57 protein-coding genes (2 of these 57 running past the window's edge) are annotated in these 57061 nt (G+C 60.3%); 3 read left to right on the top strand and 54 right to left on the bottom strand.

Annotated features, from left to right (window positions below; genetic code table 11):
- Positions 1–162, bottom strand: partial view of a cytochrome c biogenesis heme-transporting ATPase CcmA gene (ccmA, locus tag AC1Q6Y_RS18745; protein ID WP_429521398.1) — the 5' end (the start) only. The gene continues 474 nt to the left of window position 1, outside the view; only the first 162 of its 636 coding nucleotides appear in the window; the start codon lies at positions 160–162; its stop codon lies beyond the left edge, outside the window.
- A 199-nt stretch (positions 163–361) separates the two neighbouring features.
- Here ccmA and fliK point away from each other — a divergent pair, with 199 nt between their 5' ends.
- Positions 362–1936, top strand: a complete 1575-nt coding sequence (fliK, locus tag AC1Q6Y_RS18740) for a flagellar hook-length control protein FliK (protein ID WP_492624955.1) — start codon at positions 362–364, stop codon at positions 1934–1936.
- The gene (locus AC1Q6Y_RS18735; protein ID WP_057715867.1) at positions 1933–2262 is read left to right on the top strand and encodes an EscU/YscU/HrcU family type III secretion system export apparatus switch protein; all 330 of its coding nucleotides are present in this window, start codon (positions 1933–1935) and stop codon (positions 2260–2262) included. The genes fliK and AC1Q6Y_RS18735 overlap by 4 nt, the downstream gene beginning before the upstream one ends.
- A gap of 469 nt (positions 2263–2731) precedes the next feature.
- On the opposite strand, the gene AC1Q6Y_RS18730 is transcribed toward AC1Q6Y_RS18735, so the two are convergent.
- From AC1Q6Y_RS18730 to flhA, 14 genes are all read right to left on the bottom strand, one after another.
- A complete protein-coding gene (locus tag AC1Q6Y_RS18730) occupies positions 2732–3127 on the bottom strand; it encodes a DUF2802 domain-containing protein (RefSeq protein ID WP_218497117.1) in 396 nt (131 codons plus the stop codon).
- Positions 3128–3613, bottom strand: a complete 486-nt coding sequence (locus AC1Q6Y_RS18725; RefSeq protein WP_007980742.1) for a chemotaxis protein CheW — start codon at positions 3611–3613, stop codon at positions 3128–3130.
- Positions 3614–3689: 76 nt separating this feature from the next.
- Complete coding sequence (locus AC1Q6Y_RS18720; RefSeq protein WP_492624954.1) at positions 3690–4619, bottom strand: CheW domain-containing protein; 930 nt, start codon at positions 4617–4619, stop codon at positions 3690–3692.
- A gap of 126 nt (positions 4620–4745) precedes the next feature.
- Complete coding sequence (locus tag AC1Q6Y_RS18715) at positions 4746–5534, bottom strand: ParA family protein (protein WP_008020302.1); 789 nt, start codon at positions 5532–5534, stop codon at positions 4746–4748.
- 43 nt (positions 5535–5577) lie between these two features.
- A complete protein-coding gene (gene motD / locus AC1Q6Y_RS18710) occupies positions 5578–6468 on the bottom strand; it encodes a flagellar motor protein MotD (protein ID WP_056721611.1) in 891 nt (296 codons plus the stop codon).
- A 12-nt stretch (positions 6469–6480) separates the two neighbouring features.
- On the bottom strand, positions 6481–7221 hold the full coding sequence (locus AC1Q6Y_RS18705) for a flagellar motor protein (protein WP_057715870.1): 741 nt from the start codon (positions 7219–7221) through the stop codon (positions 6481–6483).
- Positions 7221–8345 (bottom strand): protein-glutamate methylesterase/protein-glutamine glutaminase, encoded by a 1125-nt coding sequence (locus AC1Q6Y_RS18700; protein ID WP_492624953.1) that lies wholly within the window; start codon positions 8343–8345, stop codon positions 7221–7223. The genes AC1Q6Y_RS18705 and AC1Q6Y_RS18700 overlap by 1 nt, the downstream gene beginning before the upstream one ends.
- Before the next feature lie 48 nt (positions 8346–8393).
- A complete protein-coding gene (locus AC1Q6Y_RS18695) occupies positions 8394–10658 on the bottom strand; it encodes a chemotaxis protein CheA (RefSeq protein ID WP_340315053.1) in 2265 nt (754 codons plus the stop codon).
- 46 nt (positions 10659–10704) lie between these two features.
- Positions 10705–11493, bottom strand: coding sequence for a protein phosphatase CheZ (locus tag AC1Q6Y_RS18690; protein WP_008052267.1), 789 nt, complete (start codon positions 11491–11493; stop codon positions 10705–10707).
- Positions 11494–11514: 21 nt separating this feature from the next.
- Positions 11515–11886 (bottom strand): chemotaxis response regulator CheY, encoded by a 372-nt coding sequence (locus tag AC1Q6Y_RS18685; protein ID WP_003183998.1) that lies wholly within the window; start codon positions 11884–11886, stop codon positions 11515–11517.
- A 168-nt stretch (positions 11887–12054) separates the two neighbouring features.
- Positions 12055–12795 (bottom strand): RNA polymerase sigma factor FliA, encoded by a 741-nt coding sequence (gene fliA / locus AC1Q6Y_RS18680; protein WP_057715873.1) that lies wholly within the window; start codon positions 12793–12795, stop codon positions 12055–12057.
- The gene (gene fleN / locus AC1Q6Y_RS18675; protein ID WP_008001746.1) at positions 12792–13622 is read right to left on the bottom strand and encodes a flagellar synthesis regulator FleN; all 831 of its coding nucleotides are present in this window, start codon (positions 13620–13622) and stop codon (positions 12792–12794) included. Before fleN ends, fliA begins: the two co-directional genes overlap by 4 nt.
- A gap of 116 nt (positions 13623–13738) precedes the next feature.
- Positions 13739–15067, bottom strand: a complete 1329-nt coding sequence (flhF, locus tag AC1Q6Y_RS18670; RefSeq protein WP_090453847.1) for a flagellar biosynthesis GTPase FlhF — start codon at positions 15065–15067, stop codon at positions 13739–13741.
- A gap of 11 nt (positions 15068–15078) precedes the next feature.
- Positions 15079–17208, bottom strand: coding sequence for a flagellar biosynthesis protein FlhA (gene flhA, locus AC1Q6Y_RS18665; RefSeq protein ID WP_057715875.1), 2130 nt, complete (start codon positions 17206–17208; stop codon positions 15079–15081).
- Positions 17209–17589: 381 nt separating this feature from the next.
- Between flhA and AC1Q6Y_RS18660 the strand changes: the two genes are divergently transcribed.
- Positions 17590–18663 (top strand): RHS repeat-associated core domain-containing protein, encoded by a 1074-nt coding sequence (locus AC1Q6Y_RS18660; RefSeq protein ID WP_492624952.1) that lies wholly within the window; start codon positions 17590–17592, stop codon positions 18661–18663.
- A gap of 21 nt (positions 18664–18684) precedes the next feature.
- On the opposite strand, the gene flhB is transcribed toward AC1Q6Y_RS18660, so the two are convergent.
- The 39 genes from flhB to AC1Q6Y_RS18465 form a co-directional block, all read right to left on the bottom strand.
- Positions 18685–19824 (bottom strand): flagellar biosynthesis protein FlhB, encoded by a 1140-nt coding sequence (gene flhB, locus AC1Q6Y_RS18655; RefSeq protein ID WP_057715876.1) that lies wholly within the window; start codon positions 19822–19824, stop codon positions 18685–18687.
- A 3-nt stretch (positions 19825–19827) separates the two neighbouring features.
- Positions 19828–20610: a flagellar biosynthetic protein FliR gene (gene fliR / locus AC1Q6Y_RS18650; RefSeq protein WP_057715877.1), complete on the bottom strand. Its 783-nt coding sequence runs from the start codon at positions 20608–20610 to the stop codon at positions 19828–19830.
- 3 nt (positions 20611–20613) lie between these two features.
- Entirely contained in the window at positions 20614–20883 is a 270-nt protein-coding gene (gene fliQ / locus AC1Q6Y_RS18645; protein ID WP_015096238.1) for a flagellar biosynthesis protein FliQ, read from the bottom strand.
- Positions 20880–21638, bottom strand: a complete 759-nt coding sequence (gene fliP, locus AC1Q6Y_RS18640) for a flagellar type III secretion system pore protein FliP (RefSeq protein WP_057715878.1) — start codon at positions 21636–21638, stop codon at positions 20880–20882. Before fliP ends, fliQ begins: the two co-directional genes overlap by 4 nt.
- Complete coding sequence (gene fliO / locus AC1Q6Y_RS18635; RefSeq protein ID WP_057715879.1) at positions 21638–22051, bottom strand: flagellar biosynthetic protein FliO; 414 nt, start codon at positions 22049–22051, stop codon at positions 21638–21640. Before fliO ends, fliP begins: the two co-directional genes overlap by 1 nt.
- A gap of 30 nt (positions 22052–22081) precedes the next feature.
- On the bottom strand, positions 22082–22528 hold the full coding sequence (gene fliN, locus AC1Q6Y_RS18630; protein ID WP_057398370.1) for a flagellar motor switch protein FliN: 447 nt from the start codon (positions 22526–22528) through the stop codon (positions 22082–22084).
- A gap of 65 nt (positions 22529–22593) precedes the next feature.
- Positions 22594–23562 (bottom strand): flagellar motor switch protein FliM, encoded by a 969-nt coding sequence (fliM, locus tag AC1Q6Y_RS18625; RefSeq protein WP_015096242.1) that lies wholly within the window; start codon positions 23560–23562, stop codon positions 22594–22596.
- Positions 23563–23571: 9 nt separating this feature from the next.
- Entirely contained in the window at positions 23572–24075 is a 504-nt protein-coding gene (gene fliL / locus AC1Q6Y_RS18620) for a flagellar basal body-associated protein FliL (RefSeq protein WP_492624951.1), read from the bottom strand.
- Between the two features lie 233 nt (positions 24076–24308).
- On the bottom strand, positions 24309–25661 hold the full coding sequence (locus AC1Q6Y_RS18615; RefSeq protein ID WP_492624950.1) for a flagellar hook-length control protein FliK: 1353 nt from the start codon (positions 25659–25661) through the stop codon (positions 24309–24311).
- A 100-nt stretch (positions 25662–25761) separates the two neighbouring features.
- Positions 25762–26112, bottom strand: coding sequence for an Hpt domain-containing protein (locus tag AC1Q6Y_RS18610; RefSeq protein WP_090453835.1), 351 nt, complete (start codon positions 26110–26112; stop codon positions 25762–25764).
- A gap of 30 nt (positions 26113–26142) precedes the next feature.
- Entirely contained in the window at positions 26143–27849 is a 1707-nt protein-coding gene (locus AC1Q6Y_RS18605) for an ATP-binding SpoIIE family protein phosphatase (RefSeq protein ID WP_492624949.1), read from the bottom strand.
- A gap of 5 nt (positions 27850–27854) precedes the next feature.
- On the bottom strand, positions 27855–28154 hold the full coding sequence (locus tag AC1Q6Y_RS18600; protein WP_057715884.1) for an STAS domain-containing protein: 300 nt from the start codon (positions 28152–28154) through the stop codon (positions 27855–27857).
- 157 nt (positions 28155–28311) lie between these two features.
- Entirely contained in the window at positions 28312–28761 is a 450-nt protein-coding gene (fliJ, locus tag AC1Q6Y_RS18595) for a flagellar export protein FliJ (RefSeq protein WP_057715885.1), read from the bottom strand.
- Between the two features lie 6 nt (positions 28762–28767).
- Positions 28768–30126, bottom strand: a complete 1359-nt coding sequence (fliI, locus tag AC1Q6Y_RS18590) for a flagellar protein export ATPase FliI (protein ID WP_057715886.1) — start codon at positions 30124–30126, stop codon at positions 28768–28770.
- The gene (gene fliH, locus AC1Q6Y_RS18585) at positions 30116–30913 is read right to left on the bottom strand and encodes a flagellar assembly protein FliH (protein ID WP_492624948.1); all 798 of its coding nucleotides are present in this window, start codon (positions 30911–30913) and stop codon (positions 30116–30118) included. The genes fliI and fliH overlap by 11 nt, the downstream gene beginning before the upstream one ends.
- A gap of 4 nt (positions 30914–30917) precedes the next feature.
- Entirely contained in the window at positions 30918–31937 is a 1020-nt protein-coding gene (gene fliG, locus AC1Q6Y_RS18580) for a flagellar motor switch protein FliG (protein ID WP_007983391.1), read from the bottom strand.
- Entirely contained in the window at positions 31930–33717 is a 1788-nt protein-coding gene (gene fliF, locus AC1Q6Y_RS18575) for a flagellar basal-body MS-ring/collar protein FliF (protein ID WP_057715888.1), read from the bottom strand. Before fliF ends, fliG begins: the two co-directional genes overlap by 8 nt.
- 16 nt (positions 33718–33733) lie before the next feature.
- Positions 33734–34060: a flagellar hook-basal body complex protein FliE gene (gene fliE, locus AC1Q6Y_RS18570; RefSeq protein ID WP_057715889.1), complete on the bottom strand. Its 327-nt coding sequence runs from the start codon at positions 34058–34060 to the stop codon at positions 33734–33736.
- 234 nt (positions 34061–34294) lie between these two features.
- Positions 34295–35680, bottom strand: a complete 1386-nt coding sequence (locus tag AC1Q6Y_RS18565) for a sigma-54-dependent transcriptional regulator (RefSeq protein WP_429521408.1) — start codon at positions 35678–35680, stop codon at positions 34295–34297.
- Positions 35681–35685: 5 nt separating this feature from the next.
- Positions 35686–36879 (bottom strand): sensor histidine kinase, encoded by a 1194-nt coding sequence (locus AC1Q6Y_RS18560; RefSeq protein ID WP_492624976.1) that lies wholly within the window; start codon positions 36877–36879, stop codon positions 35686–35688.
- A 128-nt stretch (positions 36880–37007) separates the two neighbouring features.
- Positions 37008–38483, bottom strand: coding sequence for a sigma-54 dependent transcriptional regulator (locus AC1Q6Y_RS18555; protein ID WP_046037712.1), 1476 nt, complete (start codon positions 38481–38483; stop codon positions 37008–37010).
- A 171-nt stretch (positions 38484–38654) separates the two neighbouring features.
- Positions 38655–38951 (bottom strand): flagellar protein FliT, encoded by a 297-nt coding sequence (gene fliT / locus AC1Q6Y_RS18550; RefSeq protein ID WP_056721566.1) that lies wholly within the window; start codon positions 38949–38951, stop codon positions 38655–38657.
- 11 nt (positions 38952–38962) lie between these two features.
- Complete coding sequence (gene fliS / locus AC1Q6Y_RS18545; protein ID WP_090453820.1) at positions 38963–39358, bottom strand: flagellar export chaperone FliS; 396 nt, start codon at positions 39356–39358, stop codon at positions 38963–38965.
- A 129-nt stretch (positions 39359–39487) separates the two neighbouring features.
- On the bottom strand, positions 39488–40924 hold the full coding sequence (gene fliD, locus AC1Q6Y_RS18540) for a flagellar filament capping protein FliD (protein WP_340315029.1): 1437 nt from the start codon (positions 40922–40924) through the stop codon (positions 39488–39490).
- 83 nt (positions 40925–41007) lie between these two features.
- Positions 41008–41361 carry a flagellar protein FlaG gene (locus tag AC1Q6Y_RS18535; protein WP_057715894.1) on the bottom strand — a complete coding sequence of 118 codons (354 nt, stop codon included), beginning with the start codon at positions 41359–41361 and terminating at the stop codon, positions 41008–41010.
- 72 nt (positions 41362–41433) lie between these two features.
- Complete coding sequence (locus AC1Q6Y_RS18530; RefSeq protein ID WP_057715895.1) at positions 41434–42285, bottom strand: flagellin domain-containing protein; 852 nt, start codon at positions 42283–42285, stop codon at positions 41434–41436.
- A gap of 241 nt (positions 42286–42526) precedes the next feature.
- Positions 42527–42793, bottom strand: a complete 267-nt coding sequence (locus AC1Q6Y_RS18525) for a hypothetical protein (RefSeq protein WP_057715896.1) — start codon at positions 42791–42793, stop codon at positions 42527–42529.
- Entirely contained in the window at positions 42790–44082 is a 1293-nt protein-coding gene (locus tag AC1Q6Y_RS18520; protein WP_057715897.1) for a motility associated factor glycosyltransferase family protein, read from the bottom strand. The genes AC1Q6Y_RS18525 and AC1Q6Y_RS18520 overlap by 4 nt, the downstream gene beginning before the upstream one ends.
- Before the next feature lie 90 nt (positions 44083–44172).
- Positions 44173–45099, bottom strand: a complete 927-nt coding sequence (locus AC1Q6Y_RS18515; protein ID WP_056721553.1) for a ketoacyl-ACP synthase III — start codon at positions 45097–45099, stop codon at positions 44173–44175.
- 226 nt (positions 45100–45325) lie between these two features.
- Entirely contained in the window at positions 45326–46378 is a 1053-nt protein-coding gene (gene pseI, locus AC1Q6Y_RS18510) for a pseudaminic acid synthase (protein ID WP_057715898.1), read from the bottom strand.
- Positions 46371–47876: a UDP-2,4-diacetamido-2,4,6-trideoxy-beta-L-altropyranose hydrolase gene (pseG, locus tag AC1Q6Y_RS18505; protein WP_349735913.1), complete on the bottom strand. Its 1506-nt coding sequence runs from the start codon at positions 47874–47876 to the stop codon at positions 46371–46373. The genes pseI and pseG overlap by 8 nt, the downstream gene beginning before the upstream one ends.
- On the bottom strand, positions 47873–48580 hold the full coding sequence (gene pseF, locus AC1Q6Y_RS18500; RefSeq protein ID WP_218497072.1) for a pseudaminic acid cytidylyltransferase: 708 nt from the start codon (positions 48578–48580) through the stop codon (positions 47873–47875). Before pseF ends, pseG begins: the two co-directional genes overlap by 4 nt.
- Positions 48577–49197, bottom strand: a complete 621-nt coding sequence (locus AC1Q6Y_RS18495) for a pseudaminic acid biosynthesis-associated methylase (RefSeq protein ID WP_489340001.1) — start codon at positions 49195–49197, stop codon at positions 48577–48579. Before AC1Q6Y_RS18495 ends, pseF begins: the two co-directional genes overlap by 4 nt.
- The gene (pseC, locus tag AC1Q6Y_RS18490; RefSeq protein WP_057715901.1) at positions 49197–50387 is read right to left on the bottom strand and encodes a UDP-4-amino-4,6-dideoxy-N-acetyl-beta-L-altrosamine transaminase; all 1191 of its coding nucleotides are present in this window, start codon (positions 50385–50387) and stop codon (positions 49197–49199) included. Before pseC ends, AC1Q6Y_RS18495 begins: the two co-directional genes overlap by 1 nt.
- A 125-nt stretch (positions 50388–50512) precedes the next feature.
- Positions 50513–53437, bottom strand: coding sequence for a TIGR00180 family glycosyltransferase (locus AC1Q6Y_RS18485; protein ID WP_492624947.1), 2925 nt, complete (start codon positions 53435–53437; stop codon positions 50513–50515).
- Between the two features lie 52 nt (positions 53438–53489).
- Positions 53490–54218 (bottom strand): cephalosporin hydroxylase family protein, encoded by a 729-nt coding sequence (locus tag AC1Q6Y_RS18480; RefSeq protein WP_090453807.1) that lies wholly within the window; start codon positions 54216–54218, stop codon positions 53490–53492.
- 29 nt (positions 54219–54247) lie between these two features.
- On the bottom strand, positions 54248–54913 hold the full coding sequence (locus AC1Q6Y_RS18475; RefSeq protein ID WP_090453805.1) for an acetyltransferase: 666 nt from the start codon (positions 54911–54913) through the stop codon (positions 54248–54250).
- Entirely contained in the window at positions 54910–56031 is a 1122-nt protein-coding gene (locus AC1Q6Y_RS18470; protein WP_057715905.1) for a DegT/DnrJ/EryC1/StrS family aminotransferase, read from the bottom strand. Before AC1Q6Y_RS18470 ends, AC1Q6Y_RS18475 begins: the two co-directional genes overlap by 4 nt.
- Positions 56028–57061 carry the 3' portion of a methyltransferase domain-containing protein gene (locus AC1Q6Y_RS18465; protein WP_492624946.1) on the bottom strand. Its footprint extends 193 nt past the window's final position, so only the last 1034 of its 1227 coding nucleotides appear in the window; the start codon falls outside the window, past its right edge; its stop codon occupies positions 56028–56030. Before AC1Q6Y_RS18465 ends, AC1Q6Y_RS18470 begins: the two co-directional genes overlap by 4 nt.

Raw genomic sequence — 57061 nt, 5'->3', positions numbered from 1 at the left:
CAGCCCCGAGAGCAGACGCAACAGGCTGGTCTTGCCGCTGCCGTTGGGGCCGCTGATTTGCATCATTTCGCCACTGGCCAGTCTCAAATCGAGATTTTCGAAGAGCAGCCGAAGGTCTCGCTCACAGGCAAGGGCAACGGTTTGCAGGACAGGACTGGTCAAGGGATCACGGGCCTTATACGGTTCAAGTCGGCTCTGGCGCGGCCGTTAAAGAGATGCAGCATAGATGCATTGGCGTCTTGTTCTAGAGAGCTGCGTCAAACAATTGCAAAGTTTTCGCCATTATTGGATACAACGGCGCGGCATTATACATGCCATACCTTACTCTAAAGAGTGCATTTTCCTCAGGTTGTGACCGCGTATGACAGGCGAAATGAACATCCTCCCGCTACCGCAAACCCTCCCGGCGACTTCGCGCCCGCAGGTGGTCAGCGGTGAGTTGCTCAAGTTGCTGACGCCGGTGGAGGGGCTGATCAGCGTCGGTCAATCCGCCCAGGCCGAAGTGTTGTCGCTCAAGCAGGCGGACCAGACTTTCCAGATGCTGCTCAAGGTCACCCTCGACAGCGGCCGCCAGACCACAGTCCAGACCACCAGCAATCAACCGCTGGCCCAGGGCACCACGCTGGTCGTCACCCAGCCCTCGGCGGGCAACCTGGCCGTGACGGTGCAGCAGGCCATTGCTTCCAACGTCGCCACCCTCACCCGCCTCGACACCGCGCAACTGCCCGTTGGCACCCTGCTGCAGGGCAAAGTGCTGACCTCGCAAGTGCTGCCCCAGGTGCCCGGCCAGCCCATGGTGTTTCGCTCGATGGTGGGCCTGCTAAACACCGTACTGAGCGGCAGTACCCTGAGCATCGACAGCCCGCAACCCTTGCGTATCGGCACCTTGTTGAGCGCACAGGTACAGGACGCCCAGACCGTGAAGTTCGTGCCCCTGAGCAGCCGACAGGAACAACTGGCGGTGACCCAGCAACTGGTCGACCAGCAAAGCCGCCAGGGCTCGCTGGATAGCTTGCTCATGCGCCTGCAGAACCTTCCGCCCTCGGACCAGACATCCGTTGAATTGCGCAGCGCTGCTGCCCGTTTGCTCGCCGACTTACCGGATGTTCAACAGTTGAGCACCCCCAAGGGCCTGGCCCAGGCCCTGGCCAGCAGCGGCATGTTTCTCGAAAGCAAACTACTGACCGGGCAAAACCCGACGCTCGCGCCGGACATGAAAGGCGATTTGCTCAAACTGGTTGCGCAGTTGAGTCAGGGCTTGCCAGCCAACACCAGCCTCGGCGCGATCATCGCCGCCAATACCCTAGCCCAGGCCATGCCGAATTTTGTCCGCAATGCCCTGGGCATGCTCGGTCAGGTCAGTGCCAAGCCGTCACCGACCGGTTTCCCGCTGCCCGAACGTCTGTTAAAAGGTGCCGACGGTGAAAACGACCTCGAACACCTGCTTCGCCTGGCCGCCGCCGCGGTTTCACGCCTGCAAAGCCATCAACTGTCGAGCCTGGAACAGACCGGCGTAACCGCCGACGGACGGCTGATGAGCACCTGGCAGCTGGAAATCCCGATGCGCAATATGCAGGACATCGTGCCCTTGCAGGTCAAGTTCCAGCGCGAAGACGCCCCCGAAAAACAACAGCCAAAGGAACGTCGCGAAGAACACGAACCCAAGCAACAGCTGTGGCGTGTGGAACTGGCCTTCTCCATGGAGCCTTTGGGGCCGCTGCAAATCCAGGCGCAACTGGTCAAGGGCAGCCTCTGCGGCCAGCTCTGGGCCGAGCGGCCATACACCGCCAGCCTGATCGAAAGCAATTTGGTCGGGCTGCGTGATCGCCTGCTGTCCGCCGGTCTGAACGTCGGCGACCTCGATTGCCACCTCGGTACACCGCCCCAAGGCCCGCAAACCCGCCTCGAACAACGCTGGGTCGACGAAACCGCATGAAAAACCCCAACGCCCCACGCCAGGCCATCGCTCTCAAATACGACGGCACCCACGCCCCCACCCTCACCGCCAAGGGCGACGAAGAGCTGGCGGAAGAAATCCTGCGCATTGCCCGCGACTGCGAAGTGCCGATCTACGAAAACGCCGAACTGGTGAGACTGCTGGCGCGCATGGAACTGGGGGACAGCATTCCGCAGGAACTCTATCTGACGATTGCCGAGATCATTGCGTTTGCGTGGAGTTTGAAGGGGAAATTTCCGGCGGGGCAGGATACGGATGCGCTGATGGTCGAGAAGGATATTACCGAGCGCGGGGATGATTATTGAGTTTGCGAGTACGCCATCGCGAGCAGGCTCGCTCCCACAGGTGAACTCATGTTCCATGTCCGACATGGAACCATTGTAGGAGCGAGCTTGCTCGCGATGGAGGCATGAGCGCCGCGTTTCTCCAGGAAGCCCGCGTCATCGTTAACGTCCATCGCGAGCAAGCTCGCTCCCACAGATGATCTGCGGTGAACTCATGTTCTGTGTCCGACATAGAACCATTGTAGGAGCGAGCCTGCTCGCGATGGAGGCATGAGCGCCGCGTTTCTTCAGGAGGTCCGCGTCATCGTTGACGTCCATCGCGAGCAAGCTCGCTCCCACAGATGATCTGCGGTGAACACATGTTCTGTGTCCGACATAGAACCATTGTAGGAGCGAGCCTGCTCGCGATGCACGTATGAGCGCCGCGTTTCTTCAGGAGGCCCGCGTCATCGTTGACGACCATCGCGAGCAAGCTCGCTCCTACAGATTTCTAGCTGTTCTTGTGCAACTTGCTCATCAACTCCGCCTCAGCCTGGGTCAAGCCGCAGGACTGGGTCAGTTCGTTGACGCTGGCGCCCATCCCGACCAGTCGCGCCGCCTGGGCGAACGACAGGCTTGAGGGGTCGCGTTGTTCCAGCTGGGCGAGTTTGTCCGGCAGGGGCGCAACGATCGCCCGCAGTTCATGCAGGTCCTCGCCCATGCGCACATTGCCGTTCTGGTAATCCTCGACGCGCCTGGCCAGGTCCTTGATGCGCTGATCGCGCAGCGCATCACCCTGGGCCTGTTGCGCGGCGATCTGCTTTTGACCGCGAATGTACGCCAGGAACATTGCCAGCGTGCCTGCCCAAAACAGGAACAGGACAATGACCGCAACCTCGAGAATCAATCAGATACTCTCCAGTTCCGACCATTCTTCTTCGCTCATCATCTTGTCGAGCTCGACCAGGATGAGCAATTCGTTGTTCTTGTTGCATACGCCTTGAATGAACTTGGCGGACTCTTCGTTACCCACGTTCGGCGCGGTTTCGATTTCCGACTGACGCAGGTAAACCACTTCGGCCACGCTGTCGACCATGATCCCGACCACCTGCTTGTCGGCTTCGATGATGACGATACGGGTGTTGTCACTGATCTCGGCATTCATCAGGCCGAAGCGCTGGCGGGTGTCGATCACGGTGACGACGTTGCCGCGCAGGTTGATGATGCCCAGCACGTAGCTCGGGGCACCCGGGACCGGGGCGATTTCGGTGTAACGCAGGACTTCCTGGACGCGCATCACGTTGATGCCGTAGGTCTCGTTGTCCAGCTTGAAGGTGACCCATTGCAGGATCGGATCTTCGGAACCTTTTGCCGCCGTTGCCTTGTCATTCATACCCTGACCCCTCAAGAAACCGCCCTGGCGGTGTGTGTTCTGTGCAACATCATCAGAGTGACGTCGCCTGTTTTGTTTATTTGACTGATGTCGGTTTGTGGCCCGGCTTGTCGCCGGACATGTGCCGGGCTCCGCCGCTGGCGATCAACTCGGCCAGTGAGGCGACATCGAGCAAGGCGCACATGTGTTCAATCACCGTGCCGGCGAGCCATGGCCGCTGACCTCGGTGACTTCTCCATTTGATTTCATTCGGGTTCAGACGCAACGAGCGGCTGACCTGATGCACCGCCAGCCCCCACTCGTAGCCTTGCACCGAAATCACGTATTGCAGACCTTGCTTGAAATCGTCGCGGTATCGGTCGGGCATGACCCAACGCGCGGTATCGAGCACCTTGAGATTGCCGGCCTGGCTCGGCAGGATGCCCAGGAACCATTCGGGCTGGCCGAACAATGGGGTCAACTCGTGACCGGCCAGGGAGTAAATCGACCCCAGGCACACCAGCGGCACCGCCAGGGTCAAACCGGCGACATCGAACAGCAGGCATTCGAAGGGTTCGGCAGCCCAGGACGGACGACCGTCGGTTTCCACCGGTGGCGGCGTATTGCTTGGCGGCAGATGAACTTCGACGACTGGCGGCACCAGGGTTTGCTGCACTTCGACGACTGCTGGCTGCGCCTCGACAGGTGGTGGCACCAACGCTTGCAGCAGCGGCGCGATGGTCGAGACCGGCGCCATAACAGGGGCCGGAGCTTCGATCACCGGCGCCTTGAACACTGGCGCCACCGATGCCTGCACCGGGGCGACCGTCACAGCGGCTGCGGCGTCGCGGGTCTGCTCTTCGAGCACCGCTGCCTGAAACTCGTCCAGCACCGCTTCTGCGGCGATCTCCTCGGCCACTGCCTCTACGGGCAGCGTCAATTCTTCGGTCACTTCCTGCAGCAAGCTGTCCAGGTAGGACTGCAATGCCAGTTGCGGGCGCGAAGTGGTCTTCAATGGCCGGTTCATGAGCACGCACCTGTAGGAGCGAGCATGCTCGCGATGAACCTGAGAGCGCCACGGGGTGTAAGGTTTCCCGCGTCATCGTTGACGACCATCGCGAGCAAGCTCGCTCCTACAGGAATTGGGCTCATGTCACGCCACCTGCGCAACAAGTTGCGCCGCCAGCAAATGCTTGAGCAACGCACGGTAAGCGAGAACGCCACGGCTCTTGCCGTCGAATTGCGAAGGCGTAAGACCGGCGCGGCTGGCATCGCGCAGGCGCGTGTCCACCGGGATATAGCCTTGCCAGATTTCGTCGGGGAATTTGTCGCGCAGCACGCGCAACGTTCCGAGGGACGCCTGGGTGCGGCGGTCAAACAGGGTCGGCACGATGGTGAAGGGCAGCGCCTGTTTGCGAGAGCGATTGATCATCGCCAGGGTGTTGACCATGCGCTCAAGGCCTTTGACCGCCAGATGCTCGGTCTGCACCGGGATCACCAGTTGCTGGCTCGCCGCCAAGGCATTGACCATCAGCACGCCGAGCAATGGCGGGCTGTCGATCACGGCGTAATCGAAGTCCTGCCACAGTTGCGCCAGGCTCTTGGCAATCACCAGGCCCAAACCGCTCTGCCCCGGCGACTGGCGCTCAAGGGTGGCCAGTGCGGTGCTGGAGGGCAACAGGGAGATGCGCTCGTCACTGGTCGACAGCAGCAGTTGACCCGGCAGGCCTTGGGGCACGTTGCCCTTGTGCAGGAACAAATCGTAGCTGCTGTGCTCCAGGGCGTCGGGATCGTAGCCGAAGTAGCTGGTCATGGAGCCGTGGGGGTCGAGATCGACCACGACCACGCGCTTGCCCGCCTCCGCCAGTAAACCGGCTAAAGCGATGGAGGAAGTGGTTTTACCGACACCACCCTTTTGATTGGCGACTGCCCAGACTCTCATTCGGATTGTTCCTCCCGGCCGAACGGATCGACCGAGAAATAGCTCAACGTGTTAATGCGGGTGACGGAGAATTGACGGCGTTCTCTCGTACCGGCGACTTGACCGGGGTCGGTGCAGTTTGTGTGCCAGCACGCTTCAATGCGGCATCCGGTTGCGCATGGGCGGTTCCGGTGCCGGTCAGGCTGCGGCGAACATCGAGGTTGCGCGACACCACCAGCACCACGCGACGGTTGCGGGCGCGGCCTTCGGCGGTGGCGTTGTTGGCCACCGGCTGAAACTCGCCGTAGCCCACTGAAGCCAGGCGACCGGGGTTCACCCCCTGCATCGCCAGCATGCGCACGATGCTGGCCGAGCGGGCCGAGGACAGCTCCCAGTTGGTCGGGTACTGCGCGGTGCGGATCGGCTGATCGTCAGTGAAACCTTCGACATGGATCGGGTTGTCGAACGGCTTCAGGATCGCCGCGACCTTGTCGATGATGTTGAACGCGATGTCGCTGGGCATGGCGTCGCCACTGCCGAACAGCAGGCTGGAATTGAGCTCGATCTCAACCCACAACTCGTTGCCGCGCACGGTCATCTGGTTGGAGCTGATCAGGTCACCGAACGCCGCACTGATGTCGTCGGCGATGCTCTTGAGCGGATCGCTGGCGCCGGAGACGCCGGCATCGACCTGGTCACTGTCCTTGACCAGCGGCTTGGCCGGGGTCACGGTCTTCGGCCGCTCGTCACCGATGGGGATCGGCTTGAGCGAACGGTCGGAGTCGGTAAAGACCCCGATCAATGCCTCGGAAATGACCTTGTACTTGCCTTCGTTGATCGACGAGATGGAGTACATCACCACGAAAAAGGCGAACAGCAAGGTGATGAAGTCCGCGTAGGACACCAGCCAGCGCTCGTGGTTAACGTGTTCTTCCTGATGTCGACGACGGGCCATGAGCTTATTCCCTTAATCCATGAAGCCCTGAAGCTTCAACTCAATGGAGCGTGGGTTTTCACCTTCGGCGATCGACAGGAGCCCCTCCAGCAACATTTCGCGATAACGCGACTGACGTAACGCGATGGATTTGAGTTTGGCCGCAATCGGCAGTAGCACCAGGTTGGCACTGGCCACGCCGTAGATAGTGGCGACGAACGCCACGGCAATACCGCTGCCCAGTTGCGATGGATCAGCGAGGTTGCCCATGACATGAATCAGGCCCATGACCGCGCCGATGATGCCGATGGTCGGCGCGTAACCACCCATGCTTTCGAAGACTTTGGCCGCTTCGATGTCGCGGCTTTCCTGGGTGTAGAAGTCCACTTCCAGAATGCTGCGGATCGCTTCCGGCTCGGCGCCGTCAACCAGCAGTTGCAGGCCTTTGCGTGCGTAGTTGTCGGGCTCGGCGTCGGCGATGCCTTCAAGGCCCAGCAGGCCTTCCTTGCGGGCGGTCAGGCTCCAGTTCACCACGCGGTCGATGCCACCGGCCAGATCGACACGGGGCGGGAACAGGATCCAGGCGAGGATCTGCATGGCACGCTTGAAGGCACTCATCGGCGATTGCAGTAGCGCGGCGCCAATGGTGCCGCCGAGCACGATCAGCGCTGCCGGGCCGTTGGCCAGGGCGCCGAGGTGACCGCCTTCAAGGTAGTTGCCGCCAATGATCGCGACAAAGGCCATGATGATGCCAATCAGGCTTAGAACATCCATCAGATACAGGCCTCGACCAGGTGCTTGCCAATGTCGTCCAGGCTGTACACCGCGTCGGCAAGCTCGGCTTTGACGATGGCCATCGGCATGCCGTAGATCACGCAACTGGCTTCGTCCTGGGCCCAGATCGAACTGCCGCCCTGCTTGAGCAGGCGCGCGCCTTCGCGGCCGTCGGCACCCATGCCGGTCAGGACCACCGCCAGAACTTTGTCACCGTAGGTCTTGGCTGCCGAACCGAAGGTTATGTCCACGCACGGCTTGTAATTGAGACGTTCGTCACCCGGGAGGATTTTCACCGCGCCGCGGCCGTCGATCATCATCTGCTTGCCACCCGGCGCCAGCAGCGCCAGGCCCGGACGCAGGATATCGCCATCCTCGGCCTCCTTGACGCTGATGCGGCAGAGCTTGTCCAGGCGTTCGGCGAAGGCCTTGGTGAAGGCCGCCGGCATGTGTTGAACCAGCACGATCGGGGCCGGGAAGTTGGCCGGCAATTGAGTCAACACTCGCTGCAGGGCGACCGGGCCGCCGGTGGACGTACCGATGGCCACCAGTTTGAAGGCTTTGCGTTTCGGCGCGGGCGACGACGCAGTGGCCGCATGCGTACGCGCAGGGATCGGTGCCGGACGCACGGGCGCGCTGCTTCCGTAACTGCCGACGCTCGAAGGCGCAGCTGTTGGAGCAGGTGCGGCCACAGGGGCCGGAGCGCTGTAAGTGCTGACGCGACGATTGCTGCGCGAGATGCTCAGGATCTTCTCGCACAACAGTTGTTTGACCTTCTCGGGGTTGCGCGAGATGTCTTCGAAATTCTTCGGCAGGAAGTCCACCGCGCCGGCATCCAGCGCATCGAGGGTGACCCGGGCGCCTTCGTGGGTCAGCGAAGAGAACATCAGGACCGGGGTCGGGCAGCGTTGCATGATGTGCCGCACGGCGGTGATGCCGTCCATCATCGGCATCTCGTAGTCCATGGTGATCACATCCGGCTTGAGGGCCAGTGCCTGATCAATCGCCTCTTTGCCGTTGGTCGCCGTGCCGACGACCTGGATATTGGAATCCGCTGAAAGAATTTCCGAGACGCGGCGGCGGAAAAACCCCGAATCGTCCACCACCAGGACTTTGACTGCCATAAACACTCCATTAGATGGAGCGAGGCCAGGCGCCTCGCTCCACCAGAATCAAATACGCCGTGTGGCGTAACGCTTGAGCATGCTCGGAACATCGAGAATCAGCGCGATGCGGCCGTCACCGGTGATGGTGGCGCCGGACATGCCCGGGGTTCCCTGGAGCATTTTGCCCAATGGCTTGATGACTACTTCTTCCTGGCCCACCAGTTGATCGACGACAAAGCCGATCCGCTGCGTGCCCACCGAAAGGATCACCACATGGCCCTCGCGCTGCTCTTCGTGAGCGGCGGAGCTGACCAGCCAGCGTTTGAGATAGAACAATGGCAGCGCCTTGTCCCGCACGATCACCACTTCCTGGCCGTCCACAACGTTGGTGGTCGACAGGTCGAGGTGGAAGATCTCGTTGACGTTCACCAGCGGGAACGCGAACGCCTGGTTACCGAGCATGACCATCAGCGTCGGCATGATCGCCAGGGTCAGCGGCACCTTGATGACGATCTTCGAACCCTGGCCCTTGGCCGAGTAGATGTTGATCGAGCCGTTGAGCTGGGAAATCTTGGTTTTCACCACGTCCATGCCCACGCCACGACCCGATACGTCGGAAATCTCGGTCTTGGTCGAGAAACCCGGGGCGAAGATCAGGTTGTAGCATTCGGTGTCGCTCAGGCGATCGGCGGCGTCCTTGTCCATCACACCGCGTTTTACCGCGATGGAACGCAGCACGTTCGGGTCCATGCCCTTGCCGTCGTCGGAGATCGACAGCAGGATGTGGTCGCCTTCCTGCTCCGCCGCCAGGATCACCTTGCCACCCCGGGCCTTGCCCGAGGCTTCGCGTTCTTCCGGCGACTCGATGCCGTGGTCAACCGCGTTGCGCACCAAGTGGACCAGCGGGTCGGCCAGGGCCTCGACGAGGTTCTTGTCGAGGTCGGTTTCTTCGCCGACCAGCTCCAGGTTGATCTCTTTCTTGAGCTGGCGGGCCAAGTCGCGAACCAGGCGCGGGAAGCGCCCGAAGACTTTCTTGATCGGTTGCATCCGGGTCTTCATGACCGCGGTTTGCAAGTCGGCGGTGACCACGTCGAGGTTCGACACGGCCTTGGACATGGCTTCGTCGCCGCTGTTGAGGCCCAGGCGGACCAGGCGGTTACGCACCAGCACCAACTCGCCGACCATGTTCATGATCTCGTCCAGACGCGCGGTATCGACACGTACGGTGGTCTCGGCTTCGCTCGCCGGCTTTTCCGCCGGTGGCGCGGCCGGGGCACGGGACGATGCCGGTGCAGCAGTTGCCGGGGCCGGCGCTTCGGCTTTTGGCTCGGGGGCCCTGGCCACCGGTTTCGGCGCGGCTGCCTTCGCGGCAGGTGCCGCCACCGAGGCGTTGGCGCCGGTTGCCGTTCCAACCGTCGCGCCCACTTCAGTGAACTTGCCTTTGCCGTGCAATTCGTCGAGCAGCGCTTCGAACTCGTGATCGGAAATCAGATCGCTGCCGGCCGCCACCGCGCTTGGTGCCGCGGGTGCAGGCACAGAAGCAATGGCCGACTCCAGCGCCTCGACAGCAAAATTACCCTTGCCGTGCAACTGGTCGAGCAGTGCTTCGAATTCGTCGTCAGTAATATCGGAACTGTCGCCAGCCGCTTTCGGGGCTTCTGGCGCAGCCGGTGCCTGGACCACCGCGTCAACGGCGAACTGGCCTTTACCGTGCAGTTGATCGAGCAACGACTCGAACTCGGCATCGGTGATTTCGTCGCTGCCAGCGGCATTGCCGGCAGGCGCTGGAACAGCCGCCGGGGCCTCGGCCTGGGCCTTGACGGCGTTCAGCGAGTCCAGCAGTTGTTCGAATTCATTGTCGGTGATATCGCCCGATTCGCTTTCAGCCACAGGCGCTTCGACCACGGCGACGACAGGTGCGGCAGCCGCCTCGTCAGCCGATTGCGGCTCGGCCAGACGGGCCAGTGCCGCGAGCAGTTCCGGTGTCGCGGCCGTGATCGGGCTGCGTTCGCGGACTTCGCTGAACATGCTGTTCACCGCGTCCAGCGCTTCGAGAACCACGTCCATCAGTTCCGAGTCGACGCGACGCTCACCCTTGCGCAGGATGTCGAACACGTTCTCGGCGATGTGGCAACACTCCACCAGTTCGTTGAGCTGGAGGAAGCCGGCGCCTCCTTTTACAGTGTGAAAACCGCGAAAAATTGCATTGAGCAAATCCGCATCATCCGGGCGGCTTTCCAGCTCGACCAGTTGCTCGGACAGTTGCTCTAGAATCTCGCCGGCCTCAACCAGGAAATCCTGAAGGATCTCTTCATCGGCGCCGAAGCTCATTAAGGGGGTGCTCCTAAAGGTCTAAAAACCTAAAATGCCTAAAATTCTAAAACCCTAGGCTGGATAGCAAATCGTCCACATCGTCCTGACCGGACACAACGTCTTCTCTTTTATCGGCATGAATCTGCGGACCTTCACCCTGAGAGAGATGTTTTTGTGGATCTTTTTCAGCAAGCATCGCTTCACGGTCATGCTCGATGCCCGCAAAGCGGTCCACCTGACTGGCCATCAGCACGAGCTTGAGCAGGTTGCTTTCAACTTCGGTGACCAACTGGGTCACACGCTTGATCACCTGGCCTGTGAGGTCCTGGTAATCCTGGGCGAGCAGGATGTCGTTCAGGTTGCCCGACACCGCGCGATTGTCCGTGCCGCTGCGCGTCAGGAACCCGTCGACCCGCCGGGCCAGTTCACGAAACTCTTCGGCGCCGACTTCGCGACGCATGAAGCGCCCCCAGTCCGCGCTCAACACTTTGGCTTCATCGGCCAGGCCATTGACCAGCGGCGTGGCACTTTCCACCAGATCCATGGTGCGGTTGGCCGCAGCCTCGGTCAGCTTGACCACATACCCCAGGCGCTCGGTGGCGTCGGTGATCTGCGACACTTCTTCGGCCTGCGGCATGTGCGGGTCAATCTGGAAATTGACGATCGCGCTATGCAGTTCGCGGGTGAGCTTGCCCACTTCCTGATACAGGCCGCGGTCACGGGTCTGGTTGAGCTCATGGATCAATTGCACCGCGTCGCCGAACTTGCCTTTTTCAAGGCTCTCGACCAATTCGACGGCGTGTTTTTTCAGGGTCGATTCAAAATCGCCCAATGAAGTTTCGTTATTGCCCATAGCTCCCCCGTGGCGCACTCATCAACCGATGCGTTCGAAAATCTTCTCGATTTTTTCTTTCAACGCCTGGGCCGTGAAGGGCTTGACCACATAGCCGTTAACGCCGGCCTGGGCCGCTTCGATGATCTGTTCGCGCTTGGCTTCAGCGGTCACCATCAGCACCGGCAGGTGCTTGAGCTTTTCATCGGCACGCACGTGGCGCAGCAGATCGATACCGGTCATGCCAGGCATGTTCCAGTCCGTTACCAGAAAGTCGATGCTTCCGCTGTTGAGCACCGGGATGGCGGTAGTGCCATCGTCGGCCTCGACGGTGTTGGTGAACCCAAGGTCACGCAGCAGGTTCTTGATGATCCGCCGCATCGTTGAGAAGTCATCAACGATGAGGATTTTCATGTTCTTGTCCAATTCGACCTCCAAGCAGTCTTAAACGCGCCCAGCACCTGGACACGCCATTTCAATCAATCCGGCAAAGCACTCAATGACTGTCTGGAGCACAACAGATCGCGACCGGCGCAGTTCAACACCACACCGGCCTCGTTCGCAGTGTCCCCCACACTGCCTTCAGCGCGCTCGCCACTCCCCCAAACGCCCCCGCAAACGGGCCGCGCACTGGCTGTGTAACTGGCTGACCCGCGATTCGCTGACCCCCAGGACCTCACCGATTTCCTTGAGATTCAACTCTTCGTCGTAGTACAGCGCCAACACCAGTCGCTCACGCTCCGGCAAATTGGCAATCGCATCCGCCAGCGCAGCCTGGAAGCGTTCATCCTCCAGGTCGCGTGACGGCTCGACATGAGCACTCGCGCCATCCTCGTGCAGCCCTTCGTGTTCGCCGTCCTGCAACAGGTCGTCGAAACTGAACAGCCGGCTGCCCAGGGTGTCGTTCAAAATCCCGTAGTAATCGTCGAGACTCAATTGGAGTTCGGCCGCAACTTCGTGATCTTTAGCGTCACGGCCGGTTTTAGCTTCAATCGAGCGAATGGCATCGCTGACCATGCGCGTATTGCGGTGGACCGAACGTGGCGCCCAGTCCCCCTTGCGCACTTCATCGAGCATGGCGCCGCGGATTCGTATGCCCGCGTACGTCTCGAAACTGGCGCCTTTGCCGGCGTCATATTTGGTCGACACTTCAAGCAGGCCAATCATCCCGGCCTGGATCAGGTCTTCGACCTGGACACTGGCCGGTAAACGCGCCAGCAAGTGGTAGGCAATGCGTTTAACCAGCGGCGCGTAACGCTCGATCAGCTCGTACTGCGCATCACGTGCCGACTTCTTGTAGAGGTTGTAGCCGCTGGCTGTCATAGAACAGGTCCTGCTGTCTGCTGCACGAGGCGCTCGACGAAAAACTCCAGGTGCCCGCGCGGGTTGGCAGGCAGCGGCCAGGTATCAACCTTCTGCGCGATGGCCTTGAACGCCAGCGAGCACTTGGAACGCGGGAAGGCCTCGTAGACGGCGCGCTGCTTCTGCACGGCCTTGCGCACGCTTTCGTCGTAAGGCACCGCACCGACGTATTGCAGGGCGACGTCGAGGAAGCGATCCGTGACCTTGGTCAACTTGGCGAACAGGTTGCGTCCTTCCTGCGGGCTCTGGGCCATGTTGGCCAGGACGCGGAAGCGGTTCATGCCGTAGTCGCGATTGAGCAACTTGATCAAGGCGTAGGCATCGGTGATCGAGGTCGGCTCGTCGCACACCACCAGCAGCACTTCCTGGGCTGCGCGGACGAAACTGACTACCGAGTCACCAATGCCCGCAGCGGTGTCGATCACCAGTACGTCGAGGTTATCGCCGATATCACTGAAGGCCTGGATCAGGCCGGCGTGTTGCGCGGGGCTCAGATGCACCATGCTCTGAGTGCCGGATGCGGCCGGAACGATACGGATGCCGCCTGGTCCCTGCAGCAATACATCGCGCAGTTCGCAGCGGCCCTCGATCACGTCGGCCAGGGTACGTTTGGGTGTCAGGCCCAGCAGAACGTCGACGTTCGCCAGTCCCAGGTCGGCGTCCAACAGCATGACGCGCCGGCCAAGTTCGGCCAAAGCCAGGGACAAGTTCACTGACACATTAGTTTTCCCGACGCCACCTTTGCCGCCGGTCACCGCGATCACCTGTACGGGATGCATGCTGCCCATGTTATTTCTTTACCTTGTCTTGCATAGACGGAGGCCACATTACTGGCTGCGCGTTCACAAACGGAACAATGCATGGCAGACCATCGATGTAGGTACAAAAACTGTTCATTATTACCTCAGCCAACCTGCTTGGTCGGGCTGTGGTAGATGTCAGCGAACATGTCAGCCATGGCTTCTTCGCTGGGTTCTTCCTGCATTTGCACGCTCACGGCGCGGCTGACCAATTGATGACGGCGCGGCAGATGCAAATCATCCGGGATCCGCGGGCCATCGGTCAGGTAAGCCACCGGCAGTTCATGGCTGATGGCAAGGCTCAACACCTCACCCAGACTAGCCGTTTCATCCAGTTTAGTCAGAATGCAGCCGGAGAGCCCGCAGCGCTTGTAACTGTGATACGCGGCCGTTAGAACCTGTTTCTGGCTGGTGGTTGCCAGGACCAGATAATTTTTTGATTTGATGCCGCGACCGGCCAGGCTTTCGAGCTGCATGCGCAGCGCCGGATCGCTGGCCTGCAGGCCCGCGGTATCGATCAGCACCACGCGTTTGCGCAGCAACGGCTCCAGGGCCTGCACCAGGGACTGGCCGGGATCGACGTGGGTCACCGACACATTGAGAATGCGCCCCAGGGTCTTGAGCTGTTCCTGGGCGCCGATGCGGAAGCTGTCCATGCTCACCAACGCAATGTTCTGCGCGCCGTACTTGAGCACGTAACGGGCGGCCAGCTTGGCCAGGGTGGTGGTCTTGCCCATGCCGGCAGGGCCGACCATGGCGATCACTCCGCCCTCTTCCAGCGGCTCGACGTCCGGAGTAACGATCATGCGCGCCAGGTGCGCCAGCAACATACGCCAGGCCTGACGAGGCTCTTCGATTTCGGTGATCATTGCCAGCAGGTCGCGCGACAGCGGGCCAGACAGGCCGATGCGTTGCAGGCGACGCCAGAGGTTGGCCTGGTCCGGACGGCTGCCTTGCAGCTGATTCCAGGCCAGGGAGCCGAGTTGTACTTCCATGAGTTCGCGCAGGCTGTTGAGCTCGAAACGCATCGAGTCGAACGCGCGCGGGTCCACGCCACCGGACGCTGGCGCAGCGGCCGGCGCGGGACGACGGGGTTCGGCGTAGGTCGGCTCGATCAGCGGCTCGGCGGCAGTCAACGGCAATCCGGCGAACAGTTGGCGATTGGTTGCATTGTCGCTCTCGCCATCGCCACGCAGGCTCAATTCGGCCTGGGCGGTGACGATCCGCGACTGAGTCTTGCGCAATTCGTCTTCGAGTTCCATGTTCGGAACCCGCGGCGCCAGCGCCGACAACTTGTAATCCAGCGCAGCTGTCAGTTCGACCCCCCCGGCGATCCGGCGGTTGCCAATGATGGCGGCATCAGCGCCCAGCTCATCGCGAACCAGCTTCATGGCCTGACGCATATCGGCGGCGAAAAAACGCTTAACTTGCATAAACCACTACCTCAGCCGTTGGGCCCTACTGTCGCAACGATGGTCACTTGCTTGTTGTCAGGGATTTCCTGGTAAGCCAACACATGCAAACCCGGGACTGCGAGCCGGCCAAATCGCGAGAGCATCGCGCGAACCGGACCGGCCACCAGCAGAATCACCGGCTGACCTTGCATCTCCTGACGCTGCGCCGCGTCGATCAACGAACGTTGCAGCTTCTCAGCCATGCTTGGCTCCAGCAGAACGCCCTCTTCCGAGCCTTGTCCTGCCTTTTGCAGACTATTGAGCAATATCTGTTCCAACCTTGGCTCCAGCGTGATAACTGGCAGCTCCGACTCAGTACCTACAATGCTTTGGACGATTGCGCGGGATACGCCAACCCGCACGGCAGCCACCAGCGCGGCGGTATCTTGACTCTTGGCGGCATTGTTGGCGATCGCCTCGGCAATACTGCGGATATCGCGAACAGGCACTTGTTCGGCCAACAGCGCTTGCAGCACCTTGAGCAACTGCGACAGCGAAACCACACCCGGCACCAGCTCCTCGGCCAGTTTCGGCGAGCTTTTGGCCAGCAATTGCATGAGTTGCTGCACTTCTTCGTGACCGATCAGCTCACTGGAATGCTTGTAGAGTATCTGGTTCAAGTGAGTAGCCACTACTGTACTGGCATCGACCACCGTATAACCGAGGGATTGCGCCTGGGCGCGCTGGCTGATTTCGATCCAGACCGCCTCCAGGCCGAAAGCCGGATCTTTGGCGGTAATGCCGTTGAGCGTGCCGTAGACCTGCCCCGGGTTGATCGCCAGTTCGCGATCCGGGTAAATCTCCGCTTCGGCCAGGATCACTCCCATGAGGGTCAGGCGATAGGCACTCGGCGCCAGGTCGAGGTTGTCGCGGATATGCACCGTGGGCATCAGGAAGCCCAGATCCTGGGACAGCTTCTTGCGCACGCCCTTGATTCGCGCCAGCAACTGGCCGCCCTGGTTGCGGTCCACCAGCGGAATCAGGCGATAACCCACCTCCAGGCCGATCATGTCGATCGGCGTCACGTCATCCCAGCCAAGCTCCTTGGTTTCCTGGGCGCGGGCCGGCGACGGCAGCAACTCCTGCTGGCGCTTGACCTCTTGCAGGGCGTGAACCTTGGCGACGTTCTGCTTCTTCCAGAACAGGTAAGCGCCACCGGCCGCCAGGGCCGCCATGCTCAGGAACGAGAAGTGCGGCATGCCGGGCACCAGGCCCATGACCGCCATCAAACCGGCTGCCACCGCCAGCGCCTTGGGCGAGGCGAACATCTGGCGATTGATTTGCTTGCCCATGTCTTCCGAACCGGACGCACGGGTCACCATGATTGCCGCTGCTGTCGATAACAACAGTGATGGCAATTGCGCCACCAAACCGTCACCGATGGTCAGCAGCGCATACACCTTGCCGGCGTCGCCGAAGGTCATGCCGTGCTGGAAGATACCGACCGCCATGCCGCCGATCAGGTTGATGAACAGGATCAACAGACCGGCGATGGCGTCACCGCGGACGAATTTGCTGGCACCGTCCATGGAACCGTAGAACTCGGCTTCCTGGGCCACTTCCGAACGACGGGCCTTGGCCTGGGCCTGATCGATCAGGCCGGCGTTGAGGTCGGCGTCGATCGCCATTTGCTTGCCGGGCATCGCATCGAGGGTGAAACGCGCGCTCACCTCGGAAATCCGCCCCGCGCCCTTGGTCACCACGACGAAGTTGATGATCATCAAAATCGCAAAGACCACGATACCGACCACGTAGTTACCGCCGATCACCACCTCGCCGAAGGCCTGGATCACCTTGCCGGCGGCGGCATGACCGTCCTGGCCGTGGAGCATCACCACCCGCGTCGAAGCCACGTTCAACGCCAGGCGCAACAACGTCGCCACCAGCAGAATGGTCGGAAACACCGCGAAATCCAGCGGGCGCAGAGCATAGACGCACACCAGCAGCACGACGATGGACAGGGCAATGTTGAAGGTGAAGAACACGTCCAGCAGGAACGGCGGCACCGGCAACATCATCATCGCCAGCATGACCAGCAGCAACAGCGGCACGCCCAGATTGCCGCGACTCAAATCGGCAACGTTTGTGCGAGCAGTGTTGAATAACTGAGAGCGATCCACCGGTTTTCCCCGTTCCTTTAAAGCAAACTTTTGACGCCTGAAGCGAGCGCAGAGCGGCTATTGCAAGAAGCTTTCCAACTTTTGCGTGGAGGGAAATTGAGGTTGTGGAGTAAGCCTGTGCGGCTTCAGAAAAAGGCTAAATTTCAGAACAGCGGAGAACCCAGTGGGAGCGAGCTTGCTCGCGATGACGTCGGCACAACAAACATACTTGCTGGCTGACCCACCGCTATCGCGAGCAAGCTCACTCCCACAGGGATTGCGGCGCTCTGGACTGCCCACCCGCCGCAAAGACCACTGAACCTATCAGTTCTGCTAGTACCCACTTGCGACTTACCGACCGATACTCAATCGCCCTCCCTTTGAGAATCTGGAGCGACCTCCATGGAATCCACACAACCCATCCTGCGTTGCCGCTACAGCTATGACCCTCTGGATCGCCTGATCAGCCAGCTTCAACCGGATGTACCCGCTCACCAGCGTTTTTACTGCAAAAGCCGCTTGGCGACCGAAATTCAGGGCGCGACGAGGCATTCAATTTTTCAAAACGACGACCTTTTATTGGCTCAGCAGCAACGCGAGGGCGACGCACTCGATACCACGTTGCTGGCTACCGACTTGCAACGCTCGGTATTACACACCGTCAACAAGGGCCTCCAACCGCCCCCCATCGCTTACTCCCCTTATGGCCATCGCCCGGCACTCAACGGCTTGCTCAGCCTGCTGGGTTTTAACGGCGAACGGCTGGACCCGGTGACCGGGCATTATTTGTTGGGAAATGGCTATCGGGCGTTTAATCCGCATTTGATGCGGTTTAATAGTCCGGATAATTTAAGCCCATTTGGGAAGGGAGGGCTGAATACCTATGCTTATTGTTTAGGCGATCCAATAAATCGTTACGATCCAAATGGACATTTTTCTATAACAAAATTGTTTCGCACGTTTTTTTCACGCTTTGGAACCAATCCTGTTCGACCCGCCTATAAAAGCGGACCTGAAACGCTATTCACAACAGCTAAAAATGTGAAAACACTTAAACCTGATAACTCTTGGCAAGAATTGACTACCTGGAAATGGAGCGACGATGATTATCGAATTAAAGCCGTGATAGCTGACGAAACAACAATATCAACAAAAACCGAGCATAGCATATGGACAACTACAAAGCGCAACCCCACTCTTCAAGAACTAATCTACTCAACACTAAATCATGAACAAATAAGTCAACTTCCTCCACCGCTCCCTTACCGCATAGATAGGTACGTGGATTTATACAACATGAAAAATGCAGCAGAAAATATAAGACCTGCACTTAGAGCAAATAACCTTTCAGGCAGAAATATTGTTCACGAAAGCCTTAACGTAACAGCCGTAAAAGCAACAGAAGGCGTATTAACCGGAGTTCATCCAGAAAAAGCCCGTTTACTAATCAGGGATGGAATCTATCCAATTTATTAACTCGCACGTGCAGCATCCAATCTAGGAGTCACGCCTCAAATCCGGCGGAATCGGCAAATCATCCTTAAGCGGATCAGGCCGCTTGCCCTTGCCCGCCCGATACTGTCGAATCTGATAAACGTAAGCCAGCACCTGCGCGACCGCCAGGTAGAGACCGCCGGGAATCTCCTGCTCCAGTTCCGTGGAGTAGTAAATCGAGCGCGCCAGCGCCGGAGATTCCAGCAACAGAATCTCGTTGGCCGCAGCGATCTCACGGATCTTCAGGGCCAGGAAGTCGCTACCCTTGGCCAGCAATACCGGCGCATTACCCTTTTCCGGGTCGTACTTGAGCGCCACGGCGTAGTGCGTCGGGTTGGTGATGACCACGTCGGCCTCGGGAATGGCGGCCATCATCCGTCGCTGGGACATCTCGCGCTGCAGCTGACGGATCCGTTGTTTGACCTCCGGTCGCCCTTCCTGGTCCTTGTGTTCATCGCGCACTTCCTGCTTGGTCATCAGCAGCTTCTTGTGGCTTTCCCAGAGCTGCACCGGCACATCCACCGCAGCGATGAGGATCAGCCCGCAGGCCATCCACAAGGTGCTCCAGCCCACGACTTGCAGACTGTGAATAATGGCCATGTCCAAGGGCTCATGGGCGATGCGCAGCAGGTCGTCGATGTCCGACGACAGCACCGCCAGCGCCACGAACAGGATGATGATGAACTTGGCCAGAGCCTTGAGCAGTTCGACCAGCGACTTGGTCGAGAACATGCGCTTGAGGCCGGGACCGGGGTTCAAGCGGCTGAATTTGGGCGCCATGGAACTTGCCGCGAACAGCCAGCCACCCAGGGAAATCGGACCGATGATGGCGGCCAGCACCAACGTGATCATCACTGGCTGGATCGACCACAGGGCAATCTGCCCCGAGCGCATCAGGTAGGTGGCCATGGAGCGCTGATCCAGAATCACCTCCCGCGGCAGCGAGAAGTTGATGCGCATCAGCTCCATCATGTCCTGCGCCATGGCGCCGCCAAAAATCAGCAGCGCCGAGGCACCGACCAGCATGATCGCCAGGGTGTTGAGTTCCTTGGACCGCGCAACCTCACCCTTTTCACGGGAGTCCTGCTTGCGCTTCTCCGTGGGGTCTTCTGTTTTATCCTGACCGCTTTCGCTCTCGGCCATGACTCAGCTCGCCCGCGCCATTTCGCGTAACAACTGCAAGGCCTCGGAGGCCAGCGGTTGATACTGATTGAGAATGTCCGCCAGCCCGACCCAGACAATGAACAGCCCAAGTACCAGGATCAGCGGGAAGCCGACAGAGAAAATATTGAGTTGCGGCGCCGCCCGGGTCATGACGCCAAACGCGATGTTGACCACCAGCAACGCGGTGATCGCCGGCAGTACCAGCAACAGCGCCGCACCGAGCACCCAGCCGAGCTTGCCGGCCAGTTCCCAGTAGTGGTTGACCATCAGGCCGCCCCCCACCGGCAACGTGGTGAAACTCTCGGTGAGGATCTCGAACACCACCAGATGACCGTTCATGGACAGGAACAGCAGCGTCACCAGCATGGTGAAGAACTGCCCGATCACCGCCGTCGATACGCCGTTGGCCGGGTCGATCATGGAGGCGAAGCCCATGCCCATCTGGATGGCGACGATTTGCCCGGCCACCACAAAGGCCTGGAAGAACAGCTGCAAGGAAAAACCCATCACCGCACCGATGAGAATCTGCTCGGCAATCAGCAATAGCCCGCTCAAATCCAGGGCATTGACCGGAGGCATCGGCGGCAGGCCCGGCGCGATGACCACGGTGATGGCCAACGCGAAATACAGGCGGATGCGCCGGGGCAGCAAGGTCGTGCCAAACACCGGCATGACCATCAGCAAGGCGCCGACGCGAAACAGCGGCAACATGAACGTCGCCACCCAGGTGCTGATCTGGGTATCGGTCAGTGCAAGCAGTGACATGGCTTAGCCGATGACCTGCGGAATACTGCCGTACAACTGCAGGATGTACTCCATGAAAGTCTGCACCAGCCATGGACCACCAACGATCAGCGTCACCAGCATCACCAACAGGCGCGGCAAAAAGCTCAGGGTCTGTTCGTTGATCTGCGTGGCGGCCTGAAACATCGCCACCAACAGGCCCACCAGCAAACTCGGAATCACCAGCACGGCGACCATCATGGTGGTCAGCCACAGCGCTTCGCGAAAGATGTCGACCGCAACTTCCGGGGTCATGGCGAGACACCGCCAAAGCTGCTGGCCAGCGTGCCGATGATCAGCGCCCAGCCATCCACCAGCACGAACAACATGATCTTGAACGGCAGGGAAATGATCAGCGGCGACAGCATCATCATACCCATGGCCATCAACACACTGGCCACGACCAGGTCGATGATCAGGAACGGAATGAAGATCATGAAGCCGATCTGGAATGCCGTTTTCAGCTCGGAGGTCACGAAGGCCGGCACCAGGATGGTCAATGGCGCCTGATCCGGCGTCGCGATGTCAGTGCGCTTGGACAGGCGCATGAACAGTTCCAGATCGCTGGTGCGGGTCTGGGCGAGCATGAAGTTCTTGATCGGCACCTGGGCCTTGGCGACCGCATCCTGGGCCGTCAGTTTTTCCGCCAGATACGGCTGCAAGGCGTCCTGGTTCACCCGGTCGAACACCGGCGCCATGATGAACAGGGTCAGGAACAGCGCCATGCCGGTGAGGATCTGGTTCGACGGTGTCTGCTGCAGGCCCAGGGCCTGGCGCAGGATCGAGAAGACAATGATGATCCGGGTGAAACTGGTCATCAGCATGACAAACGCCGGGATAAAACTCAGCGCGGTCATGATCAGCAGGATTTGCAGGCTGACCGAGTATTCCTGCGCACCCTGCGCATTGGTGCCCAGGGTGATGGCCGGGATCGACAACGGATCGGCGGCGAATGCCAGCGGCGCGGCCAGCATCAGGGTCAGCATCAAGGCGATGCGCAGCGCACCCATTACTTCTTATCCTTCTGATCTTTACCCAGCATCTCCAACAGGCGCTGGGCAAATTCCGGCGTCGGCTTCTCGGTACTCGGCACTTGCACCGACTCCTTGAGCACATGCAGCGCAGTGATGTTGCCGGGGCTCAGGCCCAACAGGATCTGCTCGTTGCCGACCTGCACCAGCATCAAGCGGTCGCGAGGCCCCAGCGCGCGGGAACCGACAATCTCGATCACCTGCCCCTTGCCAGCCGGACCGGCCTGCTGGACCCGACGCAGCAACCAGGCGAGGAGGAAGATCAACCCCAGCACCAGCAGCAAGCCGAACACCAGCTGCGTCAGTTGCCCAGCCACACCGCTGCTCACCGCCGGCGCGGCAGCCGTGGTCGCCGTAGCGACAGGCTCAGCCGCCAGCACGCTGAACGGCATCGCCAATACAAACCCGAGAACCCTTTTCACTCAGCGCAGCTTCTTGATGCGTTCGCTCGGGCTGATCACGTCCGTCAGGCGGATGCCGAACTTCTCGTTGACCACCACCACTTCGCCGTGGGCGATGAGCGTGCCATTGACCAGCACGTCCAGCGGCTCGCCGGCCAGGCGATCAAGCTCGATCACCGAACCCTGGTTCAGTTGCAGCAAGTTGCGGATGTTGATGTCGGTGCTGCCCACTTCCATGGAAATCGACACCGGGATATCGAGGATCACGTCCAGGTTCGGGCCTTCGAGGCTCACCGGATCGTTGTTTTTCGGCACGCTGCCGAACTCTTCCATGGGCAGGCGGTTGGACGCGGAACTGCCGGAGTCGGCGGCCAGCAAGGCATCGATATCGGCCTGCCCGGCATCACCGGTTTCTTCCAGGGCTGCTGCCCACTCATCGGCCAGAGCCTGGTCGTCTTGCGTGTTCATTTGTCAGTGTCCTCGGCGAGCAAAAATTCAGAATTCGTTTAATCGCGAATGGGTACGAGCGCCGGTCAACGGCGCTCGATCGGCTCGATCACTTGCAACGCCAGATTGCCCTTGTGCGAGCCCATCTTGACCTTGAAGGCCGGCACGCCGTTGGCGCGCATGATCATTTCTTCCGGCATGTCGACCGGGATCACATCCCCCGGCTGCATGTGCAGGATGTCGCGCAGGCGCAACTGACGACGAGCCACCGTCGCACCGATCGGCACGTCGACGTCCAGCACGTCCTGGCGCAGGGCGTTGACCCAGCGCTCGTCCTGATCGTCGAGGTCCGACTGGAAGCCGGCGTCGAGCATTTCGCGCACTGGCTCGATCATCGAGTACGGCATGGTCACGTGCAGGTCGCCGCCACCGCCATCGAGTTCGATGTGGAAGGTCGACACCACAATGGCCTCGCTCGGGCCGACGATGTTGGCCATGGCCGGGTTCACTTCCGAGTTGATGTACTCGAAGTTGACTTCCATGATCGCCTGCCAGGCTTCCTTCAAATCGACGAACGCCTGCTCCAGCACCATGCGTACCACACGCAGTTCGGTCGGCGTGAATTCACGCCCTTCGATCTTGGCGTGGCGACCGTCGCCGCCGAAGAAGTTGTCCACCAGCTTGAACACCAGTTTGGCGTCGAGGATGAACAGCGCGGTGCCGCGCAAGGGTTTGATCTTGACCAGGTTGAGACTGGTCGGCACGTACAGCGAGTGCACGTATTCGCCGAACTTCATCACCTGCACGCCGCCGACCGCCACGTCCGCCGAGCGACGCAGCATGTTGAACATGCTGATGCGTGTGTAGCGGGCGAAACGCTCGTTGATCATTTCCAGGGTCGGCATGCGTCCACGGACGATGCGATCCTGGCTGGTCAGGTCATAGCTTTTGACGCTGCCGGGTTCGGCAGCGTTTTCGGTCTGTACCAGACCATCGTCGACGCCATGCAACAGCGCGTCGATCTCATCCTGGGACAGCAGGTCCTGCACGGCCATGTCGTGTTCCTACTGCAGTACGAAATTAGTGAAAAGCAACTGTTCGATCACCACTTTACCGAGCTCTTTCTGCGCCACTTCCTGGACACTGGCGGTAGCTTTCTGCCGCAGCATTTCCTGGCCGACCGGCGAGGCGAGGGTCGCGAAGTCCTGCCCGGAGAACAGCATCACCAGGTTATTGCGGATCACCGGCATGTGTACCTTGAGCGCCTCCAGATCCGCCTGGTTGCGCGCGAGCATGGTGATGCTCACTTGCATGTAGCGCTGGCGACCGTTCTGGTTGAAGTTGGCCACGAAAGCCGGCGCCATCGCCTCGAGAATCGCTGGCTGCTTGCCGACAGGAGCGGTTTGTTCCACTGCGGCGGCAGGCTTGCTCTGAGCGCTGTGCATGAAGTACCAGGTCGCCCCCACGGACACACCGATCGCCAGCAGCAGGGCCAGCACGATCACGATAATCAGCTTGAGTTTGCCTTTGGTTGCGGGGTCTTTTACTGCTGCGTCGCTCTTCGCCATGCCAATAATCCGTCACTATTCGGGTTTTCACAGTCGCACGGCAAGGCAAGAGCAAGTGTTATGCCAGAAGTATCGGGAAGAGCTGGGCGGACCGGCTTCGATCGGAAGATCACCACGAAGCCACTGTGGGAGCGAGCTTGCTCGCGATGGCATTTTAACAGTCAACATTTTCATCGACTGTTACACCGCTATCGCGAGCAAGCTCGCTCCCACAGGGTTAGGTGTTCGTTTGGTCAGGCGTAGTAATCGACCGCGCTGGAGCCGATCACGCTGGTGGTATTGACCGCCGCTTCAGCGACGCTTGGGGTGATGTCATCATCCATTGAATCGAGGCGACCGCCGCTGGCACTGGTCCGCCCGCTCTGACCTTGCCGGGCTTGTTCCTGCCCCTGCTGCGAACCACGGGACTGGTCCGAAACGTTGACATCGACCTGCCCCATGCCCTGCTGCGCGAACATGTCGCGCAAGCGATGGACCTGCCCATCCAGCGCCTCACGGACGCCCGGATGCGCACTCATGAACGTGACCTGGGTCTGTTGATCGGGAACCATGTTCACCCGAATGTCCAGACGCCCGAGCTCAGCGGGCTGCAACTGGATGTCCGCCGCCTTGAGATTGGCGCTGGACAGGTACATGACCCGGTTCACCACCTCTTCGGTCCACCCGCTCTGGTGCATGGCGATCGGCTGGTTCACCGGCAAGGCATTGGCTGTCTTCGATGTGGCCGCCTGGGTCAGCGCTGCCAGACGGTTGGCGAAATCATCGACACGGGTGTCGCTGCTGGCGGACTTGAGATCCTTCAGGCCGTCATCGATCAAGCCGCTGAAAGCCTTGTCTTCACCCGGGCTGGTGTCGCTCTTGTCACCCTTAACATCCAACAGGGTCGCCATGCCGGCGGCAAAATTTTGCTCTGGCGTCAGCTCTGCGTCAGCCTGGGCTTGCGCCTGTGTCGGTGCAGTCTTGGGTTGTGCCTGGCTGGAAGCCGATACGTGACCGCCCTGCTCCATCGCCAGGCGCACCGCCGGCAATGCGTCGAGCGGATCGGTCGAGGGATCGAAATCGCCCTCGGCAGTGGCCAGCGCTGGAGCGAGTACAGCCGTAGCCGTTGCCGTAGCGGCAACCGGCGCATCAACGACAGGTTGCACGGTGTCGACCATGGCGGGGGCTACCGGTGCCGATACGATGGATTGCAATGAAGGATCAAGCGCCGGATCCAGCAGTGCGGCATCAACGACCGGAGCCGGGGCGGCATCTGACGCATCATCGCCAGCGACCTTGTCGCCAGCCTGCACCGAACTCTCGGCAGGCAAGGATTTGCCGCCATCGGCAACCACCGGTTCCTCGGCGGCAGACTTGTCGTCACCAGCGTCTTTGGTTCCGGCAACATCGCTGGTTTTGTCGCGACCCGGCTTGAGCGACGCATCCGCCAACGCAGTGGGCTTGCTTTGCGCCTGATCGGCGTAGACATCAGCGAAGCTTGCGGCCTTGCCCCCGGGCTCAGAGGTCTGCGCCGGAGGATTGGCGGAGCCAGCTTGAGTCTTGGCCTGCCTGGAGGCCTGAAACAGAATATCGGGGGTAACGGGCATGAAACGGTCTCCGCTGCACGGGGCTCGTAAGTACAGTTGGATGAGTTGACTGCAAAGGTCGAGCCAGTTTCACTCGAAGAGGACCAAATGCAGCGTGTGCTCAGATTTTCGCCGGGCAACGCTGTCGTTCAGCTTCGTACAGAGGCCGGATACCGGCGAACTCGCGATCGATTTCGCCGACCAGTTCCTGAACGGCGGTGCATGGCAAACTTCTGGCCTGCAGCTCAAGTTGATGGCACAGCTCGGTCAGCCTCAGGGCGCCCATATTGCTGCTGCTGCCCTTGAAGCTATGGGCGGTTTCAACCAGCAGTGCAGCACTGTCAGCCGTTCTCAAGACTTTCAGGCGCTCTTCGGAGTCCGCAAGAAAGATATCCAGCAGATCCGGATAGCCCCCTTCCATCACTTCCTGCAATACGCTCAGCACGTCGCGATCCACATGTGTGTCGTCCACTTGCTCACTCCTTGATCAAGAATGCGCGGATTATGCCAGAGCCTCCCAGATAAACTCCACGCGTGCACTTCGACCATTGTCGCTCCAGCGGGCATTACGCCCCAACTGGCGGATCAGACTGACCCCTCGCCCCGACAGGCGGACGTCTTCCAAAGGTCTTGCGATCACCCGCTCGACATCGAAACCCTTGCCGCTGTCTTCGATGTGAATGGTCAGGCAACCGCCATCGTCCGTTGGCGTCACCTGCAAATGCAACCGTACATAACCATCCAGCAGCTCGTCCAGCCGGGTATTGCGCTCTTGATAATATCGCGCAAAACCCGAGGCATCGCGCTTGAGACTCGAATCCAGCCCCAGCACGCCATGCTCCAGCGCATTGGAGTAGAGCTCCGCCAGCACGCTGTAGAGCGCACCGCTCTGAGCCCGAAGACCATGGACCTCAAGCAACAACTGCAACAGATAGGGTAACGGATTGAAGCGCTTGAGCGTGGCGGCGCGAAACTCGAAACTTACCGACCAGTCCAGCGGGCAGGACTGGCCGCTGTCGGAGTAGACCAACGCCGGCGGAGTGATTTGCGTCGACTCCAGCAGGCTGACTTCGACCATGCTGACATCGTCACGCGCTTCACCGCCGAAATGACGCAGCGCCTGCTCGATCTCTTCGAACAGCGCATTCGGATGCCGATTGGCGGCAAACACTTGCTGCAATCGCTGCGCGCCAAACAGTTGATCATTGGCGTCGCAGGTATCGATCACCCCATCGGACAGCAGAAACACCCGATCCCCGAGGGCCATGGGATACACGTCGGTACGCTCATCGAAGGATTCCGGGCTCAGCACACCCAAAGGCAGGTTCCGCGCAGGCAGAGGCGTTCGCTCGCCACTGGCAACGCGATGCAGGTAACCGTCCGGCATGCCGCCATTCCAGACTTCCACCGAACGACGCTGAAAACTCAGGCACAGCAACGTGGCACAGCAGAACATGTCCACCGGCAGGATGCGCTTGAGCTTGGCATTCATCTCGCGCAGGATTTCCGCCAGGCCATAGCCCTTGGCGGTCATGCCGTAGAAGACCTCGGCCAAGGGCATCGCACCCACTGCCGCTGGCAAACCGTGGCCGGTGAAATCGCCCAGCAGCACGTGCATGTCTCCGGCCGGGGTGAACGCGGCCAGCAACAGGTCGCCGTTGAACAGCGCATAGGGCGATTGCAGATAACGGATATTCGGAGCGGCATTCAGGCAGCCGGAGTGCGCCACCTTGTCGAAAACGGCCTTGGCCACACGCTGCTCGTTGAGCAGGTAGTCGTGGTGCCGGGCGATCTGGTCACGCTGTTGCAGCACGGTGTCCTGCAAGCGCCGCAAGCGATCCATCGCCTTGATCTTGGCTGCGAGGATCACCTGGTTGTAGGGCTTGGCCAGAAAGTCGTCACCGCCGACTTCCAGGCAACGGGCCAGGGCTTCGCTTTCGGACAACGACGTGAGGAAGATGATCGGCACCAGGGTTTCCCCAGCCAGAGCCTTGATCTGCCGGGCCGCCTCGAAGCCGTCCATCACCGGCATCAGCGCATCCATCAACACCAGGTGCGGTGATTGCTGGCGAAACACCTCGACCGCTTCGGCACCGTTGGCCGCCGTCAGCACTTCGTGCCCCTGGCGGCGCAGAATGCTCGACAACAGCAGGCGATCGGCGGCGCTATCCTCGGCAATCAGGATCGTCAGCGGCTCCAGTGGCTGCATGGCAATCAACTGATGTCGAACAGCTTGTCGAAGTTGGAGATGGCGAGGATCTTGCGCACGTCGGTACTGCTGTTGACGACGCGGACATCGGAGTCGTCGCCACCGGCGTGATCACGCAGCAAAAGCAGCATGCCCAGCGCCGAGCTGTCGAGGTAAGTGGCGTCTTTCAGGTCGACCACAACCGCCGATGGCTGTTTATCTTCGTAGGACTGACGAAACTCCTGATGCTTGGCGAAATCGAATCGTCCCTTGACCGATATCGTCAGTTTTTGCCCATCCGGAGAGAGTTCTGTAACGACTGACATTTCATGGCTTCCTTGTCATTGGTAAACCCGCTTGCACAAGGTTTAGCATTTGGTAGAGGTTGGAGCAAGGCGGTAGGTTGTGGTGACTGTCGGATCGTTATCGCTGTAAACCTGACATCCCCGTGCGCTCACAGGTTCATCGCGAGCGAGTTCGCTCCTACAGGTGATCCTGCCGTGGCAGGCGTTGGGACAATTCATCCAACAGTTTTTGTTCGCGCCGGTCTTCAAGCGCCCGCGCCTCATCGGCATAGCGCTGAACCAGCTTGCGCAAGCCTTCGACCCGGGCAAACGCCTGCTGCCAGGTGTCCCGGGCCTTGTTCAGGTTGTTCTGATGCCAGGCCAGGCTTTGCCGCTGCTGGTCGATGGCCGTGCCCAGTTGCGCGAGAAAGCCCTGATAGCCCAGCAACCATTGGCCCGAGACGCCGCCGCTGCCGCGCACGATCCATTGCTCCTGATAATCGAGGCGGAAGGCTTCAAGGTCGGCGAGTTTGCTTTCAGCCAAACGCACTTGCCCCTGAAAGTGCCCCAGGCGCTGGACTGCGGTTTTCTCGGCCTTTTCGGCCATTTCCACCACGGGGGCCAGGCGCCCTGCCCGAGTCTGGGCCATGGCCGGTTAGCCGCCCGCCGCGGGCGCGAAGATCGACGCGAGGTAAGCTTCGCTTTCGCCCAGGCTGATGCTGTCGTTGAGCCCCTGGCGCAGGTATTTGACCAGCTGCGGCTGCAAGGAAATCGCCAGGTCGGTCTCGCGGTCGCCGCCAGCGACGTAGGCGCCGACGCTGATCAGGTCGCGACTCTGCTGATAGCGCGACCACAATTGCTTGAAATACTGCGCTCGCATCATGTGCTCCGGCGACACCACCGCCGGCATCACCCGGCTGATGGATGCCTCGATATCAATGGCCGGGTAATGACCTTCCTCGGCCAGTCGCCGGGACAGCACGATGTGCCCGTCGAGCACGCCCCGCGCCGAGTCGGCAATCGGGTCCTGCTGGTCATCGCCTTCGGACAGCACGGTGTAGAACGCGGTGATCGAACCACCACCCTTCTCGGCATTACCGGCCCGCTCCACCAGTTTCGGCAGCTTGGCGAATACCGACGGCGGATAACCTTTGGTCGCCGGCGGCTCGCCGATGGCCAAGGCGATTTCCCGCTGGGCCTGGGCGAAACGGGTCAGCGAATCCATGAGTAACAGGACGTTCTTGCCCTTGTCGCGGAAATATTCGGCGATGCGCGTGCAGTACATGGCGGCGCGCAGTCGCATCAGCGGCGCATCGTCCGCCGGGGACGCCACCACTACCGAACGCTTGAGCCCTTCTTCACCGAGGATGTGCTCGATGAATTCTTTAACTTCACGCCCCCGCTCACCGATCAGCCCGACGACGATAATGTCGGCCTCGGTAAAGCGCGTCATCATCCCCAACAGCACGGATTTACCGACACCGGTACCGGCGAACAGGCCGAGCCGCTGGCCGCGGCCGACCGTCAACATGCCATTGATGCAACGGATGCCCACGTCCAGCGGTTCGCTGATCGGTTCGCGCTTGAGCGGGTTGATGGTCGGGCCGTCCATTGGCACCCAGTCTTCGGCCTTCATCCCGCCCTTGCCGTCCAGCGCACGACCGGCGCCATCCAGCACCCGCCCGAGCATGCTCATGCCCATGGGCAGGCGACCGGTATCGGCCAAGGGCACCACTCGGGCACCGGGCGCGATGCCGGCGACACTGCCGACTGGCATCAGGAAGACTTTACTGCCGGAGAAGCCCATCACCTCGGCTTCGACCTGCATCGGGTGATAGCTGTCGTCGTTGATGACCATGCAGCGGCTGCCCATGGCGGCGCGCAGGCCTTCGGCTTCAAGGGTCAGGCCGACCATGCGTAGCAGGCGGCCTTCGAGGATCGGTGCGCCCTCCAGTCCCGTGGCCTCGGCATAGCTGCCCAGGCGCTTGGCGAAACTGGTGCGTTCAAGGCGCATCGGGAACATCCTGAGCCGGTGCGACCGCAGGCTTACTTTCGATCGGCAGTTCCAGGCTCAGGTCCGGCGCGGCCGGGTGCAAGGCCTGCTCGTGCAGCTGATCGAACAGCTTGTCCATCACCCGCGCGACACGGGTTTCGACCGTGGCGTCGATGCGGCTGTGTTCTGTCTCGACCCGGCAACCGCCAGGCAACAGCGCTTCGTCCTCGACGATGCGCCAGGTTTCTTCATGACGTTCGCGCAGGGCTTTGACCTGTTCGAAATCCTGCGGATTGATGTACAGCCGCACATTGCCCACGCCCAGCGGCAAGAGCTTGAGCGCCTCGCGCATGACGTGTTCGATCTGCGTCGAGTCGATGGCCAGTTCGCGCTGAATCACCTGTCTGGTGATGTGCTGCACGAGGTCGACCAGGGACTTTTCAATCTCGGTGTCCTGTTCGGCAATGGGCTCGAGCAGGTGCGTCATCAGTTGCTCCAACGCCGCAATCTTGGCGGTCAGGGCCACCTCGGCCTCCTGACGGACCTTGAGCGTGGTGCTGTGGAAACCTTCCTTCTCACCCACCGCGAAGCCTTCGTTATAGGCTTCCTGGCGAATGCTTTCGAGCTCTTCGAGGGTCAGTGGCTGGACTTCCTCCAGCGGCACTTCCTCCATTTCCGGCGGTTCGGGTTCAGGCTCAGGTTCCGGCTCGGGTTCCGGCGGGTCGAAACTGGGCAGTGCCCAGGTATCGAAACCACTGACATCCCTGGCCCGGATCAGGTCAGTGGGTGCATCATCATTCTTGACCATGGTGTTAGATCATTTCCTCGCCGCCCTTGCCGCCGAGAACGATTTCCCCGGCTTCGGCCATACGGCGGGCGATGGTGAGGATTTCCTTCTGCGCGGTTTCCACGTCGCTGACGCGCACCGGGCCCTTGGCTTCCAGGTCGTCGCGCAACAGTTCGGCGGCACGCTTGGACATGTTCTTGAAGATCTTCTCCTTGACGCCTTCGTCCGACCCTTTGAGGGCCAGCACCAGCACATCGGAGGACACCTCGCGCAGCAGCGCCTGAATCCCACGGTCGTCGACATCGGCCAGGTTGTTGAACACGAACATGAGGTCTTCGATCTGACCGGACAGGTCTTCGTCGACTTCGCGGATCGAGTCCATGAGCTGGCCTTCGATCGAGCTGTCGAGGAAGTTCATGATGTCCGCCGCGCGTTTGATGCCACCCAGGGTAGTGCGCGAGGCATTCGAGTTGCCGGAGAACTGCTTCTCGAGAATCTGGTTGAGCTCTTTCAGGGCCGCTGGCTGTACGGTGTTCAGCGAAGAGACCCGCAGGATGATGTCGAGCCGCACCTTGTGGTCGAAGTTGCCGAGCACTTCACCGGCCTGGTCCGGATCGAGATACGCCACCACGATCGCCTGGATCTGCGGGTGTTCATAACGGATCACGTCGGCGACGGCGCGCGGCTCCATCCACTTCAGGCTGTCGAGGCCGCTGGTGTTGCCACCGAGCAGGATGCGGTCGATCAGGCCGTTGGCCTTGTCTTCGCCAAGAGCCTGGGTGAGCATCTTGCGCACATAGTCGTCGGAGCCGACGCCCAGGCTGGTCTGGTCGCCGACGATATCGACGAACTCGCTCATCACCTGTTCGACCTGCTCGCGGTGCACATTACCCATCTGGGCCATGGCCACACCCACGCGCTGAACCTCTTTGGGGCCCATGTGGCGCAGCACCTGGGCAGCGTCGGTGGACCCCAGGGACAGCAACAGGATTGCGGCTTTGTCGACCTTGGACAGTTTGGCGGCAACGGCTCGGTTATCACTCATCTGCGTTAATCCACTCTTTCACGACCTGGGCCACACGACCCGGGTCTTCTGCCACCAGACTCTTGATTGCGTTCAACTGAGCGTCATAGCCTTCGCTCGGGCTCGGCAACAGGATGCTGGTCGGGCCACCGAGGCTGACACGGTCGTTGGCCAGTTCGCCATCCAGACCGCCCATGCCACCCAACTCGACGTCGCTGCCGATACCGGCCAACTGCTTGCCCTTGCCACCACCGGTAATATTGTTGAGCACCGGACGCAGCACACCGAATACCAGCACCAGAATGAACAGCACACCCAGCACTTGCTTGACGATGTCCCAGAACCACGGCTGGGAGTAGAACGGAATTTCGGCAATCGCTTCACCGCGCTCGGCGGAGAACGGCATGTTGATCACGCTGACGCTATCACCACGGCTGGCATCGAAGCCGACCGCATCCTGAACCAGGCGAGTGAAGCGCGCCAATTCATCGGCGCTCCATGGCGCACGGGTGGTTTCGCCGCTGGCCGGATTGATCTTGACCTGATCATCGACCACCACCGACACCGACAGGCGATTCAACCGGCCCTGCTGCTGCTTGGTGTGGCTGATGGATCGGTCGAGTTCGAAGTTCTTGGTCGATTGTTGACGCTTGTCCGCCGGGTACGGAGCGAGCATCGGCTGACCGGTGGCCGGGTCCATGATTTGCTGGCCATTGGCATCAACCAGCGGTTGGCCCGGCTGCACCATGCCGGCTGCACCCGGAGTGCCGCCGGTGGTTTGCGGCGCGGAGGCCGGCGCTGGAGGCTGGTTGCTCAAGGCACCCGGCACGCCTTGCGGGCCATTGCTGGCGGTACGTTGTTCGTTGACCGACTGCTCGCTGCGCAACGCCGGTTGATCCGGGTTGAATTGCTCGGAAGTCGATTCGACCGCACTGAAATCCACGTCGGCCGAGACTTCGGCCTTGTAACGGTCGTTGCCCAGCACCGGCTGCAGGATGTTGTGCACGCGCTGAGTGAGCATGCTTTCCATGCGACGGCTGTAGTCGAACTGCTTGCCAGCCATGGTCAGTTCGGAGTTTTCCGCCTGATCGGAGAGCAGGTTGCCCTTCTGGTCGACCACGGTGATCTGCGATTTGCTGAGTTCGGGAACGCTGGTCGCTACCAGATTGATGATGGCAACGACCTGGCCTGGCTCGAGGGAGCGACCGGAATAGAGTTCAACCAGAACCGAAGCGCTCGGCTTGCGCTCGTCGCGCACGAACACCGAACTTTTCGGGATCGCCAGGTGTACGCGGGCACCCTTGACGTTGTTCAGGCTGGAAATGGTGCGGGCCAGTTCGCCTTCGAGGCCGCGACGGTAGCGGGTCGCTTCCATGAACTGGCTGGTGCCAAGCCCCTGCTCCTTGTCGAGGATTTCAAAACCGATGTTACCGTCGCTGGGAGTGACACCAGCGGCCGCGAGCTTGAGCCGCGCTCGGGACAGGTCATCGGCCTTGACCAGCAAGGCACCGGAATTGGGTTCGACGGTGTACGGGATATCGGCGGAGGCCAGGGTATCCATGACCTGCTTGGCGTCCATGCCGGCAAGACTGCCGTACAGAGGCCGGTAGTCCGGTTGCTGGGACCACAACACCACGGCAAAACCAATCGCCACGCTCGCCGCCAGGCCGACCAACAGGCCCACCTGACGCAACATGGTCATCTCGGAGAGGTTTTCCAGGAAGGACAACCCGAACAGCGGCGGTTTGCCGTCTATTGGAGTGGCCTTGGCCGGAACGTTATCGGCGACTGCTTCTGCCATGACTCAATCTCGTCCTTTAAACCGGCATCTGCATGATGTCTTGGTAGGCCTGAACCAGTTTGTTGCGCACCTGGGTCAATGCCTGGAAGGACACGCTGGCTTTCTGCGATGAGATCATCACGTCTGTAAGATCGACGCCGCTTTTGCCGATTTCGAACGCACTGGCCAACTGCGTGGAAGCCTGTTGGGTGTCGTTCACTTTATTGACGGCCTGACCGAGCATGTCGGAAAAGCTGCTGCCCGACACTTCAGGAACGGCAGTCGATTTCGGCGCAGACATGGCATCCATTTGCATGGCGCGCATATCCAGCATCAACCGATTGAATTCAATACCTTGGCTCATGGTTTCTCTCTTTGACGACCCGCAATTTTTTGACACTCACTCGGCGGGTCATGAGGTGTTAGCAACAAGGGTGCCAGCTCCATGGCCTTGTTTCACAAAAGCCCTTCTCATCGCCGCTAGCCGCTGTAGGAGCGAGCTTGCTCGCGATGAACTGAAGAACGCCGCGTTTATCCTGACGCCCCGCATTATCGTTAACGACCATCGCGAGCAGAGCTCGCTCCTACAGGAACAGGATCAGGTGGCGAACAGATAGGCTTCCACATCCATACCGGCATCGCGCATTTGCGCCAGCTTGTAGCGCAGGGTCCGCGGGCTGATACCCAGGCGCTCGGCCGCCTCTTTGCGACGACCGCGCTCGGCGCGCAGGGTATCGATGATCATCTGGAATTCTCGGCGACGCAGATCATCGCCCAGCGCACCGGCCGACTCGGCCTCGACTTCCACTGGACGCACCGGCGCCTGCGCCAACGCAGGCAATGGAGCGCAAGCCACCGGCCCGGCCAGGCAGAAATCCTGCGGCTGGATCAAGCCACCCTGCTGCAGAATCAACGCTCGCTGAATCGCGTTGTCCAGCTCACGCACGTTACCCGGCCACGGATAAGCGATCAGACACGCCTGGGCCTCGGGGGACAATCTGGCCGGTGAATGCTTCATTTTATTGACGTGCCTGGCCAGCAGACGCTCGGCCAGCGGCAGGATGTCGGCGGTACGCTCGCGCAACGGACGCCAGGCCAGGGGAAACACCGACAGGCGATAGTAAAGATCTTCACGGAAGCGCCCCGCTGCCACTTCACCCGCCAGGTCGCGATTGGTGGTGGCAACCACGCGAATGTCCAGCGTGATCGGCTTGCGCGCCCCAACCCTTTCGACCTCACGTTCTTGCAGTACGCGCAGCAATTTGGCCTGGAGCCCCAGGGGCATTTCGGAAATTTCGTCGAGCAGAATGGTGCCGCCGTCGGCCTGCTCGAACTTGCCGGCTTGCGCGGCAATGGCACCGGTGAAGGAGCCCTTCTCGTGCCCGAACAAGGTCGCTTCGAGCATGTTGTCCGGGATCGCCGCACAGTTGATCGCAATGAATGGCTGATTGGCGCGATGAGAATGCTGATGGATGTAGCGCGCCAGCACTTCCTTGCCCGTGCCCGACTCACCCGAGATCAACACCGTGGAATCGCTGCGTGCGACCCGCGCTGCCAATTCGAGCAACTGCGCGCTCGCCGGCTCGAATGCTATCGGCCCTTCACCCTCAGCCAGGCCGAGACTACCCAGGGCATGACGCCCCACCAGATCGAGCAACGCCTTGGGCTCGAAAGGTTTGACCAGATAGTCCACCGCACCTTGGCGCATCGCATCGACCGCACGCTCGACCGCGCCGTGAGCCGTCATCAGCAACACCGGCAATTGCGGCTGCCGCGCTCGCAACAGGCCCAGCAACTGGTGGCCGTCCATACCCGGCATGTTGACGTCGCTGATCACCAGGCTGAAGGCCTCGCCGCCGACGGCAAGCAACGCCTCCTCTGCCGAACCCACCGCCTTGTAATCGTGCCCCGCGAGCAATAGCGTATCGGCCAGCGCCTCGCGCAACGCGCGGTCGTCCTCGACCAGCAGAACCTTGATACCCATCTGTGTCACTCCGCTCCTTGAGCGCTGCTGAACAACGGCAGGATAACCTGCGCGCAAGTGCCGCGACCGAGTTGCGAGCGCAACTGCAATTGTCCCTGATGAGCACGCGCCACTGCCTTGACCACAGTCAGGCCAAGACCTGTGCCAGTGGCCTTGGTGGTAAAAAAGGGTTCGCCCAATCGCGCCAGAACGGCGGCATCGATACCGGAGCCACTGTCGCTGACGCACAGGTGCAGGTAATTGCCGCGGGTATAGAGGTGAATCTTGAGGCGCAATGGACCGGCACTGGACTGAATGGCGTTCTCGATCAGATTGAGGATCGCACCGACCAGGGTGTCGCGATTGCACAGCAACTCCCCCGAATGACTGTCGCACTGCCAGCGGATCGGCAGATCCTGTACGTGGGTCAGCGCTGCCGCTTGCAACGATTGCATCAACTGAGCGGGCGTCACGCGATCGGTCAGCGGCAACTCGCCCCGGGCGAACACCAGCATGTCGCGCACCTGGTGCTCCAGCTCGTGCAGGCGCTCCTTGAGGCGCCCGGCAAAGCGCTGCTGGGTAGCGACCGGCAGCTCTTGCTCGGTCAAATGACTGGCATACAGCAACGCGGCGGACAACGGCGTGCGTATCTGATGAGCCAACGAAGCGACCATGCGCCCCAACGACGACAGCCGCTCATGACGGGCCAGTTGATCCTGCAGGTGACGGGTTTCAGTCAGGTCGTTGAGCAACACCAACTGGCCAGGCTCGGCGTCCAGCGAGCGCGTGGCGATCGACAGGCGCCGACCATCCTTGAGGGAGACTTCATGACCATCGTCTTCGCGCGGCGCAAAACAGCGGGCAATGACGTGGCGCCACAATTCACCTTCCAGCGGCAACCCCAGCAACTCGCACGCCGCCGGATTGGCTTCGCGCACGATGCCCTGGGCGTCAATGACGATGACGCCGCCGGGTAAGAGATCAAGGAGGTTTTGCAGGCGGTTGGCCAGGCGTTCTTTTTCCGCCAGCTCCTGCATGCGCTGGGCACTGACCACTGCCAATTCACCCTTGAGCTCGGTTACCCGGGCTTCAAGCATGCTGTAGGAATCGGTCAACTGACTGGACATCTGGTTGAACAGCGCAAATGCCTGCTCAAGGCCAAGCTGGCTCGCCAGCTCTACGGACGACGGTTGCCCCGAAGCATCAAGGACAGGAGACATCTGGGCGGCTTGGGGCATCGTGCTCTCTCGCTTGGCTGACCGTCAGTGAAACGGAACGTTGCGAGGGACGTAGCAATACCCGTGCCTAAAAAAAATTTCTTATAAATGAACGAGTTGAAAAACAGGCGTCAATCATCCGCCTGCTCGTCTCCATCACGACGGCTCATGCCGTACTTGCGCATCTTTTCCACCAGCGTGGTACGACGAATACGCAGGCGCTCGGCCGCGCGCGCCACAATGCCGTTGGCATCATCCAGCGCCTGCTGGATCAGCCCCTGCTCCAGACCACCGAGGTAGTCCTTCAGGTCCAGACCTTCCGGAGGCAACATGGCATTGGCGGTAAAGTCCTGGGTATGGCCGTTGATGGCCACGCGCTCTTCCAGATCGCTGCGCAGGCTGTCGACCATTTGCTCGTCTTCATCGTCGACGTAGCGGAATTTCTTCGGCAACTCGACCACGCCGATCACGCCGTATGGGTGCATGATCGCCATGCGCTCCACCAGGTTGGCCAATTCGCGGACGTTGCCCGGCCAGCCATGACGACACAGCGACATGATGGCCGCCGAGTTGAAACGGATCGAACCGCGCTTCTCGTGCTCCATGCGCGAGATCAGCTCGTTCATCAGCAGGGGAATGTCTTCGACGCGCTCACGCAGCGGCGCCATCTCGATCGGGAACACATTCAGGCGGTAGTACAAATCTTCGCGGAAGGTGCCGATCTCGATCATGCTTTCGAGATTCTTGTGGGTCGCCGCAATGATGCGCACGTCGACGCTCTGGGTCTTGTTGCTGCCCACGCGCTCGAAGGTGCGCTCCTGCAACACGCGCAGCAACTTGACCTGCATCGGCAGCGGCATGTCGCCGATTTCATCGAGGAACAGGGTGCCGCCGTTGGCCAGCTCGAATCGACCGGCGCGGCTGGTGATCGCCCCGGTGAAGGCGCCCTTCTCATGGCCGAACAATTCGCTTTCCAGCAACTCGGCCGGAATCGCCCCGCAGTTGACCGGCACGAACGGCGCTTCGCGGCGCTTGGAATGGTAATGCAGGTTGCGCGCAACCACTTCCTTGCCGGTGCCGGACTCACCGAGGATCAGCACGCTGGCATCGGTGTCGGCGACCTGCTGCATCATCTGGCGGACGTGTTGAATCGCCCGGCTGGTGCCGACAAGGCTGCGGAAAAGATTGGGCTCGCGATGACGACCGCGCTCGCGGGCCTGGTCGTACATCTCGCGATAGACCTGGGCACGGTGCAGCGAATCGAGCAATTTGCTGTAGCTGGGCGGCATTTCGAGGGTCGAAAGCACTCGCCGACGCTGGTCTTCCGGCAGGTCAATGGAAGAATTATCGCCCATTAACAAAACCGGAAGGAACTCATCCCATGTCGAGAGTGTCTTAAGCAAGCCCAGAAGTGCACCAGGAGCATTGACCGTCCCGATGAGGACACAGATCACTTCACGACTTGACGACAAAGAGCCGACAGCCTGCTGCCAGTCATGGCTACCGCAGGGTAAATTTTCTTCGCCGAGAAAATTCAAAATCACCGCCAGGTCGCGGCGGCGGACGCTATCGTCATCAATCAGCAGAATTTTGGTTTCACGCCACATGCAATAGCAACTTCCCTAGTCAACTCAATGCCCAAAATGCTGGGGCAAGCTAAACGCTTGCAGGCCTTGTATGCCTGAAGACGACTGAAATCTGGAACCAGCCACTAGTTAAGTCAAAAATCCGTGCACAGTCAAATTTATGGCGCACTTGTTTGGATTAACCGGGTTTTATTATCCAAACAGATGGTAAACCTTTGCCGCGTTCCGCGCTTGCTGGATCTGAGACATTTCATCGACTATCGCCTGCCTTTCACCCATCGCGACCTCAAGCAGCTGCTTGTAGACATACAGCAGCTCCTCAAGATTGCTGCGCAAAACCTCTTCATCCAGCGAAGCCTCGCTCATGACATCTTCCATGCAGGAACGGCAATCCAGGTCCAATTGACCGATGGCCTCCCAGTCACGCTCGGCCAAAGCACCGACCAGCGCTTCACGAGTTTGCTCTATCCGCTGCAATACAAGACTCATGGCGATCTCCCTTAGAACTGCGGACCTGGCTCAGCAATGCCGTCCCAGCCTTCTTTCACCGTGCGCAACAAGCTCGCGACCTCATCGAGAATCTCCGGATCGCTGCTGATGTTCGCCTCGGCCAGGCGCTTCATCATGTAGAGGTAAAGGCTGTCGAGTTCACCCACGGCATCGGCGCAGTTTTCAAGATCCAGGCCTTCACGCAAACCACCGATGATGCCGATCGCCTTGCTGATCGACACACACTTGCCGGGAATGTCCTTGCGCTCCAGGGCGCCTTTGGCCTGGGCAATACGGTCCAGGCCACCCCCCATGAGCATCTGCACCAAACGATGCGGACTTGCTTCTGACGTCTGGGCGTGCGCACCCACTTTTTGATACTGCCGAAGGGCTAACATTGGATTCATGTTCTACCTCATTACCACAAAGACTCGTATGACCAGTGTATCGTCCGCGAGCCAGAGAACTTTAGATCAAAAGACAAAAACCCGGCACACGCGAAAATGCGTAGCCGGGTTTTTATCGTCAGTTCACGACTAGCTGTTGGACTTCTGGGCGTTCAAGGAAGTGAAGAACGAGGTGATGTTACTCGCCGTCGCTTTCATCTGCCCGACCAAAAGGTCCATTGCGTTGTACTTGGCGGTCAACGTCTTGGTCATGTTGGCGACACGCAAGTCCAGCGCAGTCTGCTGATTTGAAAGGTTCTTGCTCACGGTCTGCAGGCTGGTATTGCGCTGGTCAAGCAACCCGCCCGTCTGCACATAAGGCTTGATTACAGTGCCCATGCGCGCCAGCAGGCCGTTGGTAGCATTGCTACCGTTGAACAACTGCTGCACCTGGCCGCTCATGCCGTTGATGGCCATCGTCTTGTTGAACGCCGTTGTATCGAACGCCAGGTTGCCAGTTTTCTCATTCGTCAGCACGCCGATCTGCGACAGAACGGCCAATGGACCGCCCGCCCCGGGAGCGGTCAGCACGCTGCGGATATCGGAGATCAGTGTGCGCGACATCGAATCACCGGTAAACGCCGCCTGAACAGTCAGGTTGCCATCGGCATCCGCTGTCGCCTTGGACAGGGAGTTGATGGTGTTCATCAGGGTGTTGTAGGAATCAACGAACGACTGGATCGACGTCTGCAAACCGGCGGTGTTGTTCGCGACGGTGACGGTCGCCGCAGCCGGCGGCGTACCCGGGCTCACGGATGTCAGGTTCAGGGTCAGGCCACTGACCGCGCCGGTAACCGTATTGCTCTTGCTGGTCACTGCCAGTCCATCGATGGTCAGCGATGCATCCACCGCAACCCCGTTGACAGCTCCTGAACTGGAGGCCGAAGGGTTGGTGCCCATCGGTTGGGTGCCGTCGATTTCAAGGCCGGCGATACCGCTGACCGTCAGGTCGGAACCCGCGCCGGTCTTGGTGGAGCTGATCACCAGACGCGATGCACCCGTGCTGTCGGTCACGATGTTGGCAGAAATACCATTACTCGCCTGTGCAGAGTTGATGGCGTCCCGGGTGCTCTGCAAGGTCGCATTGGCTGGAATCGTGACATCGTAATCAGTGCCATTCTGACTGATTTTCAAAGTACCACTCGGAATGGCACTGGCGGCACCGCCGGCAAAAGAAGCACTGGCTACTTTCGAGCTGGTGGCCAGCTTATTCACAACAACGCTGTAAGTACCGGCAACGGCGGTATTGTCGGAAGTTGCACCCAGGATCGACGGGGTACCCGAAGTTGCGGTATAGCCCGCGAACGCAGGATTGGTCTTGCTACCGAGATTGGTCAGCGCCGTCTGAAAGGCCGTCAGTGCGCTTTTCAAGGAACCGACACCGGAGATCTTCAGCGTGTTGGTTTTGGTCTGAGTATCGATCTGCGTCTGTTTCGCCGATTTGTCGGCGTTGACCAGCGCAGTAACGATCGCACCGATATCCAGGCCAGAGCCCAGGCCCGTACCCGGTAAAATTGGACTTGCCATTTTTCGTCTCCCTTCAGGTTGCTGCCACTCTTTTGACCTTTATCAGCGCCCAAAGAACGTACAAACACTATTCATGCCAGCTATCAAACTTTGGCATCGAACAATACATGGCTCGCATTGCTCAGGCTTTCCGCCAATTTGAGGGCCTCGGCGGAGGGGATCTGTCGCACGACTTCGCCCGTTTCGCTTGCAATCACTTTGACGACGACCTTTCCGGACTGCTCGTCTATCGAGAACTCCAGATTGCGCTTGATCGACTGTACAAACTTTTCGATCTGCTGCACCGCCTGCTTCAAGTGGGTGTCATCCGTATCCAGCTTCTTTTGCGCCACGGGAGTCTCGCTGGCGACTTTAGGCTTTTCCGGCGCTTTATCCGAAACGGTGCTCGCTGGCTGGGGAGCCGGATAAGACACGCCAAGCTTTACGCTCATCTCCATGCCCATCACCTCTTAACGTAAAAAGCGAGAGAGCGTGACAAGCACACTCCCCCGCCCAAACTCTTGCCGAAATTACTGAAGCAGCTTCAGTACAGCGGAAGGCAGTTGGTTGGCTTGAGCCAGAACCGAGGTAGAAGCCTGTTGCAGGGTTTGCTGCTTGGTCAGGTTCGCGGTTTCTGCGGCGAAGTCGGTGTCTTGTACACGGCCTTGTGCAGCAGTGGTGTTTTCCACGATGTTCTGCAGGTTGGAGATGGTGCTGGTCAGACGGTTCTGCGAAGCACCCAGGTTTGCGCGGGTGGCGTTGATCGATGCCAGAGCAGCGTCGATCGCGGTGATCGCGTTGTCGATGTTGGCAGACAGGGTAGCGGAAGTTGCACCAGTCAGAACAACAGTACCGCTGCCTACGGACAGGGATACGGCGTCGAACTTGGAGCTCAGTACCAGGTCGATGCGGTTAGCCGAACCAGTGTTGGCGCCAACTTGCAGTTGCATGGTACCAGCGGTACCGTCCAGCAGGTTTTTGCCGTTCAGATTGGTGGAAGCAGAGATACGAGTGATCTCGTCAGACATCTGAGCGAATTCGGAGTTGGTAGCGGTCTGGTCAGCAGTGCTGTTGGTGCCGTTACGTGCTTTAACAGCCAGTTCACGCATACGCTGCAGAATGTCGGTCGAAGCTTGCAGCGCGCCTTCAGCGGTCTGGGCAACGGAGATACCGTCGTTGGCGTTCTGCACTGCCTGATTGCCACCACGAATCTGTGCAGCCATGCGAGTTGCGATCTGCAGGCCAGCGGCGTCGTCTTTAGCGCTGTTGATTTTCAGGCCGGAAGACAGGCGAGCCATCGAAGTCGACAGAGCGTCGGTAGCACGGTTCAGGTTTTTCTGAACGTTCAGCGACGTGGTGTTGGTGTTTACTGTTAAAGCCATGACGAATTCCTCGTTGGTTGGGTACTGCGGCTTCCGGCCCTGGCAACCGCCGGGTATGGCCTAGAGAACCTTCGTATTAGTTATCGTCGGGTTGGCAGGTTGCTTGAGGGCTTTTTTTAAAAAAAATGCCATCACCCTGCCACCCCCGAGAAAACAAGGGCTTAGCGCCCCTCAACCGCGAAAAAATGACGCCATAAAACTGTCCAGCCCGAAAACGCCCGTGCCAAAGCTGTTGTTGCCCTCAGGCCGGCATGTTTTCGAGCAATTCGATCAACTCATATTCCATGAAATCGGCGAGCCCCAGCCAATCCTGGCGCTCCTGGCAGGCGAGCATTTGCCTGAGCAACGATGCCCACGCCTGTTGCACGTCCTGAGGCGCCTGCAAAAACAGGCGCTGCGCCTCATCGAACAGATCGACCATGTTCAACGCCGCTTCGACATCACGCCCCAAGCGAAACAAACCGGCGCATTGCCGGTATTCCTCGATACCTATCGCCTGATGCTTCATCGCACGAAATCCTGATTGAACTGCGTCCCGGCAATCATTGCCCCCGCCCGACTGCTGTTGAGGAAAAGGACCTGGGGATGCCTGGCAATGTAACGCTCCAGCTCGCACAGATAGCCGCGAAAATTCAACTGCGTCTTGACCTTCTGGCCATGACCATCGTGCACCCAGTATCTGGCCTGACTCACCGGCGGCCCCAGGTCACCATCGTTCCAGCCGGTGTGGGTCCGGTTCATTGGAAAGGCAAAGTCGGCACCGAAAAGCGTGATGCGCTGCGCGCCCATCTTCACCGCCAGATCCACGGCCGGGTGAATCACGCTGCCGCCCACGTTCAGCAGTGCACGGGGATGCTGTTCGCGCAACGAGGCGTAGATCGGGCTTGCGGAGTAACCACCGTAACGCTTGCCTTTCCAAGCATTGAGCATTTGTGGATCGCTCAATGGCAAGTACACCAGCGCAATATCCTCGGACGCATCACCGGGCAAGTGCAGCACGCTGATGCGCTGGTCGATGCTCACGACCAGGTCAGGCTTGATTCCGTGCTCGCGAAGGGGCTTGTAGGCCGTGTCCACACAGATGAACAGAGGTCGCGGGGATTGGTTGCGCACCGCTGCCAAGCGCTCGAAATTCCCTTCCAGGCTCGGCCCGGTGGCAATCACATAAACCTCGCGCCCGGGACAAGTGCCAAAGAGCCGAGCCACATCGTCATCGGCAAGCAGTAGTCCAAGGGTGTCCTGCAAGCGCTGCAGAATGACCGGCGACTGCGGGTCGAAATCACGATTGTTGAAACTCAAGTGCACTTCGCTGACCAGCCGATCACGAATCTTCGCACTGTGGTCATCGGCCAGCAGCATTTCGGCGGGCAAGGCAAAAAACGGCGTGAAGATGTCGGACAGATCGCCGGCGTAGAGCAATTGCACGCGCGGATCGCCCAGCCATTGGCGTTGATCGATCAGCTCCAGCACCAACAGGAAAAGCGCGCCGTTGAGAATGTGGACATAGAGTTTTTCAAGCCCGGCGCGTTCCAGCAAAACCGCAGGCAAATCGCCGAAGCCGGTGCCGTAAACGTGCAGCTGTGGCTTGTCGAGCGGGAGACTGGCGGCCTGCAGGCGGGCCTCGCGCAGACGACCATGACGGCTGGTGAGCTGGATGCCACCCACACACAGCGTCGAGTCCCGCCCCTCGATCAGGTCGACCTCGACGGCCAGGCGGTCTTCCGTTTTCAATCGCGCATACAGCGACGGCCAGCGACGCTGGATAACCTGAGCATTGTCTTCAAAGCATTCGCTCATGCTACCTCGCATTCCTTACAAGCAAAAAAGCGCTCAAGGTTAACCCTTGAGCGCTTTTTTGTACCGGCCTTTTTATTAAAAGACGTTCACTCAAGGACGATAGATAATCGCCGAACCCCATGACAGCCCCACTCCGAAACCGCTGAGCGCAACGCGCTTCCATTCGGAATCGAGAATATGCTTTTCCAGCAGCAATGGAATGCTCGACGACACCGTGTTACCGGTCTCGACCATGTCCTTGATGAACTTCTGCGGGCACTCTTCGAAGCGCCGCGCAACTGCGTCGACAATCGCCGCGCTGCCTTGGTGAATGCAGAACGCATCGATGTCGTCAGCGCTCAATTGCGATTCGCCCAGCAACTCATGCAAATGCGCCGGCACCTTGAGCAGTGCGAAATTGAACACCTGGCGACCGTTCATGAAGAACACGCCGTCGGTGACTTTCAAATGTGGGGCGCCGGAACCATCGGTGCCGAACTTGGCCTTGCCCAGTGCCCAGGTCGGGTTCTCACCCATCCAGGTAGCCGTGGCCGCATCGCCGAACAGCATGGTGGTGTTGCGGTCTTCCGGGTCGACGATCTTCGAATACGGGTCGGCAGTGATCAGCAGGCCGTTCTTCAGGCCAGCGGCCTCCATGAAGCCCTTGATCGCATAAATGCCGTAGACGTAACCGGAACAACCCAGGGAAATATCGAACGCAGCGACGTTGGTCGGCAGGCCGAGTTTGTCCTGCACGATGGCCGCGGTATGCGGCAGGCCTTCTTCGTCACCGTTCTGGGTGACGACGATCAACGCATCTATGGACTCGCGTTTCAAATCGGGGTTGCTGGCAAACAGCGCATTGGCCGCTTCAACGCACAGATCGGAAGTTTCCTGATCAACGCCCTTGCGCGGCAGGAAAGCCGAACCGATCTTGCCCAGGATGAATTCTTCATCCTTCTCGAATTTTGCACCTTGTGCGTAATTGTCCACGCCGGCTACAGGAACGTAGCTCGCAATGCTCTTTATGCCAATCATTACGGCTTCCCAATAATAAACAGCCCAATACCACCACTCGCAGGAATCGAGGGGCGCCGACAAACCTGGATTTGCGTCGCCCCAAGGCGACGGCCGGGAAGCGTAGAGGGCCATCACTGAACCCGATAAAGGGTCAGGCGCCATCTTCCCGGTCAATACAATACAGTGAAGATGCCCGTTATGACTCGCAGGTCACGCTATTTTGCCGAATCAGCCCGGCAACGGGTCATTCGACCAACGACCAATCCAGTGCTGTTCCACGCTTGATGGCCTGACGGGCACGGCGTCCCAGGAGACTTTGCGCGTGTTTGGGCGCCAGCCCGAGACCCGGACGGATGGCTCTCAGATTTGTCCCGTCGAAGGGCTCGCCGGCCGCCATATCCCGGGTTACATACAACGATCTACGGTACACCAGGGATTGGCGCTCAGCCTCGGTGACACCGTAATGCACCTGCCCCATGGCTTGCCAGGCGCGCTCGGTTTCAATCACCAGGCTGGCCAGTTCGGAAGGCTCCAGCGAGAAACTGGCGTCGACGCCACCGGCCGCACGGTCGAGGGTGAAATGCTTTTCCACCACCGTTGCCCCCAATGCCACCGCCGCCACGGACACACCGACCCCCATGGAGTGATCGGACAGCCCCACCTGGCAATCGAACAACTCGCGCAAATGCGCGATCGTGCGCAGGTTGCTGTTCGCGGGTGATGCCGGATAGGTGCTGGTGCATTTGAGCAGCACCAGATCCTTGCACCCGGCCTCGCGGGCGGCGCGCACGGTTTCATCGAGCTCGGCGATGCTGGCCATGCCGGTGGAAATGATCAGCGGCTTGCCCGTCGCTGCCACCCGGCGTATCAGCGGCAGGTCGGTGTTTTCGAAACTGGCGATCTTGTAGGCCGGCACGTCGAGGCTTTCGAGGAAGTCCACGGCGCTCTCATCGAATGGCGTGGAGAACGCCAGCAGGCCCAACTCCCTGGCGCGAGCGAAAATCGGCGCATGCCATTCCCAGGGCGTGTATGCCTTCTCGTACAGCGCGTACAACGAACTACCGGCCCACAGGCTGTTGGGGTCCTTGATGAAAAACTCACCCTCGGCCAGGTCCAGGGTCATGGTGTCGGCGGTGTAGGTCTGCAGTTTCAACGCATGGGCACCGGCCTTGGCCGCGGCCTCGACGATTTGCAGCGCCACGTCCAGGGACTGGTTATGGTTGCCGCTCATCTCGGCAATGATCAATGGCGGCGCATCGGCACCGATCAGGCGCTCGCCAATCTTGAAGCTAGTCATCTGCGTGATCCTTCAATACGCGCGTGAACGCGCAGGCACTCTGGGTAAAACCGGCTTCGCGAAAGACATTCAGCGACGGCTGGTTAGCGGGCAATACCTGGGCGGTGAGCGACTCAAGTTCTGGCCAGCGGGCCTTCACAAAGGCTTCTCCACGGTCCAGCAGCGCCCTGCCCCAGCCCAGGCCGAACCGACCTTCGAACAGATAAATCGACACTTCGGCGGTAAAGCCACGCACGTCATAACGCAGCACACCGACCGGACCGTCATCGGCCTCGGCTATCAACAGCAGCCGCCGGGGATTGCTCAGGGTCGCCGTCAGCCAGTTTTGATGCGCGGGCCACTCGATCACTCCGGTCTCCAGCGACCAGTGGCGCACGGCCTCGGTGTTGCGCCCGTCGAACAACAGCTGCGCATCACCCAGGGTCGCCGGACGCACCCTCAGCACCGCGCCGGCCAGCGCAGCCGCCACTCGCTGCGCCCCCCGGCCATCGACCAGTTGTCGCGATTGCCGCGCCAGGCTCTGGCGCAGACCCTGGTTACCCGCGACAAAGCCGATGGCCAGGCGCAATTGCTCGACACTGACCTGCTCGCGCGCCCCCATGAACACATGGGCGCCCGCGGCCGCCATGACCTCGCCGTTGACCTGCTGGTTGTTCGATACGGCAATGCAAATCGTCGGCAGCCCCATGGCCGCCCGCTCCCAACTGGTGCCGCCACCCGCCCCGACAAACAGGTCGGCCTCGGTCATCAATCGATAAAAGTCACTGACAAAACTGTGCAGGCGCCAATGCGGGCGACTCACCGCCAACGCCTGCATCTGCGCCCAGGCCGGATTATCTGCTCCGGCGACAAAATCGACTTCCAGCTCAGCAAAGTCTGCCAGCGCCAGCATCGCATGATGGGTCTGCATTGCCGCGTCGAAACCGCCGAAATTTACCAGCACACGCCGGGCCTGAGGCTTGATTTCGATGGCCGGGCAACGGAACTCGTCGCGCAGCATGGCAAACCTTGGGCCGAACAAGGTCCGGCAGCCTGGCGCCAGCAGCGACGCATAAGCCTCTGGCGTTCCCGAGAGATTCTGGTTCAGCAGCAAGTCGGCGCTGTAGGTCCGCGTGGCGAGGTCATCGACCACGGCGATCCGTGGTGCAAAGCGCCGGGCGGCCGTCTGCCAGTGATGATCGAGGCCGTAGTGGTCGACAATGATCCAGTCAAACGCCGGCTGGTGCTCCAGCAGCGGCTCGAGCGCGGCGATGTCCGTCTGCCATGGCAGCATGGACTCGATGGCTTGCTGCGGGTCTTCATCGCTGTAGCGCTCGGGCAGCGCGAAGGTTTCGAAGCCTTCGGCCCGCAGTGCCTCCAGTCGATGCCCCGGTAACAGGCGACAGGCGAACGCCACATGACTGCCCTGCCTGCGCAACACCCGGGCCAGGCACAGGCAGCGCGCAATGTGGCCGCTGCCGATGGTTGGCGAGGCGTCAGAGCGAATCAGCACTCTCATTGCAGCTCACCCCCGGCCTTCAGCGCGGCATACAGGTATTCGGCGCGTTTCCAGTCCTGCGGTGTGTCGATGTCCTGCACCAGATGACGCGGCAGGATGACCGGCAGGCTGTACGGCGAATACAACACCTCGCCACGCAGCCAGGCATCGCTGCGGCCCCAGTAGAACTGTCCGGCATCCTGATAGGCGATCGACAAATCCTGGGAGCGGGTATCACGATACTGCGGATACAGCGCCGTTAATGCCCCCTGATCATCAAGGGTCAGGGCTCGCTGGACCGGGAATCCGAAGTCGCACACCGAAAAAGCGAATGACTTGTCGGGATGCTGTTCCAGCAGGCTCAGCCCCTGGACAAGAAATCGCGATTGCAACAAAGGCGCGGTCGCGTAGATACAACAGGCGCGATCAAACTCGTCCCCTTGTTCGCGCAAGGCTTGCAGGGCATGGGCGATCACCGCCGCGGTGCCCGTGAAGTCGTCGGCCAGTGCCGCCGGGCGCATGAAGGGCACCTGGGCGCCGCAGTCCCGCGCCAGCCCGGCGATTTCCTCGTCGTCGGTGCTGACCACCACCCGGGAAAACAACCCGGATTCCAAAGCGACCTGAATCGATCGGGCAATCATCGGCACACCGGCAAACGGCTTGAGGTTCTTGCGGGGTATGCGTTTGCTGCCACCGCGGGCCGGAATAATGGCGACGTTGTTCAACGGCATTTTTCCAGGACAAACCAGGTGATGTCATCCACCGGGAATTGCCGATCGCGGTGGTAACCAAAACCGTAATCAACCAGTTGCAGGTCGTCATAGCGATCGAGCATTTCACCGGCGAAATCGCGTTTGAACAACTTGCCGCTGTTGCCGCGATACGGGACCTCGACCGGCACCGGGTTGTAGTACTCGGCGATCAGTATGTAGCGCTGGCTCAGCTCATACAGTTGCGCGTACGCGGCCGGCAGCAACTCCGGCGCCAGGTGAATCAGAACGCCTTTGCTCAGGGTCAGGTCGAAGGTGCGTTCCCGTGGGAAGTCGTACAGCGAACCCTGCCAGATGTGTGCGATACCCAACGCCCGGGCCGCGGCACAAGCGCTGGCATTGATTTCCACGCCGAACAACTCGCAGCGCGGCAACAGCTGGTGCAGTGCCTGCAGGTTGTTGCCGGCATTGGTGCCCAGTTCTACCAGGCTGTCGATGTGCCCGACCCGTGTCAGTGCCTTGGCGAACAACGCCAGGTTGGCCGCCACCAGCGGCTGCCCGACATTGCGCTCAACGTACTGGTTACCGAATTCACCCTGCCAGAAGGTTTCCTGCTCGGTCAGTTCATGCATCACACATTTCCCACCCGCCGCAATGGCTGGATTATTTCGATCAGCTGCCGCATCTGCTCGACCACGTAGTCCTGTTGTTCATCACTGAGCAACGGATATAACGGCAGGCTGATGGCTTCGGCGTAGTAACGTTCTGCCTGCGGAAAATCACCTTCGACGAACCCTAGATCACGATAGTAAGGCTGCAAATGCACGGGAATGTAGTGCAGGTTCACACCGACCCCGGCCTCTCGCAACCCCTCGAACACCTCACGATGAGTGAGACCGATCTGATCGAGTTGCAGCCGCACCACATACAGATGCCATGACGACTCGGCCTCGGGTTGCGCACCAGGCAAGGTCAGCGGCAAATACGCCAGCAAGCGGTCATAACGAGCCGCCAGTTCACGTCGGCGCTCGATGAACTCATCCAGCTTGTTCAACTGCGACAAACCAAGGGCCGCTTGCAGGTCGGTAATGCGGTAATTGAAGCCCAGCTCCACCTGCTCGTAGTACCAGGGGCCGTGGCTGGGTCCGGTCATCTGCTGCGGATCCCGGGTCATGCCGTGGCTGCGCAAGCGTTGCAGACGCTCGGCCAGTTCCGGGCTGTTGGTCATCACCATGCCACCTTCGGCGCTGGTGATGATCTTCACCGGATGAAAACTGAACACGGTCATCGCGGCAAACTCGCCACAACCCACCGGCCGCCCGGCGTAGGACGCACCAGCGGCATGGGCTGCGTCTTCGATCACAGTAACGCCATATCGCCTGGCCAGTGCGGCAATCCTGCGCATGTCGCAGCTCTGCCCGGAGAACGCCACCGCCACCAGCACTTTCGGCAGCCGGCCTTCACGCTCGGCCCGCTCCAGCTTGACGGCCAGCGCAGCGGCATCGAGATTCCAGGTCAGCGGGTCGATGTCGACAAAATCCACCTCGGCACCGCAGTAGCGACCACAGTTGGCCGAGGCGAGAAAGGTGTTCGGTGTCGTCCACAGCCAATCGCCCGGGCCGAGCCCTGCCGCCAGGCAAGCGATGTGTAGGGCCGCCGTGGCATTGCACACCGCCACGGCAAAACCTGCCTCGCAGCGTTCGGCCATCGCTCGCTCAAAGCGCTCGATGGTCGGCCCCTGGGTCAGCCAGTCAGACTGCAATACACCGACCACGGCATCGATGTCCGCCTGATCAAGGCTTTGCCTAGCGTAAGGAATCATGCTGGCAACCAGACACGCACCAGCGCGTCCCGAATGATCCGACACCCGAACGAACCGGCCCCGCCTGCGATGAAAATCGATTTTCCGTTGAACATGCCTTGAATCCTTATACCTGTTCGCCAGGCCTAGCCGAGCATCTGCGCCCAGTTCACCGAAGCACTTTCGCCCAGGGCAAAGCCTTTGCCGCTCAAGGCCAGATTGGCGTTATAGGCCTGGTCCTGAGCAAAGGCTGGGGCCCACTTGTCACGCAGTGCATCGAGGGCTTGCGGCGCTTTTGGTACTTCACCCGAATGAATCACCTGTACCAGCGGCGTCCACACGGTGAGGTAACCGGCCTGACCGGCCCGCAGGCACAGGTCGACGTCGCTCAAGCCGTCGGCGAAGGTCACGCTGTCCAGACCGTCCAGCTCGTCGAACAACGCTTTACGCACCATCAGGCACACCATCGACACCGCCGAGTAGTTCTGCTCCAGCGCCAACCGGTGCAGGTAACCTTCGGCGTCGTGTTTTTCACCAACAAAGGCTGAACCCACACCACCGTTCATGCCGAGAATCAGACCGGCCTGAGTGACCTTGCCGTCGCGGTCGATCAACTTGGGACCGACCACGCCGACTTCCGGACGCTGGGCGTGATTGAGCAGCGACTCAAGCCAGTTCGGGTTGACCACTTCACTGTCGGCGGCCAACAGTATCAAGTACTCGCCCTGCGCCTGCTGGCTGGCCGCGTTGTACAACGCCGCATCGCTCATACGCTTATCGGTGCGCAGGACGCTGACTTTCGGATGCTGATAAGTACCGAGCCAGTCATTGACCTCGGCCGACTGATGCTGATTGATCGCAACCAACACTTCGTACTGGATGTAGCGGGTTCGCAGCAAGACCGCTTGCAGGCACTGCTGCAGGGCCGAAAGATTGTCCCCGGCCGGCACGATGATCGACACCAGCGGGCGTTCGGTGTGGCGGTAATCGATCTGCCAGGTGCCAGGTACCGTCGAAGTGATCTTGGCCTTGTAGCCACGATTGCCCAGGTGGCGCAACAACGCCAGGCGCTCATCGGCGTTTTCTTCCAGTACCGGCGCCCGGGCAATCACCAGCGGCTCATCCAGGTGGGCCAGCCCGTTGAGGCCACCCTGCTCGATGATGCGCAGCAGCAGGTCGAACTCAAGGGCCTTGCTGAAGTCAGGCTGGTAGCCACCGACTTCAAGGAACACTTCCCGACGGATCAGCCAGTGACGCGCCATCAAGGCCGGCAGGCTTTGCAGCAGATCAAGATTGAAGCCAGGACGGAATACGTCCACCAGTGCGCCTTCGCTGGTGCGCTGGATTTCGTCGGTGGCGACGGCGCGGCAATCCGCGGCAGACAACAGTTCCAGGCTGGCGCGCAACAGCCCGCCGGCAGTGAACTCGTCGCCGGCTTCGGCCAGCATCAACCAGTCGCAAGACGACTGACGAGCCCCCTGGTTCAGCTTGTCGACGTAGTTGCTTTGGGTAACCCGGACAAAGTGCAGAGTGTTCTGCGCCGTGGTCGCGGCCGGTGCTTCACCGGTGGTGAAGACCACAATCCTGAACGCCTTGCTGTGACCTTCGAGCAGGCTGTCGAGAGAGACTTGCAGCTTGTCGATATCGTTATCCAGGTCGAGCAGGAAAATCCCGAACTGAGGACCACCGTCGTTGGCCGCAAGGTGTTGGGCGATCGTCTCAGCCTCTTGTTCATCAGGCTGGCGGGGGGAGAGCCATTTGAGCAGTCGACCGGAGAGCATCTTGTCGAACGTCGCACGATTACCCTCAACCGACACCGCCTCCAGACGTGCAGCCCAATCGCCCAGGGTCTGCGCTTCTTCGTCCTCACCCAACAGTTCCAGCTGGGCCACCAGACGCTTGACCACCGCGCGGTTGAAGATGTTGCTGTCGTGGGCTTGCCACAAACGGTCGACCACACTTTCCGGCGTGTCATTGTTGCGCGCCAGCATCAGGCTCTGCTGACGGGTCCAGATACCCTCCAGGCCTGCCAACTGAACGCGACCGGCCGGCATGGCGTGCAACAGGAACTCGAACTGGGTCAACTGATCGAAAAACGCCTGGTTGTAGAACGGCATTTCGACGTATTGCTTGGGGCCGAAACGGCGCACAGGGCCTTTCTCGACGCTCGTCCAGGCGGACTCGATAATCAGCTCGGTGGTCAGTGCGCGACCGGTGCGCAAGCTATCGGCCAAGGCCTCAAAGCTTTGCAGCGCGAACTGCCGGCCTTGCTCCGGGTCCTCGCTTTGAACTTGAGTCGGCAAGCCGAAGAGGAAAGCGGCAAAGGCTTCACGCTCGGCGACCGTCCTGGCATCCGTATGAGCCAGCGTGTGGAAGATTTCAGTGTTGTGATCCGAGTACCCGTAGTTCATTTCACGCACGACATACGGGATCGGCAGAATCCGCGCCTTGCCCCGCGCCAGCATGTAATAGGTGTGACCGATTTCCTGCCATTGGAAGGACGTATCCTGAGGCATCACCTGATACCAGTCACGTACCAGGTCGGTGCGCTGTACGGCATAGAAAGGCGGCAGGTACTGGTGCATGTAATCGAGCACACGCTCCTCGGCGTGCTCGGACGAATAGTCTTCGCAGACCTTCTTGTCCCGCCGGAAGTAGCTGACGCTGTTGGGTTGCGACAGGTACATCATGCTGTAGCCGTGGCACAGGCCGTAATCGGGATTGGCCTGCATGAATGCCACGGCTGCGCGCAGGGCGTCGTGCACATGGAAGTCATCGTCGGCGGCGAACACCATGAACGGCGTGGTCACTTGTTCCACGCCAAAGGCCAGCTTGGCACGGACTCCCCAGTAGCCAAACTGCGGAACATGCTGGTAATCCACATTTTCAAACTGCCCGGCCAGGCTTGGCTGACCTTCAGTCGAAGAATCCAGCACCAGAATCCTGCAAGGCAAGCCGCTGTAGAAACGTGCGGCCCGGCGCAAAAATGCCGGCCGCTCGTGAGACATCAGCACCACGGTCAACTGTTCGTTGAGTGCCAACCCGTGTTCAGAATTGTTCTTGCCTTGCATACATTTCCCCACAACGGCGAATCGCCGAAAAAACCCAACGATGTCTTGTCGATTACCGCACGCGACGCAGATAGCCATCCGGCGCGACGGTGATCAGCAGCTTGCTGTGAATGGCCTGATCGATTTCAAAACCGCCGTTTTCTTCCAGGTAAGCCCATACCGCGGTCTTCGGGTTGTCGCCCTTGCCCCACGGACGGTCCGGGAACGCGTCTTCGGGCATGTCTTCAACCACGGTATCCATCACCACGCAGTAACTGCCCACCGAGGTCATCGGCGCATAGGCCCGCAGCTCTTCCAGGACGTGCTCGTGGGTATGGTTGGAGTCCAGCACCACCAGCACTTTCTTGCCTTCGACGCGCTGACGGACCTGCTCGACGATTGCCGGATCAATGCTCGAACCCTGGATCATCTGGATCCGCTTGCTCATCGGGTGCGCTTCGATCGCCTCACGGTTGTGCTGGCGGATATCGATGTCGACGCCCAGCACTTCGCCATGGCCGATCAGTTCGAGCATCGAGGCGTAAAACACCAGCGAGCCGCCGTGGGCAATACCGGTCTCGACAATGATGTCCGGCCGCAGCGCCCAGATGATCTCCTGCATGGCGACCATGTCCTGGGGAAACTGAATGATCGGGCGGCCCATCCAGCTGAAGTTGTAGGTGTATTTATGCTTGGCGGTCGTGCCAACCCAGTCCAGCGACGTGGCTTGCAACGCTTTGTCCTGTTGCAGGCCTTCGATGTTCTCTTTTACTTCTTCACGAAACTGCTCATGAGGATTCATTACAGACTCTCCGGAAATTGGTGCGGTGGTTAATTGAAAACCCGACCGTCTTGAAAGGAAGCTGGATTGGTCTTGATGGTCCTGGCGGGACTGCCCACCACAACCGCATAGTCTGGAACGTCTTTGGTCACCACGGCGCCTGCACCGATGGTGACCCAACGACCGATGCGCAATCGCGGCAGGATCGTGGCGTTGGTGCCGATGAAGGTGCCGTCGCCGATCTCGACGCAACCGGCAATGCAGACACCCGGCGCCATGAATACCGAATGGCCGATCTGTCCCTCATGCCCGACGACGCTGCCGGCGCTGATGCTGGTGTTATCACCGAGACTGACTTGCGCCTGCATGATCACGCCCTCTTGCAGATAGGTGCCGACGCCCATGGTGATCATCGTCAGATCGATGCCCGGGTGGATGAAGTTGCCCAGGGTGCCGCCGGCCTCGACGATTTCGCAGGTGGTCCGGTAACGCAGCGCCGTGGTGCCAGTGATCAGATTGACAAAGCGTGTATCGGGGCCTTTCAGCTCGGCCACCTTGTCGGTACCACCCACCACCGGCACGCCATAAAACAGCGTGCCTTGCTTCGCCGGATCGTTATCGAGAAAGGCGAACTGCACGTCCGGCTGGCTGCGTTGCAGGGTGAGGATCATCCGTACCGCTTCAGGATTGGCCGCCCCCAGCAGGTAAACCTTCATAGCCGCGTCCTTTTGAGTACCAGCGCGCGCAGCACCTCGATGACCCGTTGCTGATCGTCATCGGTCATGTCGTGATAACTCGGCAGATTGATCGCGCGCTCCGGCAGCGCATGCGCCACGGGCGAGTCAGCCGTCAGTTCGCTGAACATCGGCAAGGACGACAGCGGCCAGAAGAACACCCGCGCATCGATATCGGCGGCCTGGAAGGCTGCAATCAACATGTCCCGCGTGATCCCCAGCTCGCGGTCAAAGACGACGGTGGGCATCCAGTAACCGTTGCGTGCGTGTTCGGGCTCAGGGTTCATGGACAGGCCCGGCAGCAGGGCCAGCGCCTGGGCATAGTTGGCGAAGATCGCGCGCTTGCGTTCGATCAGCTCGTCGATCCGTTCAACCTGGGCGCAACCGACGGCCGCTTGCAGGTTGCTCATTTTGTATTTGAAGCCCAGGAAATCCGGCCAGAACTGTTTGCTGCTGCCCGCTACCCGACCATGGTTGGACAGGGTCAATACCCGGTCATACAGGGCCTTGTCCGACGTCACGAAGATCCCGCCTTCGCCGGTGGTCATGGTCTTGGTGCCGTGAAAGGAAAACGCACCGAACGCGCCCAGTGAACCCGCCGCCTGACCGCGCCACTGCGAGCCGATCGCCTCGGCGGCGTCTTCGATGACCGGCAGGCCAAACTCGCGACCGATGGCCAGCAGCGCATCCATGTCGCAGAGATTGCCGTAGAGGTGCACCGCCAGAATCGCCTTGGTCCGTGGGGTAATCGCCCGGCGAACCTGCTGCGGGTCAAGGCACCAACTGTCGGCCAGCACGTCGACGAACACCGGTGTCGCACCCAGATAGGTGATGGGCGCAGCCGAGGCGATCCAGTTGGTATCGGCGAGGATCACCTCATCGCCGGCACCGATGCCCAGCGCCGCCATGCCCATGTGCAGCGCGCCGGTGCAACTGGACGTTGCAATCGCGTAGGTCGCACCCACGTGCTCGGCAAAGGACTTTTCGAAGCGGGTCAGGTACTCGTAGCAGCGCTCTCCCCAACCATGGCGGACGGCATCGAGTACGTAGTCGGCTTCCAGTTCACCGACACTGGGTTTGGTGTAATGAATTCGGCTCATCGAATGATCAACTCGGGAATGGCAATGACAAAACGACCGTCCCATGCACGAATGCCGGCAAAGGCCTGGGTGATCTCATCCAGCAGGTTCCACGGCAGCACCAGCACGTAGTCCGGTTTTTCGATGTCGATCTGTGCCGGCGACACGATCGGAATGCGGCTACCGGGCAGGTACTTGCCTTGCTTGTGCGGGTTGGCATCGGCCACCCAGGCCAGCAGGTCCGGCTTGACCCCGGCGTAGTTGAGCAAGGTGTTGCCCTTGGCGGCGGCGCCGTAGCCGACCACGCGCTTGCCATCGGCCTTGGCCTGCAGCAGGAAGCGCAGCAGGTCATGCTTGATGCGCTCGGCGGCGGGTGCCAGGGTCGCGTAGTACTCAGGGGTTTTCACCCCGGCGGCGAGTTCAGCCTGCAGCTGTTGCCGAACCGTCGGTTGCACTTCGCGACGCTCGCCGTCCAGCCGCTGGACGAAGACCCGCAGCGAGCCGCCATGGGTCGGGAGCTGACTGACGTCGAACACTTGCAGGCCATTGCGCTCGCACAAGGTCTGCACAGCGGTCAGCGACAGGTAGGAATAATGCTCGTGGTACAGCGTGTCGAACTGCTGGCCGGCCATCAGGGTCAGCAACTGCGGGAATTCGAAAGTCGCCACACCCGTCGGCTTGAGCAAGGTCGCAAAGCCGCCGAGGAAATCGTTGATATCCGGGACGTGGGCCAACACGTTGTTGGCGGCCATCAGGTCGGCGCCCCAGCCTTCGCTTTTCAATTGCGCGGCGGTGTCGCGACCGAAAAACAGCTCACGAATCTCCAAGCCTTTTTCCCGCGCCGCTTGCGCGGTGCTGCGGGTCGGCTCGACGCCCAGGCAAGGGATGCCGCGCCCGGCCACGTACTGCAACAGGTAACCGTCGTTGGCCGCGACTTCCACCACACGGCTGTCGGCGCTCAGGCCGAAGCGTTCGACCATCTCGGCCACATAACGCTCGGCATGGGCCAGCCAGGTGCTGGAGAACGAACTGAAATAGGCGTACTCGGCAT

Source organism: Pseudomonas sp. GW823-FHT06E10 (assembly GCF_058794995.1).
Note: the sequence above shows the minus strand (reverse complement) of the source record. Positions and strands in the feature narration are given on the sequence as shown.

Coding starts and splice junctions, on each gene's coding strand:
- fliK (WP_492624955.1), top strand. CDS start 362: ATGACAGGCGAAATGAACATCCTCCCGCTACCGCAAACCCTCCCGGCG.
- AC1Q6Y_RS18735 (WP_057715867.1), top strand. CDS start 1,933: ATGAAAAACCCCAACGCCCCACGCCAGGCCATCGCTCTCAAATACGAC.
- AC1Q6Y_RS18725 (WP_007980742.1), bottom strand. CDS start 3,613: ATGAATGACAAGGCAACGGCGGCAAAAGGTTCCGAAGATCCGATCCTG.
- AC1Q6Y_RS18720 (WP_492624954.1), bottom strand. CDS start 4,619: ATGAACCGGCCATTGAAGACCACTTCGCGCCCGCAACTGGCATTGCAG.
- AC1Q6Y_RS18715 (WP_008020302.1), bottom strand. CDS start 5,534: ATGAGAGTCTGGGCAGTCGCCAATCAAAAGGGTGGTGTCGGTAAAACC.
- motD (WP_056721611.1), bottom strand. CDS start 6,468: ATGGCCCGTCGTCGACATCAGGAAGAACACGTTAACCACGAGCGCTGG.
- AC1Q6Y_RS18705 (WP_057715870.1), bottom strand. CDS start 7,221: ATGGATGTTCTAAGCCTGATTGGCATCATCATGGCCTTTGTCGCGATC.
- AC1Q6Y_RS18700 (WP_492624953.1), bottom strand. CDS start 8,345: ATGGCAGTCAAAGTCCTGGTGGTGGACGATTCGGGGTTTTTCCGCCGC.
- AC1Q6Y_RS18695 (WP_340315053.1), bottom strand. CDS start 10,658: ATGAGCTTCGGCGCCGATGAAGAGATCCTTCAGGATTTCCTGGTTGAG.
- AC1Q6Y_RS18690 (WP_008052267.1), bottom strand. CDS start 11,493: ATGGGCAATAACGAAACTTCATTGGGCGATTTTGAATCGACCCTGAAA.
- AC1Q6Y_RS18685 (WP_003183998.1), bottom strand. CDS start 11,886: ATGAAAATCCTCATCGTTGATGACTTCTCAACGATGCGGCGGATCATC.
- fliA (WP_057715873.1), bottom strand. CDS start 12,795: ATGACAGCCAGCGGCTACAACCTCTACAAGAAGTCGGCACGTGATGCG.
- fleN (WP_008001746.1), bottom strand. CDS start 13,622: ATGGGCAGCATGCATCCCGTACAGGTGATCGCGGTGACCGGCGGCAAA.
- flhF (WP_090453847.1), bottom strand. CDS start 15,067: ATGCAAGTTAAGCGTTTTTTCGCCGCCGATATGCGTCAGGCCATGAAG.
- AC1Q6Y_RS18660 (WP_492624952.1), top strand. CDS start 17,590: ATGGAATCCACACAACCCATCCTGCGTTGCCGCTACAGCTATGACCCT.
- flhB (WP_057715876.1), bottom strand. CDS start 19,824: ATGGCCGAGAGCGAAAGCGGTCAGGATAAAACAGAAGACCCCACGGAG.
- fliR (WP_057715877.1), bottom strand. CDS start 20,610: ATGTCACTGCTTGCACTGACCGATACCCAGATCAGCACCTGGGTGGCG.
- fliQ (WP_015096238.1), bottom strand. CDS start 20,883: ATGACCCCGGAAGTTGCGGTCGACATCTTTCGCGAAGCGCTGTGGCTG.
- fliP (WP_057715878.1), bottom strand. CDS start 21,638: ATGGGTGCGCTGCGCATCGCCTTGATGCTGACCCTGATGCTGGCCGCG.
- fliO (WP_057715879.1), bottom strand. CDS start 22,051: ATGCCGTTCAGCGTGCTGGCGGCTGAGCCTGTCGCTACGGCGACCACG.
- fliN (WP_057398370.1), bottom strand. CDS start 22,528: ATGAACACGCAAGACGACCAGGCTCTGGCCGATGAGTGGGCAGCAGCC.
- fliM (WP_015096242.1), bottom strand. CDS start 23,562: ATGGCCGTGCAGGACCTGCTGTCCCAGGATGAGATCGACGCGCTGTTG.
- fliL (WP_492624951.1), bottom strand. CDS start 24,075: ATGGCGAAGAGCGACGCAGCAGTAAAAGACCCCGCAACCAAAGGCAAA.
- AC1Q6Y_RS18615 (WP_492624950.1), bottom strand. CDS start 25,661: ATGCCCGTTACCCCCGATATTCTGTTTCAGGCCTCCAGGCAGGCCAAG.
- AC1Q6Y_RS18605 (WP_492624949.1), bottom strand. CDS start 27,849: ATGCAGCCACTGGAGCCGCTGACGATCCTGATTGCCGAGGATAGCGCC.
- AC1Q6Y_RS18600 (WP_057715884.1), bottom strand. CDS start 28,154: ATGTCAGTCGTTACAGAACTCTCTCCGGATGGGCAAAAACTGACGATA.
- fliJ (WP_057715885.1), bottom strand. CDS start 28,761: ATGGCCCAGACTCGGGCAGGGCGCCTGGCCCCCGTGGTGGAAATGGCC.
- fliI (WP_057715886.1), bottom strand. CDS start 30,126: ATGCGCCTTGAACGCACCAGTTTCGCCAAGCGCCTGGGCAGCTATGCC.
- fliH (WP_492624948.1), bottom strand. CDS start 30,913: ATGGTCAAGAATGATGATGCACCCACTGACCTGATCCGGGCCAGGGAT.
- fliG (WP_007983391.1), bottom strand. CDS start 31,937: ATGAGTGATAACCGAGCCGTTGCCGCCAAACTGTCCAAGGTCGACAAA.
- fliF (WP_057715888.1), bottom strand. CDS start 33,717: ATGGCAGAAGCAGTCGCCGATAACGTTCCGGCCAAGGCCACTCCAATA.
- fliE (WP_057715889.1), bottom strand. CDS start 34,060: ATGAGCCAAGGTATTGAATTCAATCGGTTGATGCTGGATATGCGCGCC.
- AC1Q6Y_RS18565 (WP_429521408.1), bottom strand. CDS start 35,680: ATGGGTATCAAGGTTCTGCTGGTCGAGGACGACCGCGCGTTGCGCGAG.
- AC1Q6Y_RS18560 (WP_492624976.1), bottom strand. CDS start 36,879: ATGTCTCCTGTCCTTGATGCTTCGGGGCAACCGTCGTCCGTAGAGCTG.
- AC1Q6Y_RS18555 (WP_046037712.1), bottom strand. CDS start 38,483: ATGTGGCGTGAAACCAAAATTCTGCTGATTGATGACGATAGCGTCCGC.
- fliT (WP_056721566.1), bottom strand. CDS start 38,951: ATGAGTCTTGTATTGCAGCGGATAGAGCAAACTCGTGAAGCGCTGGTC.
- fliS (WP_090453820.1), bottom strand. CDS start 39,358: ATGAATCCAATGTTAGCCCTTCGGCAGTATCAAAAAGTGGGTGCGCAC.
- fliD (WP_340315029.1), bottom strand. CDS start 40,924: ATGGCAAGTCCAATTTTACCGGGTACGGGCCTGGGCTCTGGCCTGGAT.
- AC1Q6Y_RS18535 (WP_057715894.1), bottom strand. CDS start 41,361: ATGGAGATGAGCGTAAAGCTTGGCGTGTCTTATCCGGCTCCCCAGCCA.
- AC1Q6Y_RS18530 (WP_057715895.1), bottom strand. CDS start 42,285: ATGGCTTTAACAGTAAACACCAACACCACGTCGCTGAACGTTCAGAAA.
- AC1Q6Y_RS18525 (WP_057715896.1), bottom strand. CDS start 42,793: ATGAAGCATCAGGCGATAGGTATCGAGGAATACCGGCAATGCGCCGGT.
- AC1Q6Y_RS18520 (WP_057715897.1), bottom strand. CDS start 44,082: ATGAGCGAATGCTTTGAAGACAATGCTCAGGTTATCCAGCGTCGCTGG.
- AC1Q6Y_RS18515 (WP_056721553.1), bottom strand. CDS start 45,099: ATGATTGGCATAAAGAGCATTGCGAGCTACGTTCCTGTAGCCGGCGTG.
- pseI (WP_057715898.1), bottom strand. CDS start 46,378: ATGACTAGCTTCAAGATTGGCGAGCGCCTGATCGGTGCCGATGCGCCG.
- pseG (WP_349735913.1), bottom strand. CDS start 47,876: ATGAGAGTGCTGATTCGCTCTGACGCCTCGCCAACCATCGGCAGCGGC.
- AC1Q6Y_RS18495 (WP_489340001.1), bottom strand. CDS start 49,197: ATGCATGAACTGACCGAGCAGGAAACCTTCTGGCAGGGTGAATTCGGT.
- pseC (WP_057715901.1), bottom strand. CDS start 50,387: ATGATTCCTTACGCTAGGCAAAGCCTTGATCAGGCGGACATCGATGCC.
- AC1Q6Y_RS18485 (WP_492624947.1), bottom strand. CDS start 53,437: ATGCAAGGCAAGAACAATTCTGAACACGGGTTGGCACTCAACGAACAG.
- AC1Q6Y_RS18480 (WP_090453807.1), bottom strand. CDS start 54,218: ATGAATCCTCATGAGCAGTTTCGTGAAGAAGTAAAAGAGAACATCGAA.
- AC1Q6Y_RS18475 (WP_090453805.1), bottom strand. CDS start 54,913: ATGAAGGTTTACCTGCTGGGGGCGGCCAATCCTGAAGCGGTACGGATG.
- AC1Q6Y_RS18470 (WP_057715905.1), bottom strand. CDS start 56,031: ATGAGCCGAATTCATTACACCAAACCCAGTGTCGGTGAACTGGAAGCC.